The organism is Proteiniphilum acetatigenes DSM 18083 (assembly GCF_000380985.1).
GTDB lineage: Bacteria > Bacteroidota > Bacteroidia > Bacteroidales > Dysgonomonadaceae > Proteiniphilum > Proteiniphilum acetatigenes.
This window is the reverse complement of the sequence record NZ_KB905704.1, coordinates 1-57,671: the sequence shown is the minus strand read 5'-3', so window position 1 is coordinate 57,671 and position 57,671 is coordinate 1. Positions and strand designations below refer to the sequence as shown.

Below are 57,671 nucleotides of genomic sequence, written 5' to 3'. Positions count from 1 at the left end.
ACATTGGTCCCAGGGGCAGGACATCTGGTACATATGCCTTCCCATATCTATATCAGTACCGGCGATTATCATCTCGGCACACTTGCCAATCAGCGGGCTGTAGAAGTGGATAGCTTATACACCACGGCCTATCATGCACAAGGCGTTTATCCGCTCACCTATTATCCGCATAATTGGCACTTTCTGGCAGCAACCGCCGCGCTTGAAGGCAACTCTCAATTAGCCTGGAAGGCTGCGGAAAAAGTGCAGGAGCATACGGCTACCGATATTATGAATCAACCGGGATGGGGAACATTACAGCATTATTATATCATCCCTTATTATATTGCCGTAAAATTTGCGATGTGGGATACTATCTTCTCCATACCCCAGCCTGAAAAAGATCTTTTATATCCTCAGGCGATATGGCATTATGCACGGGGTATGGCCTATCTGGGCACCAATGATTTGCCGAATGCTCAGAAGGAATTAGAGACACTGAAAATATTGGCTGCAGATACTTCTTTGGAAGAGATAACAGTTTGGGGTATCAATACTACAGCAGACCTTGTACAAATCGCTGAAAAGGTATTAGCAGGAGAAATAGCTGCCAAACGAGGTCAATTCGAGACCTCTGTTTCTTTACTCAAAAAGGCGGTGCAAACAGAAGATAATCTCAACTATAATGAGCCCCCCGACTGGTTTTTCTCTGTCAGGCATCATTTGGGTGCAGTACTTCTCAAAGCCGGGAAATATAAAGAGGCGGAAAAGGTATATCGTGAAGATCTGCAAATATGGAAAAAAAATGGCTGGGCTTTGATAGGATTGTATAATGCATTAGTATTGCAGAAGAAGGATGTTCAGGCACAATCAGTCAAATCTGATTTTGACAAAGCGTGGCAATATGCCGATGTGCAATTGGTATCTTCATCCAGTATTACCCATTGATAAATTTGATTCAGCCTTCCTGCAGGCAGTTTCATTGGCTCCACTCATTTTTTATAAATCAACGGCTTCTACCAACCAGATAAATTAGGGTAGAAGCCGTTCGAATTGTAATATTATCACCGGATCACTTTTTCATCTTACTGCTATTTCTGGATATTAGGCGACTCTAAGCCATACCCTTTCCGCTTGTCTTCCGCTTTCAACAAGAAGGCTACAACCAACGCCAGTATACCAAATCCGGTAAAAATCATCATTGGTAATGTATAATCGTAAGTATTCACAGTAAGTCCGTCGCGGACAGTTTGTCCGGTAATACAATATTTCTCAAGCACCCAACCGATCAACAGAGGCACTCCTGCCAATCCCCAGTTCTGTACCCAGAAGATAAGGGAGTAAGCGGTACCCAATCGTTTCTCGGGTACAATTTTGGGAACTGAAGGCCACATGGCCGAGGGTACCAGTGAAAAAGCAATTCCCAGGATCACTACCAGTACCATCGCAAAGACCCAACTGTTCAAACCGGGTATGGAGAAAAGTGCATGTACCAATATCAGCAGTAATGAACCGATGATCATAATGGTAGCTCCTTTCCCTTTTTTATCGTAAATCCCCCCGAACAAGGGTGTCAGCAGGATATTCCCGAAGGGCAGCAACATAGGTATCATTCCGGCCAGGTCTTCTGCCACACCGAATTTATTCACCATCAGGTCAGTTGCATATTTGAGAAAGGGAAAAACAGCAGAATAGAACAAAACGCACAAGAGGGCGATATACCACCATCCCCTGTTATTTAATATTTTCCCGATATCAGAGACTTTGAATTCGTCTTCCGGATTCTTCTCTTCAGCATCATCCGTAGCTTCCGACGCATCCAGCTTCCTGTCCATCACCATATAGGCAAAGAAAGCTATCAACCCGATGCAGAGTCCGATCAACGCTACTAATACCGGGCGGGATACATCTATTATACCTGTTGCTTTGGCAATCGGCACAGAGAATCCCAGTGCAAGCGCAGTACCGATCCGGGCCATTGCCACCTGCATTCCCATAGCGGTAGCCAACTCTTTTCCCTTAAACCATTTCACAATAATCTTCGACACGGTGATACCGGCCACCTCAACCCCTACGGCAAAAATGGCAAATCCGATACTGGCCCAAAAAACCTGGGCATCCAGCCCAAACAGGGTCATACCGCGCAGCGACTCTGTAGATACAGCCCAATATTTGAGCGCTGTACCAATAACCATCACTGAAGCAGCACCCACTCCTGTAAGCCTGACTCCCAGTTTATCGAGGATGATACCTCCCAGGATAAGCATCAACAGGAAAATATTGAACCAACCATATGAACTGGTAAATGTACCGTACTCTGCCCGGGTCCATCCCAGTTGTGCCTCCAGCAGTCCGGCCAGCGGAGCCATGATATCTGTTAAGAAATATCCGCACATCATTGTGAAGGAGACAATGAAAAGTGCAGACCACCTTGCCGCTGCAGAATCTCTGAGCGATTGTCTTATTTTTTCTACCATTTTCTTGTTATTTTTTGATGTCTGTTTTTTTGAAGAGACAAATATAGTTAATCTTCATCATTTATCGGAAAAAACCAGTCTCTGTTTTTCATCCGGCAGGTTGTTTAAATATCATCGACCTCTAACCGGTTAAGAAATGAGGTCGTTTTTCGTATTTCTTTATACATCACAATATCTTCATCGATAAAAGGCACTTCTTTGCGATAAGCTTTCAGTATCTTTTCTATCAACGGGGAAGATTTAAGGGGGCGCCTGAATTCCATTGCCTGTGCCGCATTCATCAGCTCAATGGAAAGAATGATATCGAGATTATCCATCACTTTGAGCAGTTTGACAGCCGAGGTGGCCCCCATGCTCACATGATCTTCCTGCCCGTTGGAAGAGACAATCGAGTCGGTACTTGCGGCATAGCTGTACATCTTATTCTGGCTCACCACCGATGCCGCCACATATTGAGGGATCATAAAGCCCGAGTTAAGGCCGGGATTGGCTACCAGGAACTCGGGAAGTTCCCGTTTGCCGAGGATAAGCTGGGCGGTACGCCGTTCAGATATATTTCCCAGTTCTGCCAGGGCGATGGCCAGAAAATCGAAAGCCACGGCCAGGGGTTGTCCGTGAAAATTCCCACCCGAAATGATCTCGTCGTCATCCGGAAAAATGGTAGGATTGTCGGTTACAGAGTTTATCTCTGTAACCACAACCGATTTTACATAATTGATGGCATCTTTGGTAGCACCATGTACCTGCGGTACACAACGGAAAGAGTACGGATCCTGCAGATGTTTCTTTTTCCCGGAGATGATGGCGCTCCCTTCCAGGAACCTGCGTATATTTCTACCTGTTTCCAACTGCCCCTGATGAGGACGGATAAGTTGTAATTTCTCTTCGAACGGTTCGATATGGCCGTCGTATGCATCGAGCGACATGGCGGAGATCAGGTCGGCCCGTTTTGAAAGTCGCTCTGCCTTCAGGATGGCATATACGCCGTGGGCTGACATGAACTGTGTACCGTTCAACAGCGCCAATCCCTCTTTACTCTTTAACCGAATCGGTTTCCAACCGAATTCATCGAGTACCACACCGATATCCTGTTTCTTTCCTTTGTAGAAAACATCACCTACACCGATCAAAGGCAGGAAGAGATTAGCAAGCGGAGCAAGGTCACCTGAAGCGCCCAGCGAACCTTTGTCGTACACGATGGGTAGGATATCATTGTTGAACAGGTCGAGCATCCGTTGCACCGTCACCACCTGTACCCCGCTATAACCCAGAGAGAGGGCGTATGCTTTAAGCAGGAACATCAGTTTGACGATCAACGGTGGCACCTCTTCACCCACGCTGCAAGCATGTGATTTCACCAGGTTCTCCTGGAGTGTGCTCAGGTCGTCATTTGAAATAGTACGGTTATACAATGAGCCAAATCCCGTAGTGATCCCATAGATCGGTCCGGTTTGGTTTTCCATTTTCTTATCAAGATAATCGCGGCATTTCTGTATCCGCTCTTTGGCTTCAGGTGCCAGTTCCACCTTAATATTTTCGGTAATGATCCATTTCAGATCATCCAGCGAGAGCTCTCCTTTCCCGATAAAATAAATATTTTTCATATGACTAAAACTATTATTTTCAATGGTGTCATATGGAACTCGCTTTTAGTCATGTTCTTATGTGAGAACAATTATCATGCTCGTTTCATATGGTTATTTTACTTTATTCGATGCATGAAATCTTTGTTTCCAGGTCCGTTTTACTCCATTAAATTATAGATTTCACCCAATCGATCATTTTGTTTTCCCTGGTAATAGCATCTTTTTCAATCCTATCACATTTATCTTTTAACTCTTCGACAAACATCGTATCATTAATACCACTCAGATTGATACGGACATTAAGGAGCGCTCCCATAATGGCAGTACGGCAAGCCATCAGACCGACCATCCCGTCAGTCACGGCATTTTTATTTCCTTTCCGGATCGTTTCAATGACGGTATCGAACATTTTATGTGCGCGTTCCGCTACTTCCATCGGGACGAGTGAAGCGACCTTCATTGCTTCCTGAATTTTTTTGCTGCGCAGTTTTTTTTGCTCATCCGTCTCTTTGGGCAGTTTGTAGGCATCCATCACCAAACTGTATGCATCCGCATCACGATCTATATCGTTGATAAAGTGTAATCTGTTCTCCTCCATCTCTTCAACAGTCTTTTTCATTAGTTCTTCTACATCGGTATAATTTTTCTTACCGACAGTCAGGTTGGCCATCATCCCGGTCAATGCAGAAGCGATAGCGGCATTCAATGCCGAAGAACTGCCGCCGCCAGGAAGAGCTTCATTGGCCGCGGTTTTTTCAAGAAATTCTTTTAAAGTTAAATCCTGTAGTTTCATATTTTGAAAGTTAAAAGTGAATAATGAATAATGAATAGTGAATAATTAAGAATTCAAGTTTCGTAAGTTATAGAATTGCAACTAAAGCATTCGTCTGACGATATTTTATGACCCATTGTAGCTCTCGTTCGTTAAAAGAGTAGAACTCGCTTCGCTCAGACAGCTACTCTTTTTACTCTCACTTCGACCTATGGGTCCCCACAAAATATCTAAATGTCTCCACTTTAGTTGCATACATCCCAAATTTACATGCGAAACTTGAGTTAAGAATGAAGAATGAAGAATGAAGAATGAAGAATGATATGTTTAGTTTTTTAAATTTTTCTTTGATGTTTTTATTATCGAGACGAGTAAAGCTATTAATTCATTACAGTTAGAATTCATCGGTATAAAGGTATCATTGTCAATATAGGATAAATCTTTCAAAAGAGAAATCCAGTAAATAGTCTCATTGGCTTCCTTTAAAGCGATACTCATTTTATGAATAAAATCAGACTTACTTTGTGCAAATTCTGCTTCTCTAATTAAAGCTCCAATAGCTGTTCCACTCTTCATTATCTGGCGACTCAAAATATATTCATTTTGCTCTTTTTGTAAATTCTTCACCAGTTGAATTATTTGAAGAGCAAACTGATAACTTTTTATTTTCAATACGGAATCAGCCATATTTCATTCTTCATTCTTCATTCTTAATTTTTAATTACAATACTTCCTCTTTTTATTACCGTCTCCACAATATTCATCCCCACATGATAGGGCAGGAATTTATAGGAAGGGAATTGTAGCAATACCAGGTCTCCCTGCTTACCCACATCGATGCTGCCGATACGGTCTGCGCGGTTGAGGGCCGCCGCACTGTTGATGGTAAAAGCGGTGACTGCCTCTTCGGGCGACAGTTGCATATAGATACAGGCGATAGCGAAGAGTAATGGTACCGATGCAGTGAACGAACTTCCCGGGTTGAGATCCGTGGCCAGCGCCACTATGCAGCCCGCATCAATCATCTCCCGGCCCCGGGCATATTCTTCACGCAACGAAAAGGCAGTGAGAGGCAATAAGGTAGCGACTACACCTGCTTCGGCCAGGGCTTGGATCCCTTCATCCGATGCCTGCAAGAGATGATCGGCAGAGACGCAATGCAGCTCCGCAGCAAGTTCAGCACCACCCAAAGGTACTATCTCGTCGGCGTGCATCTTCAACAGAAAACCATGCTCCCGTGCAGCCATCAGGTAGCGGCGCGACTGTTCTACAGAGAAAACTCCTTTCTCACAGAAGATATCGACCGCTTCTGCCAATTGCTCCCGTGACACAAGCGGGAACATCTCCCTGATATTGAAATCTATAAATTCACCCTCTTTACCTTTCCATTCCTCCGGTACAGCATGTGCTCCCATAAAGGTTGGCATGATATCCATCGGATGGGTTTCATTCAGGCGGCGCATCACATGGAGCTGTTTTAGTTCGGTATCCCTGTCAAGCCCGTATCCGCTCTTTCCTTCCACTGTGGTAATGCCCAGCCGCATCATCGCATCGAGCCGCTGCATGCCGGATTCTATCAACTCTTCTTCCGTCGCTTCCCGCGTGGCACGGGTCGTATTTACAATACCCCCACCCTTGTTCATAATATCCATATAGCTTTCGCCACGCATCCGCCACGAGAATTCCTCCTCCCGGTATCCACCGAACACGAAATGGGTATGCGGATCTACAAATCCGGGAAGTAATGCCTTGCCTTCGGCATGGAGAATCCGGTAGTCGCTTTCGTTTACGGAAATCGGTTCACCCGGTTGCAGGACATGCGAGATAACACCGCCGGTCACGATCACCGTCCCGCCTTCAATCACCTGCAAGTCAGACATCTCCCTGCCCCGTTTTCCTTCAAAACCGCTGCAAGTAACTACCTGGGCGGCATTTTTTATGATCAGGTTATTCATTTCCATTCGTGTCATTCCATTAACCGTGCTTCAAGCACCTGGCTGACGGAGAAATTCTCAAGCCCCAGGTAATAAGCGGCGGAGTCGACCAGTGCTTCCATGGGTACAAGGCCGATCACCTCGGCGCCCACCACGGGTACACCATAGCGTTGTGCTTCAATGCGTACCAGTTCGTGAGCTCGGTAAATAGCCGTTTTGGTGTAGTCGGTCAGGTTCATCGAGACTTGTGTGATACCACGATCTTCCAGTGCCACGCCCATCGCTTTACAGAACCGTAATCCTCCGCCGATATGGCGTACTTTTTTACTGATGGCGATCGCGATCTCCAGATTATTTGTGCCCAGGTTCACATTATAGGCCACCAACGGCATACGTGCGCCAATAGCCACGGCTCCGGCCGTAGGATGCGGTTCGGAAGGACCGAAATCGGGTATCCATTCCGGGAGCTTCATCTTATCGGACAATCCTTCAAATTCTCCTTTACGTACGGCGGAAAGATTTTCACGGTGAATTGCAGAAGCTGACTTTTCATATAGATAAACCGGCAGGCCAAATCTCTCTCCCACCGTTTGTGCCATCTCTTTCGATAGTGCTATTGCCTCCTCCATCGTCACATTCTTAATCGGGATGAAGGGTACCACATCCACTGCTCCCATGCGGGGATGCTGGCCGTGGTGTTGTGTAAGGTCGATCAACTCCACTGCTCGTCCTATCGCTTCGATCACCGCGTTTTTCAATGCTTCCGGTTCGCCTGCAACGGTGATCACTGACCGGTTATGATCCGCATCACCGCTGTAATCCAATAGTTTGACTCCTTCTTTATCCCGGAATGCATCCGCTATTTTTTCAATTTTTTGTTTGTCGCGTCCCTCACTGAAATTGGGAACGCACTCCATGATTTTGTTCATAATTTGGTACTGATCTGAATTGTTTTCTTCTCTATATTGATCTGATTTTATTTTCAATCAAGCCTAGGCAAATGTAGTGATAATTTTACGTATTTCCACGCGTTATTATAAAATGATATCATCCAGTAACTCATCATCCGCCAGATAAGGTTCGGTGATACGATATCCGTCCGCATGTGTACTGTTGAACGCCTTCACGGTACTAATCGCATTGGGGTTACGGGCCCAGGAACGACGCGCAACACCTCCCATCACGTCCCAGAACATGGCCGAACGCAGGATCTCATCTACCCTCTCACTGCCGTCACAGACCATTCCGAAACCGCCATTGATCGCTTTTCCGATACCGACTCCCCCACCGTTGTGCAGTGCTACCAGGCTCATGCCTCGGGCTGCATTGCCGGCAAAGCACTGTACTGCCATATCGGCCATCACGTTGCTGCCATCCTTGATATTAGCGGTCTCCCTGAATGGAGAATCCGTCCCACTCACATCGTGATGGTCACGTCCCAGCATCACAGGACCGATCTCTCCATTACGCACCATCTCGTTGAATTTCAAGGCGATTTTTAATCGACCCTCTGCATCCTGATAAAGAATACGCGCTTGCGTACCGACTACCAGCCGGTTTTTCTCCGCATCACGAATCCATATCCAATTATCACGATCCTGCCCACGCCGGTTCGGATCGATGCACTCCATCGCAGCGCGGTCGGTCCTGGCAAGATCTTCCTGCTTTCCACTCAGGCAGACCCAACGGAAAGGGCCATAGCCATAGTCAAACAATTCGGGCCCCATAATATCCTCCACATAGGAAGGCCAGATAAAACCCTCTTTCTCGTCCCTGCCGTTCTTCGATATCTCTTTCACTCCGGCATCATAGACCGCTTTCATAAAAGAATTCCCATAGTCGAAGAAATAAGTACCTCTGTTTACCAATTTCCGAATCACATAGAAATGGCGCCGGAGCGATGCATCTACCAATTCCCTGAATCTGGACCGGTCTTCATGCAACAAACGGGTACGCTCTTCAAAGGTGACACCGGCGGGACAATAACCGCCTGTGTAGGGTTCGTGACATGAGGTCTGGTCGCTCAGTAGTTCTATATGGATATTGTGCTTTTCCGCAAATTCCAGCAGATCGACAATATTTCCGTGATAAGCGACGGAAAGTGGTTCTTTACATTTGATCGCGTCGTCTGCCCAACGGAATGCTTCTGCTAAATTGTCCGTAATCCGTTGCACCCAACCTTGCGAGTGACGTGTTTCAATACGCGACATATCCACCTCGGCAATAAGAGAAACTGCACCGGTAATATCGGCCGCTTTGGGTTGCGCACCGCTCATCCCACCCAGCCCGGAGGAGACAAACAGTAGTCCCCGCAGATCACCGTCCTGCGGAATGCCCAGTTTCAACCGCCCTGCATTCAACAGCGTATTAAATGTGCCATGGACGATACCCTGAGGGCCGATATACATCCATCCGCCGGCAGTCATCTGCCCGTAGTTGGCTACTCCCATCTGTGCAGCGATTTCCCAATCCGCCAGGTTATCAAATATACCCACCATCATCGAGTTGGTGATGATCACCCGGGGTGCATCCGGCTTCGACCTGAACAGTCCCAGCGGATGCCCGCTCTCGACCACTAATGTCTGCTCCTGCGTCAATTCTTCCAGATACATTTTGATCAGCCGATACTGCATCCAGTTCTGGCATACCTGTCCGGTTTCGCCGTACGTGACCAGTTCATAGGGATAGAGTGCAATATCGAAACAAAGATTATTATCGATCATCACCTGAAAGGCTTTTCCTTCCACACATTTCCCTTTATACTGATCGATGGGTTTGGCTTTCAGGTCTCCTTCGGGACGATAGCGGTAACCGTATATCCTGCCCCGCATTTTTAGTTCTTCCAGAAACTCAGGGGCTAATTGTTGATGCAGTTCTGTGGGAATATAACGCAGCGCATTTTGCAACGCAATTTTTGTCTGGCTGCTTGTCAGGCTGAATCCACGGTCGGGTGCACGGCGGATTCCTTCCCGGAATACAGGATATGGGGGCAATTGATTAGGTAAGGTTATTTTCATACAAATATTTTTATTGTAGTACGATGCTTTACCGGAAAACTGACCGAATTAGCGATAAAACAATGTTCATGGGCTTTTTGATGTAATACTTCTATTATATCCGGTGATACCTCTCTGCTAACGGTTATCACAGGTTGAAGGGTAACCTCTTTGAACTTTCCTCCACCGTTCGCCATCTCAATCATGATTCCTAAGGGATTATCCACATAATCGACGACCACAACTCCGCTATCGGCACAGAAATGCAGAAACCACAACATATGACAACCTGACAGTGAAGCCAACAAAAGTTCTTCGGGATTATACTTTGTGTCGTCGCCCCGAAAAACCGGATCTGACGAGCCCGGAATCTCAGGTTTGTTTCTTGCCGAAATAATGTGATTTCGCGTGTAAGACCGATAATCCGATGTCCCGGTTCCATTGTTGCCCGTCCATCGGACTGTTACATTGTATATATGCTCTTTAGCAATCATATAGGATAAAATAAAGGATACGCAAAAATACGAAAAAAAGTATAGATAACGAATTCCTTCAGGAAAGGAGCTAAAGTAGCCCTGACAGGTAATGGAACAAGTCGTTTCTGACGATCTTTTCCGGGCCACGTCAGGAAAAGATCAATAGATGAATAGACTCTGGACGAATTATTTATTAAAAATTGGATGAACCTGATGGGAAATAGCTATATTTGTATTGCATGGAAACAGGAGAAAACTTTTAAAAATCAAGAAAAAATGAAAAGAAGAAAGTTTATTGAAAAAACACTGGTTACTGGAACAGTAATCGGTTTAGCAGCGACATCCACAAATAAGTTGCTTGCATCGCCTGCAAATGAGCAAAACCAAAAAGGAACAATTATTCATTCCGTATATTTTTGGTTAAAACCCAATTTAACTGAACAAGAGGAGAAGCAGTTTCTTACCTTCTTTGATTTACTCAAGAAAATACCAGGTGTCAGCTCACTTGTTTATGGAAAACCTGCGCCTACTACAAAAAGAGAAGTGACAGACAATACCTTTAGCTACAACCTGATAATTACGTTTAAGAATATGGAGGATATTAATAATTATGAAACACACCCGGAGCATGTCAAAGCAGCTTCAGAATATGCAAAATTTTGGGACAGGGTTCAGGTTCGGGATTGCATAGTAGATTAATTAGTAACCCGCCATATTGGAGGATGAATTTGTCTGTACACACATATAGACAAACGAGCAAAAAAGGACAGCACCCAATAATGCAGTTCTTTACCCTCCAATTGGAACGAAGAGTAATAGCAATCTTTAATTTTTCCATTATTTTTTACAAAAAAACAGTTTATTGTATGTTTATTTAAAAATAATATATATATTTGCAGACCAAACAGTCGGTTTATATGCATGGATCGAGAGAACATATAATAAAAAAGGCGACGGCTCTTTTTCTGCAGAAAAGCTTCAAAGCTGTAACGATGAAAGAGATAGTGGAAAGTACCGGACTCTCCAAAGGGGCATTCTATCATTATTTTCCCAGTAAGGAAAGCCTTTTTTTCGAAATAGTAGAAACATATATCAGAATGCTCAATATAGACTTTGACAAATTCAGTAAAAATTCTCTTTATGAATTTTATCATAACTATATCGACAGCAGTTACAAAAAATTCATGCAACTAAAAGAGTTCCTCGAAGATACAAATGATGAAGACGATCTCACTTATATTACCCTGACATTTGATGCGATAAACCTCTTCCCGGGTTTTAAGGAACAGGTAAGGCAACTCCATAACAGGGAATTATCCGCATGGGAAAATGTGATACAATTGGCCATGGAGCGCGGAGAGATCAAAAGTTCAATGTCCGCGATGCAAATAGCCAAACTGTTTGTCTACGTCAGCGATGGCATCGGCCAGCGCCTTATTATGCAAGGGCAAATCAAGGATTTAAAGGATGAGTTATTGGCACTTTGGAATGGATTGTATAACGATCTGAAAGTATAATTTTTTTACAATATAATAAACCGGATGGTCGTTTTATTTTCACCTATAATATACCGACTGGTCGGTTTTAATATATAATTAATCGAGTTTACTAACTCTGTATTTTCTCACTATATAAATAATAAATAGAAACAAATGATCCGGACGACGATATATTATCCACAACAACATACCGACTGGTCGGTTTCAAAACAAAAAAAAGAAGATGATTACAAAAAAGAAAATCCTAACAATGCTGTTTATTTTCGTCGTAATACAGCTATCGGGACAGGACGCAAAGATGTCGCTGTCGTTAAAACAATCCTGCCTATTGGGGATTGAGGAAAATGTGAATGTACAGAATGCTGCGCTGGAGCAGCAGAAAGCACGCTATCGCTTACGGGAAGCCGAAAGCAAATTGTATCCGCAGTTGGAAGCCTATAGCAGTTTCAGCTATTATTACGCTATCCCGAAACTGATCATTCCCGGCGAGATTTTCGGACAAACAGGTTTGATACCGGTGGAAATAGGGACTAAATTCGATTGGTCAAATGGTTTCAGGGCGACACAACTGCTATACAGTCAAAGTTATTTTACTTCGCTGAAGCTTGCCCGGCAGATGGAAACGCTGAGTGAGTTAGACCTGCAACAGAAAAAAGAAGAAATTATTTTCCAGGTGTCACAGTTATACTATTTATGCCAGGCCACCCGTGAACAGATCTCACTCCTGGAGGCAAGCAAAAAGAATATGGATCGCCTGCTCGGGATCACCGAATTGCAAAGCAGGAACGATCTTATCCGGAAAACCGATCATTCCAGGGTATCAGTAGCCGCAGACAACCTGCAAACCCAGATAGACAATCTGGATCAGCTATATAGCAACCAATTAGGACTGTTGAAGTATCTTATCGGGTTACCCATGGAGACAGAAGTGGTTTTGTCCGACACCTTTGCTTTGTCGCAGGAGAATATGCTGGTTGACCTGTTCCACAAGACTGGGCTTCCGGAGAGAACGGAACTGCAGGTACTGGATAAACAGATCGAAATAACCGGACTTACCCGGAAATCGATCCGGCAATCCTATCTGCCGACATTGACCGGCTTCGGAGAATTCTATTATCAGGGACAACGTAACGAATTCGATTTTTTCAAAGAAGGAAATGATAAATTCTTCAGGGTCGGATTTGTGGGTATCAACCTGACTATCCCGCTTTTCGACGGTTTTGAAAAACGATCGAAAATAAAACAATACGATCTGGAATTGATGCAATTGAGGAACGCACGGGAAAACCAACTGGAATATTTCTCCAAAGAACTTGTCGATGCCCTGAACCAGTATAAGAACAGTCTGGAAATACTGCGCCGGCAGGAAAAGAACATACAGGTCGCGGAAGAGATTTACGACGTCAGTTTACAGGGATACCGGCAACAGGTTGTTTCGCTGTCCGATCTGATGATGTCGGAGAACGAACTCACCGAAGCACACCTCTCCTACTCTAATGCATTGATGCAACTGAAAAATGCTGAAGTGGAGATGAAGAAAGTGAAAGGGGAAATGCTTTTGATAATTGATAATTGAAAATTGACAGTTGAATTTTCTTAGGAATGAGGGCAGAGGCAAGCTTGCTTGTACTATGCCGAGTGACGACAGAAAATCAATGGAGTTAAAATTGAAAATTACCAATGACAAATTACTAATTACTAATTGTAAATCAGAAAAGTGGAATTTTGGATTAACAATCGGTGTAAGCCAAATTATGAATTGCTTTTCAATCGACATAGTCAAATTTGAAATCTGAATTGAAAATCGACGTAGTCAAATCTTGAATTTTGAATCTTGAATTTTTTAATAAACAAACATATGAAGCAAATTAAAAAGTATGCCGTGATAGGGATTATTATTGCTATAGCAGCTTTGGGAATCCTTCAACTGGTCAACAACAAGAAACGGTTAGACAACGAACTGCAAGCCATGCAACAATACAGCATGGTCGTCCCGGTGGAAGTTATTCCCCCGGAGAGACAAGGTACTTCGCAACACGTTACGGAAAACGGTGTATTGACCTCCGGATCCGAAATCACAATCCTTTCCGAAACATCCGGTAAAGTATTGTCGGTCAATGGGAATATCGGGGATAAAGTGTACGCCGGACAAATTCTTGTTACGGTGGAAAAAGAATTGGTAGAAAGTCAGTTCCAACTGGCGAAAACCAACCTGGAACATGCGGAAAAAGATCTGGCACGTTATGACAGTCTGGCGGAAGGCGAAGCTGTGACACAACAACAACTGGAAGCTGTAAAACTGAAATACCGGGATGCGCAGACCCAATTCACGGCATCGAAAAAGCAATTGGAGAATACCACTATCCGCTCTCCTGTCAATGGGGTGATTGCAAACCGCCTGGTAGAAAAAGGTACAACCCTGTTGCCTTCCATTCCGATATTCACGATCGCAGAACAGGATAGGATGGTGTTCACGGTAAATATGGCGGAGGAAGACGTGCGGACGCTCGGCAGGGAACGGAAAGCCGAAATCTTCATTGATGCGTCTCCGGAAAATTCTTTCACGGGGAACATCCGCGGCATAAGTACCGTACCGGATCTCTCGGGACGCTACAAGGTAGAAATGGAATTGAACAATCCCAGCGGATTATTGCGGGCAGGAATGAGCGGAAAAGCCGTCTTCACGAGTGATACCGATAACGAAGGACTTGTGATTCCCCGCAAATGCGTTGTTGGCAGTGTCAGGGACGGAAAGATCTTTATCGTCCAAGGAGATACCGTAATCTCCAAACAGGTAAAAGGCCGGACACTGAACGAAGCCGAAGTACTGATAACGGAAGGTGTAACGGAAACCGACAGGATCGTCCTCTCCGGACAAATCAATTTAGAGGACGGCAGTAAAATAAGAATCCTAAACCAATAAAAATCATCACAATGAATCTATCGGAATTATCTGTAAAACGCCCCACCCTTGTGATCGTCGTGTTTACCGTGCTCGCATTCCTGGGTATATTGAGCTACCGGTCACTGAAATATGAACTGATACCCGACTTCAGCTCGCCGGTCTTTACGGTGGTAACCGCATATCCCGGTGCAGGTTCCGTTGAAGTGGAGAACAGCGTGTCCAAACCTATCGAGGAAGCTCTTTCGGGATTACCCAGTATCGACGTCATCCGTGCCATCTCGCAGGAAGGCGTTTCCATCGTGATGGTTACACTGCAAATCAATGCCGACGTCGATCCCATCGTGAACGATGCGGTACGGAAAATCCAGGCAGCCCGCAGCCTGTTGCCGCCCCAGGCATTGGAACCTACCGTCACGAAACTGTCGGTAAACGCCCTGCCGGTCATGGTGCTGAGCGTGAGGGCCGATATGCCCGCAACAGAACTGTTCGATGAATTGAATTACCGCATAAAACCGGCATTCGCAAAAATAGAAGGAGTGGCTGAGATCGATTTTCTGGGAACATCGGAACGGGAAATACAGGTCAACGTGGATCACGATAAACTGGATAATTACAATTTATCCATCCTGCAGGTGGTAAATGCCATTCAGGCTTCGAATCTCGATTTTCCCGCGGGAAAGATCACGACAGACCGCAACCAAACCATGTTACGTATGTCTGCAAAATTCACGCAGATACAGGAAATCGCCGATCTGGTGATCACCGGACGGAGTGACGGTTCTCGGGTAAAACTGAAGGATATAGCCGAGATCATCGACACGGAGAAGGATGCCGGCACCCTGTATCGTGTGAACGGTGAACCGGCCGTAGGTATCCAGATCAAAAAACAGGACGGAGCCAATACTGTTGCCGTATGCGATGCAATAAAGGAAGAGATCACATCACTCGAGAACCGTTATGCTGCATCGAACATGCAGTTCTCTATTCCGCAGGATGGTTCGCTGATCATCATCGATGCTGCCGACTCGGTACAGTTCGACCTGATACTGGCTGTTATCCTGGTAACATTCGTCATGCTTTTTTTCCTGCATAGCATACGTAATGCCGTTATCGTGATGGTCGCCGTACCCTTGTCCATTATTTCCACCTTCATCGGGATGGAACTGCTGGGATACACCCTCAACCTGCTCACGCTGCTGGCACTTTCGCTGGTGATCGGAACGCTGATCGACGATGCCATCGTGGTACTCGAAAATATATACCGCCACCTGGAAATGGGGAAAAGCCGTTTGCGGGCAACCGTCGACGGTATACGGGAAATCGGGTTAAGCGTAATATCCATTACCCTGGTGCTCGTGGTGGTGTTCTTTCCTGTTGCACTGTCCCAAAGCATTATATCGCCGGTGATCGCACCGTTTGCCATGGTGATCGTTATTTCGATATCGATAAGCCTGTTGGTGGCCTTTACTGTCGTTCCCCTGCTTACCTCGCGTTTCTCCAAACTCGAAACCCTCGACCGGAAGACAGGATGGGCCCGGATCATCGGCGGTTTCGAAAAAGGAATGACCGCCTTCTCGAATGCCATCCAACAGCTTCTTCAATGGTCGTTGCGCCGCAAATGGATCACAATGGTCGTCGCAATCCTGCTGTTTGCCGGTTCACTGATGCTACTCGCCGGCGGTTTTATCGGCAGCGAGTTGATGAATATAGGCGACACGGGCGAATGCATTGTGAAAGTGGAATATCCGAAAAATTACACCATCGAACAGAACAACCTGATGACACGCAGGATAGAAGAGGCCATCAGTAAAAAACCCGAAGTAATCGGGATTTATTCATCTATTGGCAGCGGATCGGGGTTCCTCGCAACGCAAAGCGGCAATTATCAGTCCGAGATCAATATCAAACTGGTGGATAAGACAAGACGGGACATTTCGTCGAATGTTTTTGTGAAAAGGCTGGAGAATGAACTGAATGAAACCTTTACCGATGTGAAAGTAGAGTCGGCTGTGGTAAGCCTTGTCGGAGGTGCCGATGAAGCGCCGATCCAGATCGTTTTTCAGTCACCGGATACGGATACCCTGATGGCCTTTGCCGAACAAATGCGCAGACATATCAGTGAAATACCGGGCACGAACAATGTCAAACTAAGCATTGAAAGCGGAAACCCCGAAGTGGTGATCAGGCCGGATAAGGAAAAAATGGCACGGTTAGGATTATCGCCCGAAACGGTGGGCGCCACCATCTACACCTCCTTTAGCGGAAACAGCGACAGCAAATTCCAAAGCGAAAATTTTGAGTACGATATCAACGTGCGTCTCGACGCTTTTAACCGGCAATCCATCCGCGATGTGGAGAACCTGACATTTATGAATGTTGCCGGACAAACGGTGAAACTCAAACAATTTGCTTCCGTCACCGAAGAAACCGGAACGTCGCAACTCGAGCGCTACGGGCGTATATCGTCGGTAATGCTCGAATCACAGGCCCTGGGGCGAGCCGTGGGAGATGTCGGAAACGATGTTATCTCCTTTCTCGAAAAAACGGATCTTCCGGAAGGGGTTACCTGGCTACCCGAAGGGGAATTCAAATATCAGGAAGATGCATTCGGCAGCCTCGGCACAGCTTTGCTGATCGCCATCGTACTGGCCTACCTGATCATGGTGGCATTGTACGAGAGTTTCCTGCATCCTTTCGTGGTACTGTTCTCCATTCCGCTTTCCATTATCGGCGCTTTGCTGGCACTGGCACTGACAGGACAGGCGCTTAGCATTTTCAGTCTGCTCGGTATTATTATGCTGGTAGGGCTGGTACTTAAGAATGCCATTCTGGTGGTCGACTTTACCAATCACCTGCGCAGGGAAGGGAAAAACACCCACGATGCGCTGACACAGGCAGTACAACTCCGGCTCCGTCCTATCGTGATGACCGCGATCTCCACGGTGATCGGGATGATGCCTATTGCCCTGTCGCACGGTACAGGAAGCGAATGGAAGAGTGGTATGGGATGGGTGCTGATCGGCGGGCTGCTCAGTTCAATGCTGCTTTCGCTGGTGGTGGTACCGGTAGTATACGCGATTGCCGAACAGGCAAAGGCATTTATAACCCGTAACACAGGTAAAAAAACTGATCTATCCTTTCAAATATTTTAATCAATATCGTATACTTTAAAATTGGATTAAAAAAACGACATGAAAGAGAAAACAAACAAAAAAATGAAACAACCTTTAGCCTACATTCATCCCGACGCAAATATTGCGCCAACGGTCGAGATAGAGCCATTTGTCACCATCGATAAAAATGTGGTTATCGGAGAGGGAACCCGTATCGGTTCCAACGTGAGAATTATGGAAGGTACACGAATCGGTAAAAACTGCCATATCTTTCCCGGAGCAGTGATAGGCGCCATTCCCCAAGACCTTAAATTCAGGGGAGAAGAGACGCTTGCCCTTATCGGCGACAATACGACCATACGGGAATTCGCGACTATCAACAGGGGAACCATTGCCAAAGGCAAAACCATTATCGGGAATAATTGTCTGATAATGGCTTACTGCCATGTCGCACACGATTGTATACTGGGCAACAATATCATCATGGCCAATACGACACAACTGGCAGGAGAAGTTGTTATTGACGATCATGCTATCTTAAGCGGCGGTATTTTGGTTCATCAGTTTACGCATATCGGTTCGCATGTGATGATCCAGGGGGGATCGAAGATAAACAAAGATATACCTCCTTTCGTAAAAGCGGGACGCGACCCCGTTTCATATATAGGCATCAATTCCGTGGGATTGCGACGACGGAATTATACCAACGGACAGATAGAAAACATCCGGAATATTTACCGTTATCTTTATTTGATGGGGATGAATACATCGCAAGCCCTTGAGCGCATTGAAGCCGAATTTCCGGCCACAAAAGAACGCGATGATATTTTACTTTTCGTCCGCAGCTCTTCACGCGGAATTATTAAAGGGCATCCCGAACATGACAGTAAAGATATACCTGTTCTATCACATTAGACCAATTACGATCACCACTGAATGCAGATTAATCATTGATAATCGGATATATATAAGTAAGTCTTTAATAATCCATTGTAATAAAATATCGAATATGTCGAAGCATGTTTTTAAACTTGATCCATGGCATTTTGTCATTGCAATAGCGATATTTTATATTCTGACTACTGTTGTTGCAGAGGTCAAGGTTAAACAAATGCCATTGGCATCAGTGAATACGAATTTAATTGAACTTGAGGAGATCGAACTGAATAATGAAGAACTCTATTTTGTGTTTTTCCATGACAGTAATTCGGAACTCTGTGAAAAAGTGCGATTTAATATTGAAAAACTGATTGAAAGTAATCAGGAACCGCTTTCTTTCTACGCCATAGACGTAAGTAAAAACCCGGGATCTTTTTATGAATATAATGTCTCCGGCGTTCCTAATATATTGGTTTTTAAGGGGAATAAAGAAATAAAAAGAATCATGGGAGTGATATCCTATGAAAATCTAACAAGTATCGTTCAAAGAATGAGAAAATATGCATAGATAAGTTCTTAAGATGAATCAAATAACAACAAGAAACAATCTTTATGTCAGGAAAAATGATAAAACAAATAAATTCATTCATCAAATTAAACTGGTTCGTATTCGCTTGTATGTTATCAGGAGTAATTATCGGTTACATATACTGGTATTATTGGGGGATATATTACGGCACTCTCCCACTCTCTTCCGTGTGCTGGGTAAATTGCACCTACGGAGGATTGATCGGGGGATTCCTGGGTAGTTTAATAAAGGAATAACTATTTCGTTAAGCAATACGGGCAGAAGACAAGCTTGCCTGGAATGTTTTCGATAAGCGAATACAGCGGTAAAACAAGTTTTGCCTCTGTTGAGCGTAGAAAACAACTAAGTTTACTTGAATATGTCGTTGCGAGAATTGAAAATCGAGGAGCGAAGGTGACCCAAATAGTCTAAATTTATTGAATTTTTCAGGAATAACAGGTAACGTTACAAATATTACAAAAGTACATACCTCAGCATTTATACGAAACAGGAAAAGATAAGAGGAGACTGGGCATCAATCCTTCAGTACCTTCCATACTTCAACCGGATAGTCTGACTCAATGATGTCGGGACTTATCCTGATTGCTTGTCTGTAGGCAGACTCTCTTTCCTCGGCTGTTCTTAGCCGATCGAGTGATGGAGCGTATGACACCATACATCTGACACCTTTGGCCCGTAACTGTTCGACAATATGTCTGTTGGAGTCGTTAATCGTCTGTCCTACATAAGCAATCATGTTTTCCCAGGGAACACCCGAAATAGCAATATCTTCGAATTCTTCGTCATTCCTTGCGAATATTGACAACATGATTCCCGGTAATCTGTCGGAATAATATCTTGCCTGTGCTCCGGTGTGTACTGTAAGCATTACATGCTTTTCCGCCTTGTGCTTCTTGATTAACTCCACAATCATATGAAGCGGTACATCTTTCTTATCAAGATTGACTACGGTCTTGCCTTTACTCCATTTGATCACTTCTTCGAGTGTGGGTATTTTGGCGGAAGTGACATTTCCCTCATGATCTTTTAACCTTACCGATTGTAGTTCGGAGAAGGTATAATCGGAGAGATTGCCGGTCGCATCAGTAGTCCTGTCCAGTGTGGCATCATGCATAAGTACAATAATACTATCTTTGGTCAGGCGGGGATCTACCTCGAAGAAAGCAGGCATTTGGCTCAATACATGCTGGAATCCTTCAATGCTATTTTCCGGATATCCAGCCTCACGCCCGCCTCTGTGCCCACTTACCAGTATTGAACTATCTCCTTTGTAAGCAAAATATTGATGCGTATCCCTAAGCTTTTTAAATTTAATATAATTCTCCTCACCCTCCTTGGTCTTACAACTGTGTAAGAAAAGCAGTGAAACCAATAAAAGAGAAATTACAAAAAACAGGTTGTTGTTGATTTTTATAGTAGCCATTTTATAGATTATCTTAAAAAGTATTCATTTCCCAAAAGGATAACATAAAGATAGAAAAAATAATAATACGCTCAGCAGAATAGAGTATGTTTTATAATATACATAAATAAACAAACATAAGTCAGAAAATAAAAAAGAGCGGACAAAGCCGCTCTCCACTTTTTTCATTTTTACGGTTTTGGTTATTGTAATCTGACAAGCCGAAAAAGAAGTTGTTGAATAGCTTCCTGGATATCGTCGAGGATCGATTCCGAAAAATCCTCGGTAAACAATTCACGTTTGGATTCTACATATTCGTAGAAGCCCGAAACGTGTTTTACGATATCTCCCGGAACAGAAGTTTGGGGAACCACGATATTCAAATCGCCCTTTAATGCATAGGTGGTTTCAGTAATACGGTCAAGTAGATCCGTTAAAGCGGCTATAGCCTGATCCAGTGCAATGTGTTGGGCATAACTACCTTCGCCTGTTACATGCCAGTGATAAAGTTTCAAACTGTTATTAAATGAAAAGAGTTCTCCAATAAAAGTTCCGATTTCTTTGTTAACGGTACTTGTTTTTGCCTTAGATTGTTTTGCTGTTGCTGTACTCATAACTGTTTTTTTTAGATTGTTAATATATATCTAACAATCGATAATGAAAAAAGTGCTCATGTAATCATTGAAGATATTGATAATGCATAGCTGTTATCTATATATCAGATATTTCACATTGGATTTTACAGATTTTGCTATTCTGTCGGATCGTGAGAAACATCCCAATAGCTGAGTTCCCGTTAATTTTGTATCTTTGAAATATTTTAAATATATCAATAGATTGCTTACAAAACAATCCAATAACACAGGATAAAAGTCTTTGAAATATGAATTATAAATTGGAAATCTGTGCCAACTCTGTCGCCAGTTGTTTAGAAGCACAAAGGGGAGGTGCTTATCGTGTAGAACTTTGTGCAGCCATACCCGAAGGTGGAACGACCCCTTCATATGGCGATATTGCCATGGCAAGAGAGTTATTAGATATCAAACTGAACGTGATCATCCGTCCTCGAAGCGGCGACTTTCTTTATTCGTCATTGGAACATAAAATCATGTTGAAAGATATCGAGATAGCCCGCCAATTAGGGGTTGACGGTGTAGTGATCGGCTGTCTGACGGCAGAGGGGGAAGTAGATATGGAACGTAATCGGGAGTTGATCGAAGCTGCCGATGGTATGAGTGTCACCTTTCACCGTGCATTCGATATGTGCCGCGATCCATTCAACAGTCTGGAGAAAATTATCTCCTTAGGATGTCACAGGATACTCACTTCGGGACAACGGCAACAGGCAGAGCAAGGTATCCCGCTCCTGAAAGAGTTGGTACAACATGCAGGAGATCGTATCATCATTATGCCCGGCAGTGGTATCAATATGGATAATATAGCCGCTATTGCAAGGGAGACCGGCGCTAAAGAATTTCATCTTTCGGCAAGAAAACCGGTGGAGAGTGGCATGATCTACCGCAATCCCAATATTAAAATGGGAGGTACCATGGTGATGATCGAGGAATACGCACAACAGGTTACCAATTCCGAATTGGTCCGTAAAACAGTGGCTGCATTAGAAAAGCTAAAACAATAATGCCGGTCTGCTTATAATAAATCCGGAAAGGGTTAAAGTAACCGTTTTCTGTAAAATATAGAGGTGTATCAGATAAAAAATATATACATATAGTTTATACTGTTATATGTTATTATTATTTTTGTACCATAAGATATTTTTCAGGTCGAATATTATTTTTTATAGATCATGGATAACATCGAAAATAATTAGTCTTAATCATATGAAGAATATACATTTTGTTTTTATAATCTTCGTTACAGTGATAATATCTTCCTGTACTGAAGAGGATCTGAATCTCGCGTATGAGCCTGGAATATACAAGCCTTATAAACAGGATATTTCAGATATCTATGCTATTACAGATAACAAGGAAATTGACGGAAGTTCAATAAAAGTAACCGGCCCTGCCGGTAAGATGGGCAATATTTATATTGTAGATATGGAACCCAGGGTAGATGTGCTGAGAGAACCCACAATACGATTTAACACCATTCTTCTGGGAAAAGGAAATACGGCCAGAGTTATTTGTCCTACCTGTCTGGATACCTCCATGCAAATAAGTATAAAAAACGACAGCCTCTTTTTAATACCGAGAAATCTGGGAGAGGTAGTGAAATTTGCCCCCTATACTGAAATGGGACTTGCTGTTGTAAGCGGAAAAGAAGCAGATCTTCATGCCACTTTACAAGGTAAACTGACCGAAGGAGGATTTATCATATCCACCTATAATATTTTTATTAAATCTTCAAGTATTACAAGAGGTACAACTGACGCCAATTACCTCGATCTCGATTATCTTAAAAGCGAACTTAGGGAAAACGACACTTTGGTATATGTGAAAAAAGAGACTTATTTCAGAAAACCATAGGGAATATTATCATTTCAATTTATATTCATTATTCTTATTGTTATCCTTTTGTAATTATTTCTATAACCGGTTAATTTCGGTATTGCCGGCACCGGTCCCTTTGTACTTGCTTCTGGCTGAATTGAAGTTATAGCGTACAGTTAGTTCAATTTCTCGGCTATCGTAGCGGTTCACTTGGTACAGTTCCATCCGGTCGTTATACAAAAGATTGCCATCCTTTTGACCTCTGAACAGATCATGTCCTTTCAGTTCCACGCGAAGGCGGTTGTCGTAAAACGATTTGGTAACTCCAAGATTTACTCGCAACCGGTGCTCGGTTAGATACACATTTTGCACATCCCCCTTTCCCTGATAGTTGGCATCGAGCGTCAGAATAAATTCGTTGGGAAAACGGAACGAATTATTGAGTGAAGCGATAGGCAACGGTTTATTCAACTTAACCGGCTTATCGCTACTTGTGATAGTAACCCACTGCTTGATAAATCCTCCGCTCAACTGGGGCGACCAGACACCGAACGTGGGTGAAAGGGTAAGAAAAGCGGTAAAGTTCGGCAGTTTTTCCAGATTACGATAGGCAAGGACGGATATTGCCGGATTTTCTTCCATCTGCTCTGTCCAATAAATAACCGCGTCCTTTTCATTTTTATAGCTTGCCATAAACTGCACGAATTTCCACGTGCTAACCAACGTTACATCGTGGATAACCGACGGCTTTAGATACGGATTACCCGTTTGTAACAGAAAACGGTTGCCGTAAAAGACATTACTACTCAGTTGGCGGTAGCTCGGACGTTTGGTTTTGGCAGTGTAACTTGCCTGCATATTCACTTCTTTCAGTTTTGTGGAAAAAGAGAAGTTGGGAAACCATTGGTCGTACCGCCGGCTCTGCTCTTCCATTTTTACATCGTTACTGAAATAATCGGAACGGACGTTTTCATAACGCAGCCCGACGCCCAACTGTCCAATAGGAATGGAGCGGGAATATTCCACGAAAAAGCTGTTGTTCCGTTCTTTAATAGTTGTGTTTGATGCAGCAACAATATTTTCCTCGTTTCGGTAATCATCTTCGCGGTGTGTGCCGGTTTATTATGATCATTCTTTTTTTCTATACTGTTCCATTCATCGTAGTAAACACCATCGGCGAGCACCGTACTATTGAGTGTTGAAGTGTGTCCTGAGGAGGGATATCCCGAAAGTGTATATTTTATTCCTGCATAATGTTTGGGCGAAATTTCGTAATTCACTCCTGCAATCCCACGCAAAACCTCGTTAACACCGGTTATATAGAGCGTGTTTTCCTGTGTCCAGAGTGTATCCACAAATGTATTTTGACGTATTTTGCTGTCCTGTATCCATGCATTGCGGTTGTAGTAAAACGTTCCGAATACGTCCCAGCCGTTTTTTCGGTAATTCAGATTAAACTGTTCAGTCAAATCGCTGTTTTGTGATTGCCAGTAGCTCGAACGCACATCGAAACTGAAACCGTCGCCCGCTTTCTTTACTGTTGCAATGCGAATTATCGCTTTTACCGACGCATCGTATTGAGCACCCGGATTGGTAATGATCTCCACTTCTTTTATATCTTCCGAATTGAGGTTGTCCAACTCCGATTCGTCACGCATTTCACGGTTGTTGATATAGATTTTTGCATCTCCCTTCCCGAAGACAGAAAATACACCTTTATCTCCGGTCAGCAAGGGCAGCCTTTTAAGTACATCGTTACCGGTTCCGGCTTTGCTTAGTACCGAATTTTGTACAGTAGTCACCAATGCATCATTTCTCAACCTGATCTTCGGAAGATCACCTTTGACTACCACTTCACCTAACAGCACCGCATCGTCTTCCATCACGATGGTTTGCTGCGGCTTTGCTTCCACAGTTTTAGTTTTATACCCGATAAAAGAGAACTGGAGGAACAAATCCTTACCGCTATTTCCGTTCAGGTTGAGAGTAAACTCCCCGTTTTGGTCGGAAACTGTTCCTGTAATCAATGCCGAGTCGGGTAAAGTGAACAAGGCTACATTCACAAACTCGAGAGGATTATTCTCTTCATCCGTAACTATTCCGGAAAAACTCTGCGCTTGCAGGAATAATACAGAAAAAACAACACACAAAATGGATAGTACTCGTTTCATAAGATTGATGGTATATTTTATAATCTTTACCTCTTTCCCTGGTAATCGCCATCAAAGGTAAGAATAAATTCTTTTGGAAAACGAAATAAAGAGGGCACCAATCTGGAGATCAGATTAATCAGGAGATGAGGACGACGGTGAGAACCTCCGTGATACCCGAATGGCATGCCGGCAACGGAGGGATTTATTTTGTGGATGAGAGAAGGTTAGACTAAAATTATTTCTGCAGCGAATAGAGCAGTTTTATCTCTTCTGCCCAAAGCGATTCATCGGGGGTTTCAAGGATTAACGGCAGGTCGTCGAGCCTGGGGTCGTTCACGATAAATGAGAACAGATCCATAGTCATCAAGCCCTTCCCGAGGCTGTCATGCCGGTCTACGCGCGAAGCCAGTTCTTTCTTCGAATCGTTGATATGCATCCCTTTTAAATAATGGCAACCCACTATCTGTTCGAACAGGTTGAATGTCATATCATAACCGTCCCTGGTTCTGATCTCGTAACCTGAAGCGAGGGTATGTGCAGTATCGAGGCAAACCCCTACTCTACTTTTGTCTTCTACCTTATCAATAATATGGGCAATCTGCTCAAATGTATATCCGAGGTTGGTTCCCTGCCCGGCGGTATTCTCGATGACCGCTGTTACTCCATGAGTCTTTTCAAGCGCTATGTTGATCGACTCGGCAATCCTGTCGAGGCAGGCATCGATCGGTATCTTGTTCAGGTGGCTTCCCGGATGAAAGTTAAGCCGGTTGATTCCCAACTGTTCACACCGCTTCATCTCATCATTAAAAGCAGCTCTCGATTTGTTAAGTCCCTCCTCTTCGGGATGTCCCAGATTAATCAGGTAACTGCTGTGAGGCAGAATGTGATTGGGGGAGTAACCCAGTTCTTCACAACGCGATTTGAAAAGGTCGATATTCTGTTGAGTATAGGGTGAGGCAAACCACTGCCGTTGATTCTTGGTAAAGAAGGCAAACGCTTTTGCCCCGATGGCATACGCGTTAAGAGGGGCGTTTTCCACACCGCCCGATGCGCTGATATGAGCTCCGATAAATTTCATGATTATTTTATTTTAATGAACAAAGATACGACGATAAAGGTTCAAAGCAAGAGAGCAACCGTCAGAAAAAGAGGGTACGCAATGAAAATATCTTTTTGCCGTTTAAGGCCGAATTAAAATCTTCGATCAGTTCAGGATGATTGTTTTTCAGATGCGATCTCACAATCGACAGCGATTCCGAATATTTATTGTATACTGTTTTTTTGCTCACGGACAACATTTTTGCAGTTTCTTCCACCGACCAGTCATTAATCCGCAACCAGAATGTTTTCCGCACTACATAGGGCTGTTTATCCAATGCTTCACGAATTACCAGTAATAACTCTCTTTCATCCAGTCCGGCAGTAATATCCTGATAGTTAAACTCCATAGTTTCTTCCAATTGATCTATGGAGATCATATTTTTCAATGTTTCCCGATACACATCCAGCACTCTGAAACGAAGGTTTCTCAACATATAGGATTGTACTGACCCCTGCTCATTACACTTCAGGAAAGAGGGATCTTCCCACACCTTCATCCAGAATTCCTGAATAAGATCGTCTGTTCGCTCCTGATCGTTCAATGCCTGGTAAACAAATTTATAGATTAGTTTGATATAACGGTCATAGAGCAAAGCAAAAGCTTTCCGATCCTTTTCCGAAATTAACCCAAGCAAAAAATAATCCGTCTTTTTAATCATAGGGTCTCCTTAACTGCATCTGATTTCACTACAAAGAAACATTATTTCATCCATAAAAAGGAAGATAAACCGCATTAAGTTTTTACTACGAAAAAATTACAAAAATGTTACTATTTTTTCATTCATCGAAAAATGGTCAGTCCATAATCGTCACAATAATAAACATTATGAGATAAATCAAAAAACACATTAAGTTTTATTAACCAAAAAGTCAGGGAAAAACAAACTCTCAATTCCGTAATATATATAAGAAAGAACCGAAAAATGAATATGGATAAAGATAAGTTGCCTGAAAAAAATAATGAAGAAAAATTTTTATTAAAATATTTTCTTCGGCGCATTCATAACAATGAAACTACTCAAAAGGAGAAAAATGTTATAGAGTTATTAAAGCAGTCTTATGAACCGGCTAGAGGAATAAGAAGATTAACCGACAAGGGGTTAAAGAAGGCCATCACAAGGAACCGGAAACAAATCATGAAAAAGATCGGGACCTCCCAATATTCCAAAGGAAAGCCTATACGGCATATTCCTTTAGTTATAGGAGGCAGTGCCGCCGCAATTGCCATGCTTCTTATCTTATTGACATTCCCGTTCACCAAAGATCCATCCCATACAGATACAACAGTGATACCGTCGGAGTTTTCCGTGGTTGAGAAACAATTTACAACCGGTAACGAAATGAAAAAGATCGTACTGGCCGACGGCTCTACCATTTTCCTCAATCAGGCAACGACTATCAGTCTGCGACAAGGGAAATTTAATGCTCATACCCGTGAAATATGGCTGGATGAAGGAGAAGCATTCTTCGATGTGAAAAAAGAGGCAAGCCGGCCTTTTATCGTTCACACTCCCAATGGAATCAGTACACAGGTATTAGGTACTTCTTTCAATATAAGAGCATATGCCCAATTGGAAGAACAGGTAATCTCGGTCAATACGGGCCGGGTACAGGTATATGATGAAAAAGAGAATAAAATTATCCTGGATCCGGATTATAAAGTCTCTGTCAAAAACGGGAATAACGAGTTTGTAGCCGGTAAAACAGATGCCGGAAACATATCTGCATGGCGGTCGGGAACAATTATGCTGGAACAGGCAACCATCAGGGAAGTTGCTTTCAGGCTGAAACAGGCATTTAATATTACCCTGATCTACGATCATGCTGTAAATGACAACGAAAGGATAGTAACATCATTTACTTTAAACACACCACAAGAAGAAGTACTTACCACAATATGTAAATTATATAATGTGCATTATAAAAGAAATAACAACAGAGTTGAATTGATTAAATAGGACAAAATTATGGGAATTAAAATGGATGAAATGCGTAGGATCACCCTCTCAGTCGTGATATTGTGTTGGGTGAGTATTGGAAATTTGTCTGCCACTGTACAGAATGTCAGTAGTTTTCCTGCCGAGTCGATGATACACAGATTGGAGCGACTCAATGAAATTGGAAAAACTACAGGGCAATCCGTATCATACAATGCTACAGAGATTCAGAATGAAGAAGCTCCTGCATTTGATGCTGAAACCAATAATATGGAAGAGTGGCTGTATAAATCACTGAGCCAATCGGAATTTACATATGAGAAGAGGAATAATAACCATTACCTCGTTGTTCGAAATAAGCAGGCAGAACCCGAACCGGAACAAACACAGCCGGTGTCTGTTCTCTCCGGACGTGTAACAGATATACATAATGAGCCACTTATCGGTGTAAATATTGTAGAAAAAGGGACTTCCAACGGAACTGTGACCGATATAGACGGCCGGTATTCTTTATCCGTTCCTACCGATGCCGTGATCATATTTTCTTATATTGGATATACTGCCCAGGAAATACCTCGTAACGGCCGGAGCACGATAGACATCGTATTGAATGAAGATTCCGAATTACTCGATGAGGTGGTTGTGGTTGGGTATGGTACACAACGAAAAGTTAATTTGACAGGATCTGTAGGTGTAATCTCATCTGAAGACCTGATAAAGAGACCGATAGCCAATGTATCTACCGGTTTACAGGGACTTGTGCCTGGGATGACTGTTACAGCCAATGCAAACGGAGGATTACCGGGGCAATCCAATGCTACGATACAGATCCGGGGGGTCGGCTCAAGAGGCAACAATAATCCCCTTGTATTGATCGATGGTGCGGAAGGAGATATGAACATCATCAATCCGAACGATATCGAAAGCATCTCAGTATTAAAGGATGCTGCTTCTGCAGCTATCTATGGGAACAGGGCCGCCAACGGAGTTATCCTGATTACAACAAAAAACATATCGGGGAACGAACGTGCACCACGTATCAACATTGACACATATTATGCCGTGCAAACACCCACCAAGCTCCCAAAAATGGCTGACAGCCCTACATTCATGGCATGGGAAAATGAGGCTCAGGCAAATGTGGGAGGCATTCAGAATTATACACCGGAAGATATTCAGAAAGCCATTGACGGAACAGATCCCAATTATTATGCTAACACCAACTGGATTGACGCAACATTTTTATCATCAGCTCCGCAATACAACCTGAATGCCAGTATCGACGGGAAAGCACGAAATATGGGCTATCTGCTTTCTTACGGTTACCTGAATCAGGAGGGTTTGACCGTGGGCAAATCTACACATACAAACCGGCACAATATCAGGTTAAAACTCAATACAAGAGTAGCCAACCGTTTCGATATTACAGCTAATATGGGCTATATTGACCGCCAATTCTCTGCACCAAATGCGTCTTTCGACCTTACCGGAGGTGTATTGTATAACGCTATGCGGACACGACCCACCGTACCTGTGCACTTTACTGATGGCCGATGGGGTTACGGGGGCGGACAAAGCAATCAGGTAGCCTATCTTACCGACGGAGGTGGGCAACAATTCTCTTCACAGGAATTTACAGGTAATTTCACAGTAAAAGTAGATATTCTCAGAGGATGGACCGCTTCGGCCAATTATATCACACGCCAGTCAAACAGTTTCAGAAACCTGTTAAGTAAGACCATTCATTTCTACTATCCGGAAACGAATGACATCTGGTACACAACGAACACCCCTAACTCTATAGAAAACAGAGACTATCGTACCTTAAGCCAAACTCTATTCGCACAAACCGATTATGAATTAACTATCGGCGATCACTCTCTCAACGCGATGCTTGGATTTCAACAGGAATGGCAGAGAGCCGACCAGTTCAATGCTCTCAGAAGAAACCTGATCACGGAAAAAGACCCAATCCTTGACTTTGGTTCACCTGATTCTCAAGCTAACAGCGCAACAGCCAACCATTGGGCAATGCGTTCCGGATTTGGACGTATCAATTACAATTTCAAGGAACGTTATTTATTGGAAGCCAACCTGCGGTATGATCTTACCTCCCGCTTCATCAAAAGGAACAGGGCGGAATGGTTTCCCTCATTCTCAGGGGCGTGGCGTATTTCCGAAGAAGAGTTTATGAGTTCTACAAAGGATCATATAGATCAATTGAAAGTCCGTGCCTCATGGGGTATATTAGGTAATCAGTTCTCAACCGGATCGGACAACTATCCATATATGTCCCGTATCGCCAGTGTTACTGTTCCCACCATAGGTACTGTGGCCAACGACGGGTATGCCGAAACCTATATCGGTAACCCCAATCTGTTATGGGAAATGCTGCATACAACCAATATCGGGATTGATGCCAACTTCTTGAACAACCGTTTAACTTTTACCGGAGATTACTATATACGTAAAACCCGGCGAATGATATACCAGAGAGAGTTGCCCGCCGTAGGTGGATTTCCCTCGGTCATGGATGAAAACGGAGGAGAAATGCAAAACAAAGGCTGGGAACTTGAGATTGGCTGGCAAGACCGTATAGGAACAGATTTCACCTATGGAGCCACATTTATGCTGGCAGATGTGAAAAATAAAATTACCGAATGGGAAGGCTCCATTATCGGATCTGATAATATTACTATGGTCGGTTATCCCAATCAGGCCCTTTACGGATTGGTTGCCGACGGAATTGCCGTGCCAACTGATTTTGAAAAATACAATCCTGTTTCAGGGAGATATGAAAATCCCAAATTCCCCATCATGTCGGGAGACGCCGGATTGGTACAACCAGGTGATATAAAGTACAAGGACCTGGATGGTGACGGTGTCATTGATCTTGATAATGACCGGAAAGTGGTAGGTAGTTCCATTCCCCGCTATACTTACTCTTTTAAGGGGAACATGGGGTACAAGGGATTCGATTTCAGTTTCCTGTTTCAGGGAGTAGGAAAAGTAGACGGATATATTTACGGACCTGCCCGCCATGCATTCACTGACCAGTCGACCTATCCACAATGGTTCCATGCCGATCGGTATCAGGCATCCAATCCCAATCCCAATGCAGCTTATCCGCGCTTCACATACAATCAGAGCTACAACCAGCGCTTTTCTACTTTCTGGATGGAAAATGCGGCCTATCTCCGGTTAAAGAATATACAATTAGGATATACGCTTCCGGTCAAACTAACTCAGAAAATCAATGTCGATCGGTGCCGGATATATACATCTGCCGATAATTTACTGACGCTTACGAATTATTTTTCTTCGGCCGATCCCGAAAGACCGATTCAGGGTGGAGGAAACTATCCGCAAATCAAGACATTTGTTTTCGGCGTAAATATTACTCTTCATTAAACACAATAATGTAAAAATAAAAATAATCGTATGAAAAAAAATATATTATTGATACTGGCTTTATTCCCGTTTCTTTTCTCCTGCAACGACAGTTTTCTGGAAAGAGCGCCTTTGGATGAACTCTCTGACGAAAACTTCTGGGAATCGGAACTACAGGTAAAGAACGCTGCAAATGCCTGTTATTGGGCTTTGGTAGGAAAGGACTTGCCCATCAATATGTCGGAAGGGCTGAGTGACAATGCTCCCTGGTATACGATGAGTGGGTGGCGGCAAATAGGCAGTGGATTGTACGGATCCGATTTCAGTACGTTGAATACCCGTTTCCGGGATTCTTACAGACAGTTAAGAAGATGTAACCACTTCCTCAATAATTACACGAGAGCTACAACGGTAGATCCCGAAATATTAGAGAGATATGCCGGAGAAGTCCGTTTTCTAAGGGCGCTCCTTTATTTCTATCTTACCAGTTTCTGGGGTGATGTTCCTTTTGTGACAGAACCCGTAAATGCAGGAGATGATGCCATGATGGCTCCTAGGACATCGAGGGAAACAATCGTCGACTTTATGTTGGATGAGTTAAGTGAAGCAGCTGAAAGTTTACCTCCACATATTGCCCCTGCAACTACCGACTTCGGACGTATCTCTGGTGCTGCTGCAAAGGCATTTGAGTCGCGTGTGGCATTACAAAACAAACGCTGGGAAAGAGCAAGGGATGCCGCCAAAGAGTTGATGCCCGGCGGGCGATTCGCCTATCATCAGCTTTATTCCACAGGCCGTCCGAACCAGGATTATTTTGATCTGTTCACGTTTATAGGAAGGGCTTCCAGAAATGCAAACAACAAAGAAGCCATCTTGTCGTATGTATATAATTTTGAACTCTCCAATCCGACCCGACATAATTTAAGCAGGGAATTACAGGTACCCGATCAGATCATTCGTTTCAATCCGACAAAATCCCTCGTTGACAGCTACTTATGTATTGACGGATTACCGATCTACAAATCGCCATTATATAAAGGAAACGGTACCTATACACCAGCATACAGCGCTTACGACAGTGTATTTGTAAACCGTGATCCCAGACTCAAACAATCCATCGTATATCCCGGCTACGACAAATGGCACGGAAGAGTGGACGGCAGAGGTACGACCAATCCTGACGAAGACGCTTCCAGAACGAACATTTTCAGATCTCCCAAATTCAATAACGACGGTAGAGGTGCCGTAACTTACACAGGATATTACTGCCTGAAATATTGTGAGCCTTCGAAAGTTCCGATTTACAATCAGGATGATAATGATATTATTCTCATTCGTTACGGAGAAGTACTTCTGAATTATGCAGAGGCTATGTATAATCTGGGGAGCCTTAATCAAAGCGTAATAGACGAAACCATCAATCTCCTCAGAGACAGAGTGGGTATGAAAAGAATGGTACTGAGCGAACTGGACGCCAATGGCCTGGATCTGAAAACGGAATTACAACGCGAACGCCGTGTGGAACTTTTTATGGAAGGACATCGCTGGTTCGATCTGGTAAGATGGGAACAAGGATATGAATTGGGAGTGGACAAATCTGAAACTCCCGAACGGCAGGAAATGGGAATCTTAAAAGGTATCCGCAGGGATTATGCCTATGATCAGTCAGTATTCACATCCAGCACGAAATTCGACGAGAATGGATTTCTTATTTTCGATGATTCCCGTGTTTTTGAAAATCCTAAAAATTATCTATTCTCCCTTCCCTACAGGCAAATGGAACTGAATCCGAATCTGCGGCCAAATAACCCTGGATGGGAGGACTAATCAAACTAAAATTGTACTCGATAATGAATGAATTAAAATATATAGTGTGTTCCTTATTGTTATTACTAGCATGTGGGACATTGACATCACAAACCACTATCCGGGTATTGAACATCAATACCCGGATGTCCGGACAAATGGCCGGATACAATGCTGCCCCCTTTGCAGATTATATAGAACAGTATAACCCTGATTTCGTGATGTTACAGGAAATAGATTACAAAACAGCACGAAACGGATTCCGGGATTTTACAACGGAACTGGCAGCGGAAACTGGATATTTTTCAGCTTTTGGACGCGCAATCGCATATTCCCAGGGAGAATATGGAGTAGCCATACTCTCCAAATATCCTATTGAAAAAATATCCAATACACAACTGACCGGCAACGCCAGCGAAATGAAGGAAATGCGCACTGTCTTATTTATTGATGTAATCCTACCCGATACAGGGGAGAAAGTACGTATGGCAGTAACCCACCTGGATCACTCGACCGATGGTGTAAGACAATCTATGGTACAGCAATTGAATGTCGCTATAGGAACCTCTCTTCCTACTTTACTGGCAGGTGATTTCAACGCATTTCCCAGTGAGACGGCAATAAGTACCGGGATGGCATCATGGAAAAGGGTATGTAATAATTTTGCTACATTTCCGGCTTCCAATCCAGCCAGCAAGATAGATTACATCTTCGCCAAACCAACGGATAAATGGAATGTCAAATCATACCAGGTATTATCTAATAGCGCAGCAATAACAGACCATTGTGCCATGTTAGCAGAGGTTGAACTTCAATAAGTAGATGTTATGAAGAAACAAATCAATTTATACCTGATTGCTTCGTTCTTCTGTTTTCTAATAACCGGTTGCTCAGGAAACGATAATGTAGAGCCGGAACCCGGGACAGAATGGGATAAAACGCGAACGGCAAGAGTGACGTTTGTTTCCGATTTAACGGGTAATAATCCCTATACTACGAACAATTACAATGCAGTGAGTTCGGCAATAAAAGGAAACGACAGCCATGTTATTATACTGGACAGGGCTAATGTCACTTATGAAACCCCAAGGATTAACCCGGGAGCCAATATTGCCGTTTCAGCCGAACGATTTCCTATTTTCGTTCCTGTTTCAACAACAGAAACGGAATACAGAGGGAGCGTTGTATTATATGAGAAACCTGTTCCGGAAATGGAACAAACAGTTGTTGCAGATGTATGCAGAATGATACCGATTGCTGTTGAAATTAAGCAAGGTCTTACAGTTCGCACGGCGCTCCTCTCTTTTGACTCCGAAAATCAGATATCAGTTTCTGCGAACCTGTTCAGATCGGCCCAAACATCTTCGACTCTGGTAACCGGTACGATCAGGAGAAACCTGGTACCTACTCTGGAATCCATAATTTCCACACTGACCGACGGCTCATATACATTGGAAATAATAGAGAATTCCGACAGGAATAGTGAATATGCTATTTATCTGTTCGGCTCTATGAAATGGAAGTTCCGGGATTTCACCGAAGGGTCGGTCAGCGGAAATATAAAAAACTTCCTGTTACAGGTAGAGTTCCTATAGGATAAAAACAGGATTATCAATAGGATAATACAGATCAGATCGTGGTTATCCAGGCATTAAAATAGAATATAAACAATTAAAAAACAAACATAATATGAAAAGGTGTAAACAGATAATTTATACGCTATTGGCATTGAGTCTGGCTATATTTGCCACCTGTAGCGATGGGGAGGTCGCTGTGGATTATACCGACGATAATGCTTATCCGCCACCGGTAGTAAATATTACCTCTCCCACATCATTGGAAGAAGCCTTATTCCAACAAACCCAGATGGTAACTGGGAGTATTGAATCCAGCAATGGATTACGCGACATCTATATTACATTGCTCAAAGGCAATGCTGATGTCGGATATGAAGAAATAAGCAGAAATAACAGGGTCTTTCAAATACTCGATAGTTTCCCGAATGAATTAGATTTCTCTCTGAATATATCTCTCTCCGATGCGTCGACAACAGCGATAGGCATATTTGCTACCGATATTTATACAAAAACAACCATTACTCCTATCGTGGTAGAAAAACTCAAAGGAATACCGCCAAGGGTTACACTCAACCCATCGGAAATCGACCAGCTTGAACTTAATGAGTCGGTAACTATTGAAGGAGCCACCTCATCTGCCGAAGATCTGGCATCCATTACCTATGCACTGGTTAGAAAAACTCCTTATCTGGAATTGTCTACGCCTGGGATAATTGAAGTTGGTTCCTCTGAAACAGAGAAGAGTTTCAGTTTCGATATCACGGTGGACGATGAAAGGGCAGATGCTATCAGTGTGGTTGTGACCGATAAAGAGGGATTTAGAACAACAGCATATACAGACATCAAATCAATCACCGGTATACCGGAAGGCAGGGCGCTTATATTTGAGGATTTTGAAATGGCTCCTGAATGGGAAATTATGTCTAACGCCGGAGTAATCCCTACACAGCCTTACCTGTTCTCAATAGAAGGAATTCAGGTAGGTAATGAGATAAAAAATGTAGTGACACTGAAAGAAGCAGTAGATGCTCCTTCCGGAAGTATTGACTTTGCTTTTGTCAATATCTGGAGAAATTCCGATCGGGTACCGGTTGGCAGCAGAGGCTTCGCATACGTTAGCGCTGCTCGTTTAAGTGGAGGTCCGGTAGGACGACAGGTTGATACGGACTGGCTCGGCGGCATGACAAAAAATGCTATCGGATTTAGAATCCTTTCCCAGGAAGAAGCTGCTACCCTGGATCTGGATAATTTCTTTGAAACAACCACCGGAAACTGGGAAACATTCGAAGCTTTATCTGCTTTGGATAGTTATGTTACTCCTACTATGGTCAACAATGATGCCAATAGAATATTGAGACAGCGGACTAATGCCGGAGCCAGCGGAAATTGTAGTCTGGAAATTACCTCCGGTACATACATTGCTTTCAGACGGGTAGTTAACGGATCAGAGGATAAACTGGGTATCATGAAAGTTATTGAGGCCGCAGACGATACGGATGCAACCAGCGATGACGGTTGTAAGATAGCCGATCCAATCACCGGAGGTACTACTCCTGGAGCCTCTGCTCATTATACAGGTCCTAACCTGCCGGGATTTGTATACGAAGGAGTAACGAAACTCTACGGTAGAACTACTAAATTGAAAATAATTGTACAGCAATAATGCAGTGTTAAAGATAGCATATTATTCCCGAACAGCTATTAATTCAAAACAGCAGGAATAATATTGAAATAAACCCCAAGAGTTCTTCTAACTTTTGGGGTTTATTGTAGGAATTTCGGAAAAGTCATAAGGAAGTGCAGTCCTCCTTCGGGACGATTTTTTGCTACAATGCTTCCCTTATGGAACAGGACGGCATTCCTTACGACGGAGAGTCCCAGTCCCGAGCCACCTGTCTTACGGGTTCTCCCTTCGTTCACCCGGTAAAAGCGTTCAAAGATACGTACAAGATGTTTTTCATCAACACCGATACCGGTATCGTAAAATTCAAAGAAGTAAGTATTCTCATTTTCGTTATAGCAACGCACTACGATATCGATATTTTCCCCACCATAGGAGATGGCATTTTCGATCAGATTCCGGAAGATTGAATAGAGGAGCGTACGACTACCGTAGATCACCACATTATCGTTTACATTCACCAGGAAATTATCCTTATTCTCATTCAGCTTGTCAGCCAGATCATTGGACAACTCGTTCAACAACTCATTCATCCGCACCTGTTCCAGTTCGAACCGGTCGGGTGCCTCTTCGATCTTGGTCAGCATACTGATATCCTGTATCAATTCCGAAAGGCGGATAGTCTGTGTATAAGCCCTGTCCAGAAATCCACGAATACGTTCACTGTTTTCTTCATCATAATCATAGAGATTGAGAATAGTCTCCAGATAACCGCGGATACTGGTGACCGGAGTACGTAACTCATGCGCGATATTATTGGTCATTTCCTGCTTGAGCAGACGTGTTTTTTCCGATTTGGTAATATCACTGATATAAAATTCAAAACTCTCATCCTCGAAAATGATGATCCGCACATTGAATTGTCTGCCGCTTTTCTCAATCCGTTTCGAGAACATGTTACCCTCTCGCGGATGTACATTGATAAAATCGACAAACTCTCCAAAAACAGGATCATCGAAAAGCAGTTCGGGCTCCAGAGTAGGATTGTCGAGAATAATATTCAGGAACTGCAGGAAATGGGAGTTAGCATAGATCTCTCTCCGATCTTTTGAAAAAATGGCGATCCCCTCTTCAGAAAGTTGAAAATGCTGCAGCAGTTTCTCACGCTCAGCCGCCAATTTACGTCGATTTTCCTGCAACAGGTTGTAGTTTTCCACAATATCGGCACTCACCTCTCCCACCTCATCATCGGCAAAAACGAAACTGGCCGGTATCTTAACATCATTTCTAACGTTCAACGAAAATTCTCTTAACTCTTTCAACGATCTGGAAAATCGGTTGGAGAAATAGAGCATCATCAGTATACACACCACGAAAAAGAGAAGGATATATATGATAAACGAACTCCCGGAATTGATAAATGATTGCAGTTGCACATTATACGGAACCGCTAACCGGATAAAATAACCTTCATTGTATTTTTTGGAATAATAGAGATATTTGATATTATCACTATCCGATATACGGATATTCGACCCATTTCCAAAACCAATCGATTTCTGTACTTCGGGACGTTTCAGATGGTTCTCCATCTTACGGACATCCAAAAAGTTGTCGTAGAGTACTCGTCCCTCCCAGTTTATAATGGTAAAACGCACATCAGAGGGCATATAGCGTAACAGTTCCCCCACCCGTTCCGGCTCCTTTTGCAAATCAATGCTATTCTCGTTGAGATACCGGTACACAATATCGGCATTATTCTCAAGTGTACGCTCCAGACTGAGTGTACGTTCATTTTTGAACTGTTGCTGTTCAAACAGGATAATCCCCACAGTGAAAAGCCCTATGATCACTGAGAAGTTAAGTAAGATACGAGTTTTAAAAGATACTTTTCGTCTCATACGACTAAAATTTAGAGCCAGGACAAATTGTCAATTACCAATTGTCCAAATTGATATTGGCACATTAGCACATCAGTTAATTATCAAATCATTGAATTAGTCTTCGTCTTTAGCGTCGATATTCAGATAATAACCGAATCCGGAGCGATTTACAATAATACCTGCATAATCTCCCAGCTTCTTTCTCAGGCGAGTGATATGCACATCGACAGTACGGTCGAGCACAAACTCGTTCTCACCCCATACGCTGTTCAGTATTTCCGTGCGGGTAAGCAAATTAGGCGATGTCCGTGCCAGCAGAGAAAGGATTTCAAACTCTTTTTTAGTGAGTGATACCTCATTTCCGTCGATGGTCACACGGTTGCCCTGCAGATCAATATTTAATCCTTTATAGCTCCAGTCGGTCGGTATAGGCTCGGCCGGCGTCATTTTAGTGAGTGCACTACGTTTGAGCAATGCTTTTACACGGACAAGAACTTCTTTCACCGAGAATGGTTTAGCTATATAATCATCTCCCCCTAATGAAAAGCCGGTCAGCATATCGTTCTCAGTATTCTTGGCCGTAAGGAAAATAATCGGCACGAAATTTCCCGACTTTCGTAATTTTTCGGCCACTTTAAACCCGGAAATTCCACCCATCATCACATCGAGGATAATAACCTCATGTATATCGGTGATCATCTCCAATGCGTCCTCTCCTGAATGGGCTACATCTACGATATATCCCTCGTTCTCCAGATTGAATTGCAGGATATCGCAGATATCCTTTTCGTCGTCAACAACTAAAATTCTACCTTTCATCTTGCTTCATCTCCTGATTTTTCACCGGCTACCGGTTTTTTGGATTCTTTCACATGGCGGATATCTCTTCCCTCGATCACATATACAGCCGATTCAGCTATATCCACCGCCTTATCACCAATACGTTCCAGATAGTAAGAGATACTGTTGAGGTTCATAATATTTACCAGTGACTGCGAACTCTGTACTTCGTTCTGGAAATCTTCCGCCAGTTGACGTTCGATTTTCCGTTCCAGTTTATCTACCTTATCGTCCATCTGTATGGTATCGTACGCCATTTCATTGCTCACACCGGTAAAGGCAAAAAGTGCATTTTTCAGCATCTTGTCTGTCTGCACAAACATCTTATCGATAGGTTTTTTATATTTCTCGAATCCAGCCAACGAAAAATCTATTCCTTCCAATGCGAAAGCAATATTCTCGATCAGATCGCCCACCCGCTCCATCGAAATAGTCATATCGTGATAGGCCATCAGTCGGCGCAAATCAGAAGCCCGGGGTGTAAAAAGCATGATGGCGTTAATCACTTTTTCCTTGATAGTGACATCCAGCGAATTAATCAATTTCTCATTCCGTTTCAACTGGGGAATGATCTCTTTGTTACGATTATCCCGAACCAGATCAGAAGCCAGTTTTATCTGTGTCAGTACAATTTCCGAAATCAACTGGAAATCACCATGCAACTGATCTATATAGTTGTCTTTGATTCCCCTCACGTATGGGGCATTACCTTTTTCGTTCCCGCTGTTCATTGTTCCCTCATTATTTAAGATAATCTATGCTCCTGTTCCTAACAGGCAAAAATACTCATTTTTCTTTATCTCACAACGTAAACGTTTACTCCGTTAGTTGTTTTCAATATTCGGGGTTGACCCCGTATTATCTAACTAAAGTGCTCTTACCCAAAAACACCGGTCAGATACTCTTCTGTACGTTTGTTCTGTGGTTTGGTAAACATCTGTGTGGTATTTCCATGTTCCACGAGCTCACCCAAATACATGAACATGGAATTATCCGATATACGTGCTGCCTGCGACATATTATGGGTCACTATGATGATGGTGAAATCCTTTTTCAGTTGCAACAGCAACTCCTCAATCTTATTGGTAGATATCGGATCGAGCGCCGAGGTGGGTTCATCCATCAGTAATACCTCAGGGTTCAAAGCAAGCGCACGGGCTATGCAAAGCCGTTGTTGCTGGCCTCCCGAGAGGAAAGATCCCCTTTTTGTCATTACGTCCTTCACTTCATCCCACAGTCCCACACTCTGCAGACTTTGCTCTACAATTTCGTCTCTCTCCCGCTTTTTCAGTCGGATGCCATTAAGTTTGTATCCGGCCAGCACATTATCATAGATACTCATCGTAGGAAAAGGATTGGGCTGTTGGAACACCATACCCGCCATACGGCGTACCTCCATAGGATCCATTGCCAGTACATTTTTTCCTTTCAGTATGATCTCACCCGTGGTTTTGATATGGGGATAAAGATCATGCATACGGTTAATGGCACGCAGAAGCGTACTCTTTCCGCAGCCCGACGGCCCCATGATGGCGGTGATGGTATTGGGATAGATATTGGTCGACACTTTATTCACGGCAAAACTGCCGGGTGAATAGGAGACCGACACCTCTTTCAATTGAAGAACAGGAGTCTTTCCGTTTGCTATTTTTACACTTTCCATTTACGTGCTACAGTTTTGGCTATCCAGTTTAACAGGAATATTACGATCAATAAAAGGAGCGACGATGACCAGATCAAATCTACTAAGTTCGGGTCGTTGTAGAAATCCCAGATCAGCAGTGGAATTGCACTGGTGGGTTCCATCACTTTCCAGTTCACTACAGACGCTCCGAGTGCGGTAAGCATCAGTGGAGCGGTCTCTCCCATCACACGTGATACGGCAAGGAGTATACCGGTAAAGATTCCTCCAAATCCGGAAGGGATTAATATCCTGAATACCACGCTGGTGTATGACGATCCTAATGCAAGTCCCGCCTCTTTATAGGCTACAGGTAACATTTTCAGCGTCTCTTCGGTAGAACGTACAATCATCGGCAGCATCATAATAGTAAGCGCCACACTACCGGCCAGGGCCGAATAACCACCCAGCGGCTTCACTATCCATGCATAAGCAATTATTCCGATGACGATGGAGGGCATTCCCTGCAGCAGGTCGGTCAGATAACTCACCACCCCTGCAAACCGTTTTCCCCTGTTGTCGGCAAGATAAATCCCGATAAACAATCCCAGGAATACCGAAAAGAGGATGGCCATTCCCACGATCAGCACCGTACCTGTGATCCCGTTCAATATCCCACCGGGAATAGGCTCGCCGTTCACCCGTGCCAGCATGGCATCCATCGACGAAGGGGTCACCTCGGTGAAGAGACGCAAATTGAAATTCTTATATCCTTTCGAGATCACATCCCACAAGATAAAGAACAGAGGGAACATGGCTACCAGTGAAAAAAGGCAAACCAGTACAAAGGTCGTTTTATCCTTTCCTTTCCGCCATCCCGTATGTGTTATTTTATGATGGTTCATGTCCTCGCTAACTTTTTCATTACCATTTTGGCTATCAAATTGATGAGTGCCGTAATAATAAACAGCAACAGGCCGATGGCGATCAATGCGCTTAGTTTAAGCCCGTCGGCTTCACCAAACTGGTTGGCAATCACACTCGCCATGGTATTTCCCGTATCGCGCAATCCCTGCGGTATCCTGTTAGTATTCCCAATCAGCATGGTTACCGCCATCGTCTCACCAAGGGCGCGTCCCAACGCCAGGATAAAGGAGGCTACAATTCCCGATGCTGCGGTAGGAAGACTGATATGCTGCACGACCTCTAACCGTGTGGCTCCAAGGCTATATGCCCCCTCTTTGAGCTTATTGGGAACCATTGACAGAAATTCAGCACTTAGTGACGAAGCATAAGGAATGATCATGATCGCCAATACGACTGATGAGAGAAATATACCGAATCCCTGTGCATTGACTCCTATCTCTATGATAATGGGACGAACGGTATAGAATCCCCATAAACCATACACAATAGAGGGAATACCGGCCAGCAGATCCACAATGGAACTCACAAAAGAGGATAGTTTGGTACCCTTAAAATATTCACCGTTGAACAGAGCTACTGCCAGTGCAAAGGGAATACAAAGCAAAAGGGAAAAAAACGCAGTATAGAGCGTTCCCATGATAAAAGAGAGCGCACCATATTCTTCCGTCGCCGAACGGGGATCCCATTCAGCATTGGCTACAAATCCCCAGATACCATATTCACCGAAAGCTTCTACAGAACGGCTCACCAATGCATAAATAATTCCTGCCGCAAGCAACAGGATTACTAACGCCGCTAAGAAAAGTACTATCCGGAATAATTTATCTTTCATTCATTTAATAATTACTAATTAATAATTACTAATTACAAATTGATTAACAGCCTCTTATTTTTTATTATTTCTGATTTCGACTAAATATTGGCAATTTCTCCCTGAATCATCAAATCGTTAAATCATCAAATTATCAATTATCAATTATCAATTATCAATTGTCAATTGTCAATTGTCAATTGTCAATTGTCAATTGATTAACTCCCCGCCATAATGGATCTCACCGATCAGTTTTTTTGTCTTCTCTATCGCTTGAGCAGAAAGAGGCGCATAGTTTATCTGTGCCGCCACCTTTTGTCCACCGTCGCTGATTATATAACCAAGCATGTCTACAAGCGCCTCCGCTTCTTTTTTTGTGCGGTTGCCATACTGCTGATCTTTATAAACAAGTATCCATGTAAAAAGGCTGATAGGATAAGCATCCGGATCGTCCGAATCAATAATTGTCGCCCGCATATCGTCGGGCAACGTTACGTTGGCGGCTGCAGAGATGGTTTCAAGCGTAGCATCTACATAATTTCCTGCTTTATTCCTGAGTTTGGCTACCGGAAGCTTCAGTGTGAGTGCATATTCCGAACCGATATATCCGATGGCTCCTTCAGTCTGCTGCACAATACCGGCTACCCCGGGATTTCCTTTTGCCGCAATACCCGCCTCCCATTTCAGGGCCTTTCCTTTTCCCATCACACTATCCCAATCGGGGCTCACCATGGACAGGTATTCCGAAAAATTATAAGTCGTCCCGCTACCGTCCGACCGGTACACCGGGGTGATATCCAGATCAGGTAATGGCACATCCGGATTGATAGCCTGGAGTTTCGGATCGTTCCATTTTCTGATATTTCCCAAATAGATATCCGCAACGAGAGGCCCTGTCAACCGGAGGCTATCCACTCCTTCGAGGGTATAAGCCATCACTACTCCGCCCATACAGGTTGCTATATGAACCACCTCCGCATTCATTGATGCGATTTCCTTACTATTCAGAAAGGCGTCGCTGGCACCGAAGTCCACCGAGCGGTCACGCAGGCTGCGAATTCCTCCACCGCTGCCAATGGCACCATAGCTCACCTTTAAACCTCCGTTCAATCGCATGTAATCGCGAAAAACAATATTGTAATAAGGATAGGGAAAAGTGGCACCTGCACCGGATAAAGACATTCCTGAGCCACCTTTTTCCACATTGGCAGAATTGTTGTTACAGGATATAAGTAAAACAAGCAGAAATAAAAGCTGAGATAATCGTTGCATCAATAAAATTGTCCTCCTTCGGATATTTTGCACAAAAGTACGATATGGATGTTACAATGCAGTTACAAAAATGTTACAAAATTATTAAGATTGTAGTTCAGGGATTTACCTCTTATCTGTAAAAAAGTATCGTTAAATCAACCTTCATGGGTAAAACAGGAAATGAATGTATTTGATGGTACCCAAAAAACAAACTTGTTTGAGTTTTGGTGAGGTGCGAAGGAAAAAGACAAAGTCAAATAAATTTGTTCTGCACTTACTTAACGAAAACGTTCGTACCTTTGCAATGAAAAGCGAACGCTTTTCTGTGTAGCTTAGGTACCACATAAAAAACAAAGAACAATGAAAGATTACCAAGAACAGGATGCCCTTGTGCTCTTCTCGGGCGGACAGGACTCCACGACCTGCCTCTATTGGGCAAAACAACAATTCAGACGCACCTACGCGCTCTGTTTCACCTACGGACAGCGTCACTCTCAGGAAGTTGAAAATGCACGACGGATCGCTGAAATGGCCGGCACTCCGTTTCAAGTATTGGATGCGGGTATCATCTCCCGATTGGCACCGAATTCACTGACCGATTTCTCCGTACAGATGGATGAAGAGCAACCGGCCGGCTCTTACCCTAATACTTTTGTTCCGGGCAGAAACCTGCTGTTTCTTACTTTTGCTGCAACTCTCGCCTACGCACAGGGAGTCAAACATTTAGTAACAGGGGTATCAGAAGCCGATTACAGCGGTTATCCAGATTGTCGGGATACTTTTATCCGCTCAGCCAATGCCACACTCAACCTCGCGATGGATAACCAGTTTGTGATCCATACGCCGCTTATGTGGCGCAATAAGAAAGAGGTATGGCGATTGGCTGATGAACTGGGTGTTTTCGATATTGTAAAAAATGAAACCCTTACCTGCTATAACGGAATTCTGGCCGAAGGATGCGGCCATTGTCCCGCCTGCCGGTTACGGAACAAGGGATTGCAGGAATATTTAGCAGAACGGGAAAACAGTCTGTAATTAACTGGACGGGTATACACTGCCGACCCTAAATCCTATAAATTATATTCGATTTTTCGAGAAACAACAACGGTTATGCAACACAAAGGACTCAGCCACCTGGGTGGCAAAACAGAATACAAGCAAGATTACGCACCGGAGATGCTGGAAGCATTCGACAATAAACATCCGGGAAACGACTATTGGGTTACATTCGACTGCCCGGAATTCACCAGCCTCTGCCCTATCACAGGCCAACCCGATTTTGCTACCATCCGCATCGACTATATACCCGACATAAAGATGGTGGAAAGCAAAAGCCTTAAGCTCTATCTTTTCAGTTTTCGCAATCATGGAGCCTTTCATGAAGATTGTGTGAACATCATCATGAAAGACCTGATCCGGCTGATGGATCCCAAATATATTGAGGTGACAGGTATCTTCACTCCCCGTGGAGGCATCAGTATCTATCCGTATGCCAATTATGGGCGGAAGGGTACCAAATACGAAAAACTAGCCGAAGAGCGACTTTTTAATTATTCGTTTCCGGTTCGTAATAGCGTACCCAGTCGATAAACATATCTACAGGTAATTCAGTAGAGTCAGTATCTTTATTGAGCCGGATCCCAATAAACAGATCAAGATCCATGTCATTGAACGGGAACTGTCCCGGGATATCAGTCAAGATACGTGGGTATTTTTTAGTACGGTTATTATCCACAAAAAACACAACACTGTCAGGATAGGTCTCCACCCCATAGGTATGGAATTGATTGGGATTTACACCGACCAATGCGCTGGAAGGCGGATTATCCGGCATCCCCTCTGTGGTGGTATATTGTGAGGTAACTGACTGGTAGATGAACTCGTCATAACCATACCGCTCCATGATATCGATAGCGATATTCCCGGTTCCATCCGAAGGGAGTAATGAAACAAACGGTACAGCCCCCGCTACCGGATTCATGCGAGCCCTTACTTCAACCCTGCTTACACTGTTCTTTTTCACCCCTTGCCGGGTAATACCTCCGGTAAGAAATGGAATTTCCGCATTATTCCCGGCATTCTCTACTCCCCGGAGAACAAGAAGTCCATCTTCCAGTACATAGAGTGCTTCGTTATCACTCATATAGCGGCTCATATGTTGTTTGCCCCTGGATATTTTCGACCAGGCAGTCAGCCCTGTTTTACTATCAAAATTATCTTCCCATGCCAGGGTCCAGCCTTTTCTGAACTTATCCGGATCACTTTTTTGTCCCGTACAGGCGACTAATCCGGCCGCAAGTGCGAAAATCACTACTAAGATCGTGTTACGTGTCATTTTTCTTTTCTCTTTTTTTAATTTCAAGGGACAAACTTACGTATAATCCTTTTTATATGGCTTACCCGGCCATAATATAAGTGTTAATCATTCAAAAAGTCTGTAAAGCACCCTTTGTTCTTTCTACTTTTCATTTTCACTCTTCACTAACCTTTCCACCTTTCCACTTTATCACTCCCTTATAGAGTATACTCCAACTTTTTTATTACCTTTGCCACCATATCTGTTATAAGGAAAAAAGATTTATAAAGGTTACAAGTAACGCGAATATTATGCCGCATATATCCCAGCGGGGCATACAGATGCCCCCCTCACCCATACGAAAACTGGCACCGCTCTCCGATGCAGCTAAAGCAGAAGGAGTAAAGGTGTATCATCTCAATATTGGCCAGCCCGATCTCCCTTCCCCCGTCTCGGCATTGGATGCTATTCGCAGTATCGACCGTACTACGTTGGAATACAGTCCCAGCGACGGATACCGATTCTATCGGGAGAACCTGGTTCGTTATTATAAAGAATTTAATATCGACCTCACTCCTGAAGAGATCATAGTCACAGCTGGCGGATCGGAAGCAGTACTCTATGCATTTATGGCCTGTCTCAACCCGGATGACGAGATCATCGTCCCCGAACCGGCCTATGCCAATTACATGGCTTTTGCCATCTCTGCAGGAGCTGTCATCCGCACTATACCCTCGACCATGGAATCAGGATTTGCCCTTCCCCCGGTAGAGGAATTTGAAAAACTGATCAATGAACGTACCAAAGGGATCCTTATCTGCAACCCCAATAACCCCACAGGTTATGTCTACACACCCCACGAAATGGAACAGATAAGGCAACTTGTCAAAAAGTATGATCTTTACCTCTTTTCCGATGAGGTGTACCGCGAATTCATCTATAACGATACACCTTATATTTCTGCCTGTCACCTGAAAGAGGTGGAAGAAAATGTGGTACTGATCGATTCGGTATCCAAAAGATATAGTGAATGTGGTATCCGTATCGGTGCACTCATCACTAAAAACCGGAAGGTACACGACACAGTGATGAAATTCTGCCAGGCACGTCTAAGCCCCCCCCTTATCGGACAAATTGCCGCCAATGCATCGTTACAGGAAAATGGCGCATATATGCAGCATAACTTCGAAGAGTACAAGAGCCGCCGCGATTTCCTTATAGAACGGCTGAACAATATTCCCGGAGTCTATTCCCCCATGCCACAAGGAGCATTCTATACCCTGGCAAAGCTCCCTCTTGATGATGCCGATGCTTTCTGTGCTTGGTGCCTCTCCGATTTCCGCTATCAGGGTCAGACCATTTTCATGGCACCCGCATCCGGCTTCTATGTCACTCCCGGGTTGGGTAGAAATGAAGTTCGTATCGCTTATGTGCTCAATAAAGACGACCTAAACAATGCGCTCATAGTGCTGGAAAAAGCACTTGAAGCATATCCACATACCCATAAACATGAATGCGGAGCTCTTTATAGCGAGGCGGATTTACAAAGGCGATAAAAAGAACGATAAACGGGTCTCATCGCCTGCCATCAAAATTGCCATTGCCGGCATTGCGCTCGGTCTGGCCGTGATGATTGTGGCAGTATGTATCATTGTCGGCTTCAAAAAAGAGGTACGTGCCAAGGTGGTGGGTTTCGGTTCCCATATCCAGATCACCGCCTTTGAGAGCAACTCGTCCTATGAACATTCCCCCATTGCATTCTCAGATACACTGGCGTCCATACTCACTGCCAACCCTGATATCCGTCACTTTCAGGAATTCATTACCAAACCGGCTATTATCAAGACCGACGATGATTTCATGGGTGTGGTATTGAAAGGAGTATCGGAAAAGTATGACTGGGAGTTTTTCAGGAAAAACTTACTGGAGGGAACTATCTTCCAATCTAGTGATACTGTTACGGATAACCAGGCTATTATCTCAAAAGAGATTGCCGACAAACTACGACTCAAGACGGGCGACAGTTTCACCTGTTATTTCGTACAGGAGCCTGTCCGTGCCCGTCGGTTTCATATTAGCGGTATTTACAGTACCAATTTTGAAGATTACGACAAGCTCTATGTCATTGTCGGGAATGATGTGCTTTCTTCCCTTAATGGATGGGATACCGACATGGTGAGCGGGATAGAAGTGCTGGTACGCGATTACAATAATCTCGACAGGATTGCACAGGATCTTTTCTTCGATATGGCATCCTATAAAGACCGCCTCGGCAACGCCCTTTACACCCGTTCCATCAAGGATATCAATCCCATGATATTCAACTGGCTCGATCTGCTCGACATGAATGTGTGGGTTATTATCATTCTCATGTTGGTAGTATCGGGCTTCACCATGATCTCTGGCCTGCTTATCATCATCCTCGAACGTACCAATATGATCGGCATGTTGAAATCGATGGGAGCAAGGGATTTCAGTATCCGCAAGGTTTTTCTCTACCTTTCTGCTTTTCTTATCGGACAGGGGATGTTATGGGGGAATATTATCGCTCTGATTTTCTGCATAGTACAGAAGGAATTTCAAGTACTAACACTTGATCCGTCCACCTATTACCTCTCCGCAGTACCGGTAGATCTCAACCCGCTATATATTATTCTTCTTAATATCGGCACGCTCGTTGTCTCCTTACTGATGATGATCGGTCCCTCCTATCTGGTCGCCAGAATCACTCCCGCCAAGTCCATCCGGTTTGAGTAGTTTTCCGGTATATTGCCGATAATCCCAAATGTCTGCAATGTATATAGTTATTTTGAATGCAATAAACAATTATGGACGAAAGTTTTTTGCTACCTTTGGGCAGAAATAATTATAGTCGTATAAAATGAATATTAACTGGATAATCCTGATTATTGGAGGAGTTTTCGAATCGATTTTTGCGATGAGCCTGGGAAAGATGCAACAGACATCAGGCAAAGAAATGTGGCTGTGGCTTGCGGTATTTCTTATCTGCGTGAGCCTAAGCATGTTTTTACTGTTCAAATCGATGGGAGGCACCCACCCGATTCCGACAGGAACCGCCTATGCCGTCTGGGCTGGCATCGGCGCTGTAGGAACGGTTATTCTCGGTATCCTGGTTTTCAGGGAACCGGTCACTTTCTGGAGAATATTTTTCCTTAGCACGCTAATTATTTCGATCGTTGGATTGCAGTTCACTTCTGCACACCATTGATTTAAATTACCAGTTACCTACTTCCCCAAAAATCGGAACAAGTTACCGACTTGTCGGGATCATCAAGTCAGCCCATCAACCTTTTCACCTCCCCACTCTCCCACTTTTCCACTCTTTGTCAATCCAGCACACCACTGTTAATAACTTGTTGATAACCTGTTGAGAAATTGTTCATAAAAACGACCAAAAATATTTGCAATTTATTTGACCGGTATGTTATATTTGCAGAACAACAATGAGAGATAAAAAGTACGAGTTTCGTACACAAGACATACATAGGAGTTCATTGACATTTTGTACACAACGGGAAGAGTTTCATTCAAGAGATCGGCAAATCCGTTTGTTTTTCTCTTTGTTCATGAAGTGTGAAACATTGAATGTTTCTATCGGATGAACCATAAGTTTTTCGTTATGCGATCCCCCTTGATAGCAGTTTATCTGTATATTTAAGGAAGTGGTTGCAAAATAGCGACCGACTCGGACGAATGATACATCTTCAGGCATAGGCAGAATTTGTGACTGCTTTTGTATTCTATTTTGGTTGAAAGGTAAACCTTCACGGGCAAGCCAACTCGCCGGAAACAGATGCAAGAGTTTGTAAGTTCCGGGAATAGGGATGAAAATCCGGTCTCAAACATTGATTTTTTACTACATCGGCCTTTTCCAAACCGGAAAAAATCCGACGGTAAGAATTCGAGGGTTGAAATACATGATTACATTCGTATGACTGATTCTGCTTCACAATCCGGAAAAATTATGTATCAAACGATTTAATGTTATCGAATTGAATGATATACAAGACTTCTCTGAACAGCTTTAACGGCTTCAAACACCGTTTCAGACGTTTTTTGAAGTATCCGCATTCTGAAGTATAAACCCCTGTAGAAATCATAAAATTGACTTTCTAAGCCAGTTTCAGTTTCTGCAGAGTTTGAGATTTTCTCAGGCAATTGAACACATTTTCAGTTTCTGCACCGTTCAGTACAGAACGATTTGAACTCCTACCATATACAAAAAAGCCGGTTGTAAAGCCGGCTTTTTTTGTTTCATCACAGCAAAGGGTTTACCATTTAAATTACCCGATAGCCTTTTTCTCCTATTAAATACCCCGTCCGGAATAAGGCAATGATTTCATCCATAGAGCTGTTCCTAAAAAGAAAATCCTACTCCCCCTGTAAATCTTACTCCACTCCAATTGATCGAAGCGGAATTATAAGCAGATTCTTCCCATTCGGCCTTAGAAACCAAATCATAACCCATGGAAATATGTATATTTATATTTTCAGCAATGTAATATTTAGTTCCTATCTGGCTCAAAAGAGAAAAACTGGATGTATTAAACATCTTATCAAAACGATCCAGTTCCTCATCATTCACTATAAAAAATCCCCGGTTTTTAAATTGAGTCATAAATATACCGGGAGATATCTCCCCAAAGAAAGAGAAGAGCTCCCTCCCCCGCCTGTTCTCATAGGTAAAGAAGTAATATTTATAATACACTCCGGCTCTGACACCATTCACAATAAACCTATTAGCATATTCTCCCGAATAATCTTTGAGAGACAGTTTTCCACCTGTAGAGTGGTATCCGCCCCCCTTTAATCCAAATTCATGTTGTTGAAATAAATAACCAATATCAATAACATGAATTATATTTTGTGCCGGAAAATTATCTACATTTTTCGCACCGATAATAGATGCGGGAGGTCCTCCCTGTATACTTCTCATCATGCTTCTCATGGCTTCCGTATCATAAGAGGAGTACCCGCCGGAATAACCCACGGTAAGTTGCGCCTGTAATAATCCACTACAGAATAACGCAATAGTCAAGAAGATATATTTTCTCATTTTTCTAAATAATTAGTGATATCTAAATAATGAAGTTTGGAGACTCCCCCATGGGCAGTTGTAAAGAAATAGTTATTAAAAAGGTAGTTGACATATGTCCGTTCCTGTGCGAAAAGCTCTTTGGTAAATGTCTGATCATGTATCGAACAATAATAGCCATTAGCTGTCACGATGTTACCGGTATATGGATCTGAACCGACATATAAACCCGTTCTTTTCTGACTCTTCGTACCGTCATTTAAATTCACCACATAGGTTTGTCCTCCGGCTTCTTCAAAAGTGATAATCATCAGGTTGGTTTCTTTTTCATTAAAATTGATGCGCTTAGGATCTTCTCTTTGACCGTATACCGGAAAATCTTCCTGGTATACCAATGAAAATCCGTTTTCACCAAACTCATACACGGAAACATCATTCTTTATATGGGAATTATAATAAATTGCCACATATTTACCATCTCTCGAAACGGCAACATGATCATTCTTGTTGGGGAGAATAAGATAATCAATCAGTTCACGTGTCTCCAGACTATACGCGAACAGTTTTCCCTCGAACGCTTCGATCCCTCCCGGGAGTCTATCCACCACATCCATATAGGTTTTGATAAATACCACATCATTGGTACCTAAGAAAGCTTCATGATAAGTAAGTTCTTCTTCCCTATCGAATTGTAGCTTCTCATAGTTTTTAAGATCATAGCTGACTAACTCGATACATCCACTCGAGGGAATGACTATCAATGAGGATTTCTCAGAGCAAAAAATCCGACCATTCCATGAAATGGATAACGCATCTACGATTCCCTGGTCTAACAATTTTAAATCATCCTTATCATAAATCCAAAAGTTATACCCGTTCCTGACAAATAATCTATTCGTTGGCGTATCCGTACAAATTTGAAAATCCAAATAACCGTCTTCAATGGTAATCAGACTGGGAGAATAGAGCACATCATAATGAATAGGCCAAGCCCCATCTTTACTAATACTCTTCGTATCGAAAGGCACAACGTACAATTCATACAGGACACCTTGCGAAAAAGGGAACAGATTGTTTTTATCCCGCGTAAACTCTATCAGGTCATCGATCTCGAAATAATTTTCCTCCCCCTCGTATACTATATCGCCGTAGTAACCGGTTGCAAAAGCATATCTGGACTTATATTCGTTCTTCGGCCATGATATTTTTCCTGAATTGACTCCGGTATATTCAAACCGGATAGAATTTTTTGGAAATTCAATTACCGTTGTATATACATCTACCCAAGGTTCCCTTATAGCTTCTTTAAAGAATGTTTCTATCCTGTAATATAACGCACCGAACACGGCTAAACTGTCTACAAAACCTGTTTCATGAGGGTCGGTAATCTCCTTTACATACGTTTTGTTATTGTGATAATAGGTTATCCTGTATTTATCTACGGTATATTGTTCCAGCTCCGGTTTGTCCCAGGTCAGTTCAAAATAATCATCCTTATTTCTATGATGGACAATATTGTTGAGATGCAGCACCGCATCAGGAATAAAAACTAACGTATATTCAAATTTACCTATATAGTTTTCAAATCCCAGCTTACCGGCAATACTCTCAGAATGAGGATCCACTTCTATATCAACTGTCAGTTTTTTTGTAGTCCGGACATTGCCGGTTGGTACGAATTCGAAATAACCATCCATCGGATATATTTCTTCACCACTCAGACTGAACCGTTTTTTTAATACTTGCCCTTCCGGTAAGGAAAGTTGATAATGTAATTTTGTTTTCTTGTAAATATAGAGAGTGGCACCGGAAGGGAAATCAGCCAGATTAAGTATGATCTCCTTGTCATCCGGTTTCGGAACATCCACATAATATACATCGTCCCTATCATATTCGCAGGCAGCGAAGAATAAGAAGATTGTGCACAGAATTAAATAATCTATTTTCATCCCTATTTGATATAATCAGTTAAATCCAGTGCCGCACCATACCCTGCTCCATAGATAATCAACCTGTTCTTCATAAAATAATGAGGGTATTTATATTGACTGAAGGGTATTCTTGTCAATATTCTGTCAAAAGTATTATCATAAATAGCGAGAAGAGAGTTTTCATTATGGAATTCATCCAGACAGGCATAGTTCCCTGTTATGGGATCCTGAACAATAAACAGACCACCTACTTTGTATTTTTCCCTCAATGTACTCACATCAAACACAACAGTCTCGTTCCCTCCACTTAAAATCAACTCGTTTGGATTGGTGTAACTAAACTGACAAACCTCATATGAATACTCCGTATTATGATAAGAATAGAGTGGAATAAAAACGTCATTTTCAAATTTATATATGCGATAACCATCTTCATAATATTCACATATATATTTCCCATCATATGATCCTACAATCTTGGCATATCCCTCTACCATCTTTTTTTCTGCTACTATTTCTCCTGTTTTGGAATCAGCTACAAAAAGAGACGAATATAAATAGTATCCATTGTCATCTATCACGCCATCTCTAAAAAATAAGCGGGAATTGTCCGCAATAAAAATATTGACCTCCCATGGATTTAAGATTTTCACAGGAAGCGGATCCTCAAAGTTATTCACATTGTAGATATAAATTTCATAAAATGGACGGGGGGCTCCATATGTATGTTTATAAATTGCAATTTGTGAAGTCAGAGGGGTGGTTGATAAGATAATACGGTCGGAGGGATCAAGCGTATAAACAGGTCTTAGCAATAAATCCCTTTTCTTCTTGAAATTGGAGACAGAATAGATATTCAACAGACCGTCTTCCATGAAATAGTACTCATCTCTCTCCAGATTCCACGCCATAGGCGGTTTAATCACCACGTAACGTTCATCCTCCGATTTATAATCAGCAGCGATAAAGGGACATTTCTTATATTCTTCATACGGAAGATGATAAGGTATGACGTAAAGCTTGAATCTTTGCGGATCTATTGGGAATCTGAAACGTTGTATCTTTGCATTCCTTTTATTTTCATCACATTCTATTTTTGTACCATCTCCATCAACTTCCAGCAAATATTTACACTTATAACCGGTATATTCCCAGGAGACATTCATCCATTCATGGTCAATATATTGATAACTAAATTTTGTCGCACCACCTGAACCATAATAAGCAGGCGTAAAATAGCTCTCCCTCGCTGATGTATAATTCACATCATTATTCTTATAATGCACGGTAAGTTGATAGGCACGATAGCCCCAAACATAATTTTTATCAATAAAACCAGTTTGCTTCGGATCAGTGATAATATAAGTTTCTTGCTTATCAGTAATACTATTGAAGAAAGTAAGTTCATATTTTTGAAACGTCGCATTGTCAAATTCAGGCTCATTCCACTGTAATTGTAAATATCCCTCGTCTGAAACCCCTCCCTGAAAGTCGATAGTAAAATCTTCTTCCAGTTTGACAAATTTCACATCATATTCATACCTGCCCACATACTTTTCATAACCTAATTTCTCCGCAATACTTCCTGTATTGGTTTTTAATTCTATATCGAACACCAGTTTTCGGACAGAATTATCGTTTAAAGGATATAAATAAATACTATTATTGTCTATGTAAGCATCGGCATCAATAGTAATTGTTTGATTGAGCACTTCATGTCCTTTTGTGTCAATGGCAAATGAGACCTTGGTGTATTGGTAAATAAATAGAGTGCTGTTTGGTTTAACATCGGAAAGATTTATCTCCACTTTAAAGTCATCTTCCGGTGGTGTTATTTCATTCGTATATATGAAATCTTTATCATATTCACACGAATAGAATAAATGAAAGAAAAGAAAAAAAATTATCCCGATTTTCTTCATGTCCGTAAATTAAAAAGATGGCTAACTGTCAAAGGAGTCTCTGTGTTTTTCCTGGACAAAGAACCATTTTTAAATGCAAGCCTTATTTAGCACTTCATTATAGAATTAATATCCTGTAAAAAAAGAGCATTAGAAAAATGCTTTTAGTATTTTAGTATTTATTATTTTTCAATAACAAAGGAAAATAAAAAAGCACTGATCACCAAATAAAATTGTATTAATTCATTCAATTAATTAATGACATATGAGATACCCAATGTAGTAAAGAAATTGATAACCGATCGTATACAACAAATGAGAAGCAGTGATTGTTTACATATTACGCAATAGCACTCGGAATATATTTATTTGAATAATAAATTAAGAATAGAGATAAATTTGAAAATAAGATTTCCTGAAATTTTTACTATCTTTGTTCCAACAGGATAACTCTTAACTCCGCAAGCTATATGAAACATTTTTATATTCCGTTTCTGATAATCATTTTCTTCGTTCAGACGAAAAGTTTTGCGCAGGATATCCCGGTGAAGCAGGATAGTCTGGACCTGAAAACCGGAATCGTCGGTGGATTGCCAAAACAGGCCGACTCTCTCAGATCCGGCCAGCTTCCGTTAAGATTACCCCGACTGAATCCGGCAGAAAATCTTCTGCCGCAATTTACTCCTTACCAACGGTTCACCCTGGAACCACAACATTCGGATAAAGAGACTAACTTCCCTCCGATTCACTGGCACGGAGCCGCATCCGATTTCATCAATAGTAAGAGTCGCACGGCTATTGCCACCACAATGCCAACTTCCAACCTGCTATTACATTCATCGGCTACCATCGGTATGGTGGAGACTCCTTTTTTTGGTAAAGGCTATTACTATATATTGGATGCAGGGGCCCGCTATGCGATCAATCCTGCGTTGACGATGGGCGTCAGCGGTGGCTATAACTCCAATTTCGATGTGATGCCTCTCTGGAATGCAGGAATTGATGCCAGCTACCAGGTGAATCGTAACCTGATGTTCGATGGAGGGTTGACCTATATGAAGACGGCTAGAAATGATTTCTCTCTCAACCAATCGGCTGTAATGATCGACCTTCACGGTCGCTACCGGCTTAACGATGACTGGTATCTCAACGCTTATGGAGGGATGCCTGTATTACAAAACAGTAACAAGTCAGACATGCCGATGTTACCGATGATGAACACTCCTTACTACGGGGGTTCTGTGGAGCACTGGTTCAAACCCACCATGGGTGTGGAAGCCGGTATGATATGGATGCGCGATATGTTCTCCGGTAAAATGCGCCCTCAACCTAAACTGGAGCTACTCTTCAGACCAGGAAGATAGAAGATAAGTGATCTCAGTTGATCGTTAAGATCATCTTGTGATCAGTTACCAGTTTACGCATGTTGAGAATGGCATAACGCATGCGACCAAGAGCAGTATTGATACTCACCCCGGTGATATCAGCAATCTCCTTGAAACTTAAATTCCCGTAATATCGCATCTCCAGCACTTCACGTTGTTCATCAGGTAAAAAGTCGATCAGTTTCTTCACATCATTGAGCACCTGTATTTTCACCATTTTCATCTCTACAGTATCATCACACAGGGAAGGGTTGTTCAACAGATCGATCTCATAGTCATCATTAGAGATAGTATTTTCATTCTTTCTCTGACGGAAATAATCGATTATCAGATTATGTGCAATACGAGTAAGCCATGCTTTAAATTTGCCTGTTTCGGTGTATCGCCCTTGTCTGATAGTGGTAATGGCTTTGATGAAAGTCTCCTGGAAGATATCTTCGGCCAATCCCTGATCACGAAGAGTATAGAAGATGTAAGTGTAAAGAGATTGTTTATGCCGGCTAAGGAGCAGATCAAACGCAGAATCATTGCCGTCGGCATACGAAACGACCAATTCCTCATCGGTCATCGTGCAGAAAGTGTCCATTGCTTTACTTCTTAATTGTTATGTAATGTCAATTGAGTAAAGAAGACTTATAGGCAAATGATTTTAGCGTTTATTTTATGTTCTATAATTAAATTTATCAAAACAAAGGAAAATAAAAAAAATATAATTACCAAATAATAAGAGGTGAAATTCCTTTGCATTCCCTAAAACAACATCTCTAACTAAGCGGCAAATAATCGTTTCATTATAGATTTATCTTTGAAGCATCGTATATTATAATTCCTTCCGACACTGTATATCAATAGTCCGTTAAAAATTTACTATATGAGTCATGCAGCAATGGCTGCAAACTCCACGAGTTCTTTAACAAGTTTATCATTTAATCTTCTGTTCGGTTTAATGCCGGACACGCAAATAAATCGCTCAAGCAGGTAGGCATTGTGTATCATTGTTTTACATGATGCCATCGAAAAGGGGATGCCTTTCTCCTTTGCCAGCACCTTTGCCAGGTTTATTGAGGTAAGAGACGCATTAAAGTTGAACGATAGCTTTGCTACGTCCCTTGCCTGCGATT

General features: G+C 42.9%; 48 protein-coding genes and 1 pseudogene (1 of these 49 running past the window's edge). 22 read left to right on the top strand and 27 right to left on the bottom strand.

The annotated features are described in order from the left end of the window. A protein-coding gene (locus F597_RS0116035) for a tetratricopeptide repeat protein (protein ID WP_019540778.1) crosses the window boundary here: on the top strand, positions 1 to 927 show its 3' portion. Its footprint begins 795 nt before the window's first position; the window shows 927 of its 1,722 coding nt (coding positions 796-1,722); the start codon falls outside the window, past its left edge; its stop codon occupies positions 925 to 927. A 143-nt stretch (positions 928 to 1,070) separates the two neighbouring features. Here the strand turns inward: F597_RS0116035 and F597_RS0116030 are convergent, their stop codons facing one another. From F597_RS0116030 to F597_RS0115995, 8 genes are all read right to left on the bottom strand, one after another. Next, positions 1,071 to 2,456, bottom strand: a complete 1,386-nt coding sequence (locus tag F597_RS0116030) for an MFS transporter (protein ID WP_019540777.1) — start codon at positions 2,454 to 2,456, stop codon at positions 1,071 to 1,073. A 104-nt stretch (positions 2,457 to 2,560) separates the two neighbouring features. Continuing rightward, entirely contained in the window at positions 2,561 to 4,060 is a 1,500-nt protein-coding gene (gene hutH / locus F597_RS0116025) for a histidine ammonia-lyase (RefSeq protein WP_019540776.1), read from the bottom strand. Positions 4,061 to 4,208: 148 nt separating this feature from the next. Beyond that, complete coding sequence (locus F597_RS0116020) at positions 4,209 to 4,835, bottom strand: cyclodeaminase/cyclohydrolase family protein (RefSeq protein ID WP_019540775.1); 627 nt, start codon at positions 4,833 to 4,835, stop codon at positions 4,209 to 4,211. Positions 4,836 to 5,141: 306 nt separating this feature from the next. Beyond that, positions 5,142 to 5,501: a four helix bundle protein gene (locus F597_RS0116015; RefSeq protein WP_019540774.1), complete on the bottom strand. Its 360-nt coding sequence runs from the start codon at positions 5,499 to 5,501 to the stop codon at positions 5,142 to 5,144. A 23-nt stretch (positions 5,502 to 5,524) separates the two neighbouring features. Continuing rightward, positions 5,525 to 6,775: an imidazolonepropionase gene (gene hutI / locus F597_RS0116010; RefSeq protein WP_019540773.1), complete on the bottom strand. Its 1,251-nt coding sequence runs from the start codon at positions 6,773 to 6,775 to the stop codon at positions 5,525 to 5,527. 5 nt (positions 6,776 to 6,780) lie between these two features. Next, positions 6,781 to 7,677: a glutamate formimidoyltransferase gene (gene ftcD, locus F597_RS0116005; protein WP_026327536.1), complete on the bottom strand. Its 897-nt coding sequence runs from the start codon at positions 7,675 to 7,677 to the stop codon at positions 6,781 to 6,783. Positions 7,678 to 7,782: 105 nt separating this feature from the next. Further along, a complete protein-coding gene (locus F597_RS0116000) occupies positions 7,783 to 9,765 on the bottom strand; it encodes a urocanate hydratase (protein WP_019540771.1) in 1,983 nt (660 codons plus the stop codon). Next, on the bottom strand, positions 9,762 to 10,238 hold the full coding sequence (locus F597_RS0115995) for an OsmC family protein (protein WP_019540770.1): 477 nt from the start codon (positions 10,236 to 10,238) through the stop codon (positions 9,762 to 9,764). Before F597_RS0115995 ends, F597_RS0116000 begins: the two co-directional genes overlap by 4 nt. 195 nt (positions 10,239 to 10,433) lie before the next feature. Here F597_RS0115995 and F597_RS0115990 point away from each other — a divergent pair, with 195 nt between their 5' ends. The 7 genes from F597_RS0115990 to F597_RS0115950 all read left to right on the top strand — a co-directional run bounded on the left by F597_RS0115990 (position 10,434) and on the right by F597_RS0115950 (position 19,184). Next, positions 10,434 to 10,919 carry a Dabb family protein gene (locus tag F597_RS0115990; RefSeq protein ID WP_157279199.1) on the top strand — a complete coding sequence of 162 codons (486 nt, stop codon included), beginning with the start codon at positions 10,434 to 10,436 and terminating at the stop codon, positions 10,917 to 10,919. 218 nt (positions 10,920 to 11,137) lie between these two features. Then, positions 11,138 to 11,737 (top strand): TetR/AcrR family transcriptional regulator, encoded by a 600-nt coding sequence (locus F597_RS0115985; protein ID WP_026327533.1) that lies wholly within the window; start codon positions 11,138 to 11,140, stop codon positions 11,735 to 11,737. Between the two features lie 232 nt (positions 11,738 to 11,969). Beyond that, positions 11,970 to 13,295: a TolC family protein gene (locus F597_RS0115975; protein WP_169337992.1), complete on the top strand. Its 1,326-nt coding sequence runs from the start codon at positions 11,970 to 11,972 to the stop codon at positions 13,293 to 13,295. Positions 13,296 to 13,577: 282 nt separating this feature from the next. Continuing rightward, a complete protein-coding gene (locus F597_RS0115965; protein WP_019540764.1) occupies positions 13,578 to 14,642 on the top strand; it encodes an efflux RND transporter periplasmic adaptor subunit in 1,065 nt (354 codons plus the stop codon). 11 nt (positions 14,643 to 14,653) lie between these two features. Next, positions 14,654 to 17,776: an efflux RND transporter permease subunit gene (locus tag F597_RS0115960; RefSeq protein ID WP_019540763.1), complete on the top strand. Its 3,123-nt coding sequence runs from the start codon at positions 14,654 to 14,656 to the stop codon at positions 17,774 to 17,776. Between the two features lie 63 nt (positions 17,777 to 17,839). Further along, complete coding sequence (lpxA, locus tag F597_RS0115955) at positions 17,840 to 18,652, top strand: acyl-ACP--UDP-N-acetylglucosamine O-acyltransferase (RefSeq protein WP_044060407.1); 813 nt, start codon at positions 17,840 to 17,842, stop codon at positions 18,650 to 18,652. Between the two features lie 94 nt (positions 18,653 to 18,746). Further along, positions 18,747 to 19,184 carry a thioredoxin family protein gene (locus F597_RS0115950; protein ID WP_019540761.1) on the top strand — a complete coding sequence of 146 codons (438 nt, stop codon included), beginning with the start codon at positions 18,747 to 18,749 and terminating at the stop codon, positions 19,182 to 19,184. Positions 19,185 to 19,719: 535 nt separating this feature from the next. On the opposite strand, the gene F597_RS0115940 is transcribed toward F597_RS0115950, so the two are convergent. After that, complete coding sequence (locus F597_RS0115940; RefSeq protein WP_019540759.1) at positions 19,720 to 20,628, bottom strand: glycerophosphodiester phosphodiesterase family protein; 909 nt, start codon at positions 20,626 to 20,628, stop codon at positions 19,720 to 19,722. 182 nt (positions 20,629 to 20,810) lie between these two features. Then, positions 20,811 to 21,221, bottom strand: a complete 411-nt coding sequence (locus tag F597_RS0115935; protein WP_019540758.1) for a DUF5856 family protein — start codon at positions 21,219 to 21,221, stop codon at positions 20,811 to 20,813. A gap of 269 nt (positions 21,222 to 21,490) precedes the next feature. Here F597_RS0115935 and F597_RS0115930 point away from each other — a divergent pair, with 269 nt between their 5' ends. Beyond that, positions 21,491 to 22,246 (top strand): copper homeostasis protein CutC, encoded by a 756-nt coding sequence (locus F597_RS0115930; protein WP_019540757.1) that lies wholly within the window; start codon positions 21,491 to 21,493, stop codon positions 22,244 to 22,246. Between the two features lie 202 nt (positions 22,247 to 22,448). Further along, the gene (locus F597_RS0115925; RefSeq protein ID WP_019540756.1) at positions 22,449 to 23,096 is read left to right on the top strand and encodes a hypothetical protein; all 648 of its coding nucleotides are present in this window, start codon (positions 22,449 to 22,451) and stop codon (positions 23,094 to 23,096) included. A 60-nt stretch (positions 23,097 to 23,156) separates the two neighbouring features. On the opposite strand, the gene F597_RS22730 is transcribed toward F597_RS0115925, so the two are convergent. The 4 genes from F597_RS22730 to F597_RS0115910 all read right to left on the bottom strand — a co-directional run bounded on the left by F597_RS22730 (position 23,157) and on the right by F597_RS0115910 (position 26,973). Further along, positions 23,157 to 24,086, bottom strand: a complete 930-nt coding sequence (locus F597_RS22730) for a TonB-dependent receptor domain-containing protein (RefSeq protein WP_221406111.1) — start codon at positions 24,084 to 24,086, stop codon at positions 23,157 to 23,159. Further along, the gene (locus tag F597_RS22725) at positions 23,996 to 25,231 is read right to left on the bottom strand and encodes a carboxypeptidase-like regulatory domain-containing protein (protein ID WP_221406110.1); all 1,236 of its coding nucleotides are present in this window, start codon (positions 25,229 to 25,231) and stop codon (positions 23,996 to 23,998) included. Before F597_RS22725 ends, F597_RS22730 begins: the two co-directional genes overlap by 91 nt. Before the next feature lie 217 nt (positions 25,232 to 25,448). After that, the gene (gene nfo / locus F597_RS0115915; protein WP_019540755.1) at positions 25,449 to 26,291 is read right to left on the bottom strand and encodes a deoxyribonuclease IV; all 843 of its coding nucleotides are present in this window, start codon (positions 26,289 to 26,291) and stop codon (positions 25,449 to 25,451) included. A 61-nt stretch (positions 26,292 to 26,352) separates the two neighbouring features. Then, on the bottom strand, positions 26,353 to 26,973 hold the full coding sequence (locus tag F597_RS0115910) for an RNA polymerase sigma factor (RefSeq protein WP_019540754.1): 621 nt from the start codon (positions 26,971 to 26,973) through the stop codon (positions 26,353 to 26,355). A 270-nt stretch (positions 26,974 to 27,243) separates the two neighbouring features. Here F597_RS0115910 and F597_RS0115905 point away from each other — a divergent pair, with 270 nt between their 5' ends. The 6 genes from F597_RS0115905 (at position 27,244) to F597_RS0115880 (ending at position 36,687) form a co-directional block, all read left to right on the top strand. After that, complete coding sequence (locus F597_RS0115905; RefSeq protein ID WP_019540753.1) at positions 27,244 to 28,272, top strand: FecR family protein; 1,029 nt, start codon at positions 27,244 to 27,246, stop codon at positions 28,270 to 28,272. 9 nt (positions 28,273 to 28,281) lie between these two features. Next, a complete protein-coding gene (locus F597_RS0115900; RefSeq protein WP_019540752.1) occupies positions 28,282 to 31,662 on the top strand; it encodes a SusC/RagA family TonB-linked outer membrane protein in 3,381 nt (1,126 codons plus the stop codon). A 30-nt stretch (positions 31,663 to 31,692) separates the two neighbouring features. Next, positions 31,693 to 33,468 (top strand): RagB/SusD family nutrient uptake outer membrane protein, encoded by a 1,776-nt coding sequence (locus F597_RS0115895; protein ID WP_019540751.1) that lies wholly within the window; start codon positions 31,693 to 31,695, stop codon positions 33,466 to 33,468. 23 nt (positions 33,469 to 33,491) lie between these two features. Next, the gene (locus F597_RS0115890; RefSeq protein ID WP_081624401.1) at positions 33,492 to 34,265 is read left to right on the top strand and encodes an endonuclease/exonuclease/phosphatase family protein; all 774 of its coding nucleotides are present in this window, start codon (positions 33,492 to 33,494) and stop codon (positions 34,263 to 34,265) included. Between the two features lie 9 nt (positions 34,266 to 34,274). Continuing rightward, entirely contained in the window at positions 34,275 to 35,042 is a 768-nt protein-coding gene (locus tag F597_RS0115885) for a hypothetical protein (RefSeq protein WP_019540749.1), read from the top strand. 94 nt (positions 35,043 to 35,136) lie between these two features. Continuing rightward, entirely contained in the window at positions 35,137 to 36,687 is a 1,551-nt protein-coding gene (locus tag F597_RS0115880) for a hypothetical protein (RefSeq protein ID WP_019540748.1), read from the top strand. Between the two features lie 101 nt (positions 36,688 to 36,788). Here F597_RS0115880 and phoR read toward each other — a convergent pair whose 3' ends face one another. The 7 genes from phoR to pstS all read right to left on the bottom strand — a co-directional run bounded on the left by phoR (position 36,789) and on the right by pstS (position 43,999). Continuing rightward, the gene (gene phoR / locus F597_RS0115875) at positions 36,789 to 38,546 is read right to left on the bottom strand and encodes an ATP-binding protein (RefSeq protein ID WP_026327531.1); all 1,758 of its coding nucleotides are present in this window, start codon (positions 38,544 to 38,546) and stop codon (positions 36,789 to 36,791) included. Between the two features lie 96 nt (positions 38,547 to 38,642). Beyond that, positions 38,643 to 39,347: a two-component system response regulator PhoB gene (gene phoB / locus F597_RS0115870; RefSeq protein WP_019540745.1), complete on the bottom strand. Its 705-nt coding sequence runs from the start codon at positions 39,345 to 39,347 to the stop codon at positions 38,643 to 38,645. Next, a complete protein-coding gene (locus F597_RS0115865) occupies positions 39,344 to 40,099 on the bottom strand; it encodes a phosphate signaling complex PhoU family protein (protein WP_019540744.1) in 756 nt (251 codons plus the stop codon). Before F597_RS0115865 ends, phoB begins: the two co-directional genes overlap by 4 nt. A gap of 146 nt (positions 40,100 to 40,245) precedes the next feature. Then, the gene (gene pstB / locus F597_RS0115860) at positions 40,246 to 41,031 is read right to left on the bottom strand and encodes a phosphate ABC transporter ATP-binding protein PstB (protein ID WP_019540743.1); all 786 of its coding nucleotides are present in this window, start codon (positions 41,029 to 41,031) and stop codon (positions 40,246 to 40,248) included. Next, positions 41,019 to 41,894, bottom strand: coding sequence for a phosphate ABC transporter permease PstA (gene pstA, locus F597_RS0115855; RefSeq protein WP_019540742.1), 876 nt, complete (start codon positions 41,892 to 41,894; stop codon positions 41,019 to 41,021). Before pstA ends, pstB begins: the two co-directional genes overlap by 13 nt. Further along, on the bottom strand, positions 41,891 to 42,748 hold the full coding sequence (gene pstC / locus F597_RS0115850) for a phosphate ABC transporter permease subunit PstC (RefSeq protein WP_019540741.1): 858 nt from the start codon (positions 42,746 to 42,748) through the stop codon (positions 41,891 to 41,893). The genes pstA and pstC overlap by 4 nt, the downstream gene beginning before the upstream one ends. Before the next feature lie 189 nt (positions 42,749 to 42,937). Beyond that, positions 42,938 to 43,999, bottom strand: coding sequence for a phosphate ABC transporter substrate-binding protein PstS (gene pstS / locus F597_RS0115845; protein ID WP_026327530.1), 1,062 nt, complete (start codon positions 43,997 to 43,999; stop codon positions 42,938 to 42,940). Positions 44,000 to 44,341: 342 nt separating this feature from the next. On the opposite strand from pstS, the gene queC reads away from it, so the two are divergent. Beyond that, positions 44,342 to 45,016, top strand: a complete 675-nt coding sequence (gene queC / locus F597_RS0115840) for a 7-cyano-7-deazaguanine synthase QueC (protein ID WP_019540739.1) — start codon at positions 44,342 to 44,344, stop codon at positions 45,014 to 45,016. 75 nt (positions 45,017 to 45,091) lie between these two features. After that, a complete protein-coding gene (queF, locus tag F597_RS0115835; protein WP_019540738.1) occupies positions 45,092 to 45,571 on the top strand; it encodes a preQ(1) synthase in 480 nt (159 codons plus the stop codon). On the opposite strand, the gene F597_RS0115830 is transcribed toward queF, so the two are convergent. Beyond that, complete coding sequence (locus F597_RS0115830) at positions 45,528 to 46,316, bottom strand: glycoside hydrolase family 16 protein (RefSeq protein ID WP_026327529.1); 789 nt, start codon at positions 46,314 to 46,316, stop codon at positions 45,528 to 45,530. The genes queF and F597_RS0115830 overlap by 44 nt on opposite strands. Before the next feature lie 272 nt (positions 46,317 to 46,588). Here F597_RS0115830 and F597_RS0115825 point away from each other — a divergent pair, with 272 nt between their 5' ends. From F597_RS0115825 to F597_RS0115815, 3 genes are all read left to right on the top strand, one after another. Then, entirely contained in the window at positions 46,589 to 47,833 is a 1,245-nt protein-coding gene (locus tag F597_RS0115825; RefSeq protein ID WP_019540736.1) for a pyridoxal phosphate-dependent aminotransferase, read from the top strand. After that, positions 47,787 to 49,034, top strand: a complete 1,248-nt coding sequence (locus tag F597_RS0115820; RefSeq protein ID WP_019540735.1) for an ABC transporter permease — start codon at positions 47,787 to 47,789, stop codon at positions 49,032 to 49,034. Before F597_RS0115825 ends, F597_RS0115820 begins: the two co-directional genes overlap by 47 nt. A 130-nt stretch (positions 49,035 to 49,164) precedes the next feature. Further along, entirely contained in the window at positions 49,165 to 49,506 is a 342-nt protein-coding gene (locus F597_RS0115815) for a DMT family transporter (RefSeq protein ID WP_026327528.1), read from the top strand. 1,149 nt (positions 49,507 to 50,655) lie between these two features. Here the strand turns inward: F597_RS0115815 and F597_RS0115805 are convergent. Genes F597_RS0115805 through F597_RS0115795 form a run of 3 tightly spaced genes read right to left on the bottom strand, consistent with a single transcriptional unit; the run spans position 50,656 to position 55,186 of the window. Beyond that, entirely contained in the window at positions 50,656 to 51,354 is a 699-nt protein-coding gene (locus F597_RS0115805) for a hypothetical protein (RefSeq protein WP_019540732.1), read from the bottom strand. Further along, positions 51,351 to 53,282: a hypothetical protein gene (locus F597_RS0115800; protein WP_019540731.1), complete on the bottom strand. Its 1,932-nt coding sequence runs from the start codon at positions 53,280 to 53,282 to the stop codon at positions 51,351 to 51,353. The genes F597_RS0115805 and F597_RS0115800 overlap by 4 nt, the downstream gene beginning before the upstream one ends. A 2-nt stretch (positions 53,283 to 53,284) precedes the next feature. Next, positions 53,285 to 55,186 (bottom strand): hypothetical protein, encoded by a 1,902-nt coding sequence (locus F597_RS0115795; protein ID WP_019540730.1) that lies wholly within the window; start codon positions 55,184 to 55,186, stop codon positions 53,285 to 53,287. 449 nt (positions 55,187 to 55,635) lie between these two features. On the opposite strand from F597_RS0115795, the gene F597_RS0115790 reads away from it, so the two are divergent. Continuing rightward, positions 55,636 to 56,529 carry a hypothetical protein gene (locus tag F597_RS0115790; RefSeq protein ID WP_019540729.1) on the top strand — a complete coding sequence of 298 codons (894 nt, stop codon included), beginning with the start codon at positions 55,636 to 55,638 and terminating at the stop codon, positions 56,527 to 56,529. 13 nt (positions 56,530 to 56,542) lie between these two features. On the opposite strand, the gene F597_RS0115785 is transcribed toward F597_RS0115790, so the two are convergent. Further along, a complete protein-coding gene (locus F597_RS0115785; protein WP_026327527.1) occupies positions 56,543 to 57,136 on the bottom strand; it encodes an RNA polymerase sigma factor in 594 nt (197 codons plus the stop codon). A gap of 290 nt (positions 57,137 to 57,426) precedes the next feature. Further along, positions 57,427 to 57,671: pseudogene (locus F597_RS0115780) on the bottom strand (transposase); the annotation flags it as partial.

Coding starts and splice junctions, on each gene's coding strand:
- F597_RS0116020 (WP_019540775.1), bottom strand. CDS start 4,835: ATGAAACTACAGGATTTAACTTTAAAAGAATTTCTTGAAAAAACCGCG.
- F597_RS0115785 (WP_026327527.1), bottom strand. CDS start 57,136: ATGGACACTTTCTGCACGATGACCGATGAGGAATTGGTCGTTTCGTAT.
- pstC (WP_019540741.1), bottom strand. CDS start 42,748: ATGAAAGATAAATTATTCCGGATAGTACTTTTCTTAGCGGCGTTAGTA.
- queC (WP_019540739.1), top strand. CDS start 44,342: ATGAAAGATTACCAAGAACAGGATGCCCTTGTGCTCTTCTCGGGCGGA.
- F597_RS0115825 (WP_019540736.1), top strand. CDS start 46,589: ATGCCGCATATATCCCAGCGGGGCATACAGATGCCCCCCTCACCCATA.
- F597_RS0115975 (WP_169337992.1), top strand. CDS start 11,970: ATGCTGTTTATTTTCGTCGTAATACAGCTATCGGGACAGGACGCAAAG.
- F597_RS0115895 (WP_019540751.1), top strand. CDS start 31,693: ATGAAAAAAAATATATTATTGATACTGGCTTTATTCCCGTTTCTTTTC.
- F597_RS0115935 (WP_019540758.1), bottom strand. CDS start 21,221: ATGAGTACAGCAACAGCAAAACAATCTAAGGCAAAAACAAGTACCGTT.
- F597_RS0115965 (WP_019540764.1), top strand. CDS start 13,578: ATGAAGCAAATTAAAAAGTATGCCGTGATAGGGATTATTATTGCTATA.
- phoR (WP_026327531.1), bottom strand. CDS start 38,546: ATGAGACGAAAAGTATCTTTTAAAACTCGTATCTTACTTAACTTCTCA.
- F597_RS0115960 (WP_019540763.1), top strand. CDS start 14,654: ATGAATCTATCGGAATTATCTGTAAAACGCCCCACCCTTGTGATCGTC.
- F597_RS0115930 (WP_019540757.1), top strand. CDS start 21,491: ATGAATTATAAATTGGAAATCTGTGCCAACTCTGTCGCCAGTTGTTTA.
- F597_RS0116030 (WP_019540777.1), bottom strand. CDS start 2,456: ATGGTAGAAAAAATAAGACAATCGCTCAGAGATTCTGCAGCGGCAAGG.
- F597_RS0115885 (WP_019540749.1), top strand. CDS start 34,275: ATGAAGAAACAAATCAATTTATACCTGATTGCTTCGTTCTTCTGTTTT.
- F597_RS0115925 (WP_019540756.1), top strand. CDS start 22,449: ATGAAGAATATACATTTTGTTTTTATAATCTTCGTTACAGTGATAATA.
- F597_RS0115995 (WP_019540770.1), bottom strand. CDS start 10,238: ATGATTGCTAAAGAGCATATATACAATGTAACAGTCCGATGGACGGGC.
- ftcD (WP_026327536.1), bottom strand. CDS start 7,677: ATGAACAAAATCATGGAGTGCGTTCCCAATTTCAGTGAGGGACGCGAC.
- F597_RS0115890 (WP_081624401.1), top strand. CDS start 33,492: ATGAATGAATTAAAATATATAGTGTGTTCCTTATTGTTATTACTAGCA.
- F597_RS0115805 (WP_019540732.1), bottom strand. CDS start 51,354: ATGAGAAAATATATCTTCTTGACTATTGCGTTATTCTGTAGTGGATTA.
- hutI (WP_019540773.1), bottom strand. CDS start 6,775: ATGGAAATGAATAACCTGATCATAAAAAATGCCGCCCAGGTAGTTACT.
- F597_RS0115910 (WP_019540754.1), bottom strand. CDS start 26,973: ATGATTAAAAAGACGGATTATTTTTTGCTTGGGTTAATTTCGGAAAAG.
- F597_RS0116015 (WP_019540774.1), bottom strand. CDS start 5,501: ATGGCTGATTCCGTATTGAAAATAAAAAGTTATCAGTTTGCTCTTCAA.
- nfo (WP_019540755.1), bottom strand. CDS start 26,291: ATGAAATTTATCGGAGCTCATATCAGCGCATCGGGCGGTGTGGAAAAC.
- F597_RS0115900 (WP_019540752.1), top strand. CDS start 28,282: ATGGGAATTAAAATGGATGAAATGCGTAGGATCACCCTCTCAGTCGTG.
- pstA (WP_019540742.1), bottom strand. CDS start 41,894: ATGAACCATCATAAAATAACACATACGGGATGGCGGAAAGGAAAGGAT.
- queF (WP_019540738.1), top strand. CDS start 45,092: ATGCAACACAAAGGACTCAGCCACCTGGGTGGCAAAACAGAATACAAG.
- F597_RS0115820 (WP_019540735.1), top strand. CDS start 47,787: ATGAATGCGGAGCTCTTTATAGCGAGGCGGATTTACAAAGGCGATAAA.
- pstS (WP_026327530.1), bottom strand. CDS start 43,999: ATGCAACGATTATCTCAGCTTTTATTTCTGCTTGTTTTACTTATATCC.
- F597_RS0115990 (WP_157279199.1), top strand. CDS start 10,434: ATGGGAAATAGCTATATTTGTATTGCATGGAAACAGGAGAAAACTTTT.
- pstB (WP_019540743.1), bottom strand. CDS start 41,031: ATGGAAAGTGTAAAAATAGCAAACGGAAAGACTCCTGTTCTTCAATTG.
- F597_RS0115800 (WP_019540731.1), bottom strand. CDS start 53,282: ATGAAAATAGATTATTTAATTCTGTGCACAATCTTCTTATTCTTCGCT.
- F597_RS0115950 (WP_019540761.1), top strand. CDS start 18,747: ATGTCGAAGCATGTTTTTAAACTTGATCCATGGCATTTTGTCATTGCA.
- F597_RS0116000 (WP_019540771.1), bottom strand. CDS start 9,765: ATGAAAATAACCTTACCTAATCAATTGCCCCCATATCCTGTATTCCGG.
- F597_RS0115985 (WP_026327533.1), top strand. CDS start 11,138: ATGCATGGATCGAGAGAACATATAATAAAAAAGGCGACGGCTCTTTTT.
- F597_RS0115830 (WP_026327529.1), bottom strand. CDS start 46,316: ATGACACGTAACACGATCTTAGTAGTGATTTTCGCACTTGCGGCCGGA.
- F597_RS0115865 (WP_019540744.1), bottom strand. CDS start 40,099: ATGAACAGCGGGAACGAAAAAGGTAATGCCCCATACGTGAGGGGAATC.
- F597_RS0115790 (WP_019540729.1), top strand. CDS start 55,636: ATGAAACATTTTTATATTCCGTTTCTGATAATCATTTTCTTCGTTCAG.
- lpxA (WP_044060407.1), top strand. CDS start 17,840: ATGAAACAACCTTTAGCCTACATTCATCCCGACGCAAATATTGCGCCA.
- F597_RS0115880 (WP_019540748.1), top strand. CDS start 35,137: ATGAAAAGGTGTAAACAGATAATTTATACGCTATTGGCATTGAGTCTG.
- F597_RS0115905 (WP_019540753.1), top strand. CDS start 27,244: ATGGATAAAGATAAGTTGCCTGAAAAAAATAATGAAGAAAAATTTTTA.
- hutH (WP_019540776.1), bottom strand. CDS start 4,060: ATGAAAAATATTTATTTTATCGGGAAAGGAGAGCTCTCGCTGGATGAT.
- F597_RS0115940 (WP_019540759.1), bottom strand. CDS start 20,628: ATGGCTACTATAAAAATCAACAACAACCTGTTTTTTGTAATTTCTCTT.
- phoB (WP_019540745.1), bottom strand. CDS start 39,347: ATGAAAGGTAGAATTTTAGTTGTTGACGACGAAAAGGATATCTGCGAT.
- F597_RS0115795 (WP_019540730.1), bottom strand. CDS start 55,186: ATGAAGAAAATCGGGATAATTTTTTTTCTTTTCTTTCATTTATTCTAT.
- F597_RS22725 (WP_221406110.1), bottom strand. CDS start 25,231: ATGAAACGAGTACTATCCATTTTGTGTGTTGTTTTTTCTGTATTATTC.